The 57,671-nt window shown below is 61.2% G+C and carries 49 protein-coding genes and 3 pseudogenes (1 of these 52 running past the window's edge); 25 read left to right on the top strand and 27 right to left on the bottom strand.

What is annotated here, in order from left to right; translation table 11 throughout:
- Positions 1-114 precede the first annotated feature (114 nt).
- From hemE to pilM, 11 genes and pseudogenes are all read right to left on the bottom strand, one after another.
- A complete protein-coding gene (gene hemE, locus HU773_RS02800; RefSeq protein ID WP_170059434.1) occupies positions 115-1,182 on the bottom strand; it encodes a uroporphyrinogen decarboxylase in 1,068 nt (355 codons plus the stop codon).
- 241 nt (positions 1,183-1,423) lie between these two features.
- Positions 1,424-2,842 (bottom strand): FAD-dependent oxidoreductase, encoded by a 1,419-nt coding sequence (locus HU773_RS02795; protein WP_034105894.1) that lies wholly within the window; start codon positions 2,840-2,842, stop codon positions 1,424-1,426.
- A 32-nt stretch (positions 2,843-2,874) separates the two neighbouring features.
- Positions 2,875-7,320 carry a glutamate synthase large subunit gene (gene gltB, locus HU773_RS02790; protein WP_186625791.1) on the bottom strand — a complete coding sequence of 1,482 codons (4,446 nt, stop codon included), beginning with the start codon at positions 7,318-7,320 and terminating at the stop codon, positions 2,875-2,877.
- Between the two features lie 350 nt (positions 7,321-7,670).
- Complete coding sequence (locus tag HU773_RS02785) at positions 7,671-9,245, bottom strand: SPOR domain-containing protein (RefSeq protein WP_120731330.1); 1,575 nt, start codon at positions 9,243-9,245, stop codon at positions 7,671-7,673.
- 10 nt (positions 9,246-9,255) lie between these two features.
- On the bottom strand, positions 9,256-10,356 hold the full coding sequence (gene aroB / locus HU773_RS02780; RefSeq protein WP_057958082.1) for a 3-dehydroquinate synthase: 1,101 nt from the start codon (positions 10,354-10,356) through the stop codon (positions 9,256-9,258).
- A 147-nt stretch (positions 10,357-10,503) separates the two neighbouring features.
- Positions 10,504-11,022 carry a shikimate kinase AroK gene (gene aroK, locus HU773_RS02775; protein WP_057437234.1) on the bottom strand — a complete coding sequence of 173 codons (519 nt, stop codon included), beginning with the start codon at positions 11,020-11,022 and terminating at the stop codon, positions 10,504-10,506.
- Positions 11,023-11,026: 4 nt separating this feature from the next.
- Positions 11,027-12,358 (bottom strand): type IV pilus secretin PilQ, encoded by a 1,332-nt coding sequence (locus tag HU773_RS02770; protein ID WP_057958081.1) that lies wholly within the window; start codon positions 12,356-12,358, stop codon positions 11,027-11,029.
- 69 nt (positions 12,359-12,427) lie between these two features.
- Positions 12,428-12,811 (bottom strand): annotated as a pseudogene (locus HU773_RS02765) (pilus assembly protein PilP); the annotation flags it as partial.
- A gap of 128 nt (positions 12,812-12,939) precedes the next feature.
- Positions 12,940-13,560 carry a type IV pilus inner membrane component PilO gene (locus tag HU773_RS02760; protein WP_186625789.1) on the bottom strand — a complete coding sequence of 207 codons (621 nt, stop codon included), beginning with the start codon at positions 13,558-13,560 and terminating at the stop codon, positions 12,940-12,942.
- Entirely contained in the window at positions 13,557-14,108 is a 552-nt protein-coding gene (locus HU773_RS02755; protein WP_057437231.1) for a PilN domain-containing protein, read from the bottom strand. The genes HU773_RS02760 and HU773_RS02755 overlap by 4 nt, the downstream gene beginning before the upstream one ends.
- The gene (gene pilM, locus HU773_RS02750) at positions 14,108-14,761 is read right to left on the bottom strand and encodes a type IV pilus biogenesis protein PilM (RefSeq protein ID WP_057437230.1); all 654 of its coding nucleotides are present in this window, start codon (positions 14,759-14,761) and stop codon (positions 14,108-14,110) included. The genes HU773_RS02755 and pilM overlap by 1 nt, the downstream gene beginning before the upstream one ends.
- Before the next feature lie 220 nt (positions 14,762-14,981).
- Here pilM and HU773_RS02745 point away from each other — a divergent pair, with 220 nt between their 5' ends.
- The gene (locus HU773_RS02745; RefSeq protein WP_370694598.1) at positions 14,982-17,423 is read left to right on the top strand and encodes a penicillin-binding protein 1A; all 2,442 of its coding nucleotides are present in this window, start codon (positions 14,982-14,984) and stop codon (positions 17,421-17,423) included.
- Positions 17,424-17,572: 149 nt separating this feature from the next.
- Here HU773_RS02745 and HU773_RS02740 read toward each other — a convergent pair whose 3' ends face one another.
- The 3 genes from HU773_RS02740 to rpmE form a co-directional block, all read right to left on the bottom strand.
- The gene (locus HU773_RS02740) at positions 17,573-18,841 is read right to left on the bottom strand and encodes a malic enzyme-like NAD(P)-binding protein (RefSeq protein ID WP_057958076.1); all 1,269 of its coding nucleotides are present in this window, start codon (positions 18,839-18,841) and stop codon (positions 17,573-17,575) included.
- Positions 18,842-19,023: 182 nt separating this feature from the next.
- Positions 19,024-19,830 (bottom strand): thermonuclease family protein, encoded by an 807-nt coding sequence (locus tag HU773_RS02735; RefSeq protein ID WP_169959923.1) that lies wholly within the window; start codon positions 19,828-19,830, stop codon positions 19,024-19,026.
- Positions 19,831-19,844: 14 nt separating this feature from the next.
- Positions 19,845-20,075: a 50S ribosomal protein L31 gene (rpmE, locus tag HU773_RS02730; RefSeq protein WP_029296053.1), complete on the bottom strand. Its 231-nt coding sequence runs from the start codon at positions 20,073-20,075 to the stop codon at positions 19,845-19,847.
- Between the two features lie 202 nt (positions 20,076-20,277).
- Between rpmE and HU773_RS02725 the strand changes: the two genes are divergently transcribed.
- The 11 genes from HU773_RS02725 (at position 20,278) to HU773_RS02675 (ending at position 34,598) form a co-directional block, all read left to right on the top strand.
- Positions 20,278-22,497 carry a primosomal protein N' gene (locus HU773_RS02725; RefSeq protein WP_057437227.1) on the top strand — a complete coding sequence of 740 codons (2,220 nt, stop codon included), beginning with the start codon at positions 20,278-20,280 and terminating at the stop codon, positions 22,495-22,497.
- 180 nt (positions 22,498-22,677) lie between these two features.
- Positions 22,678-24,414 carry an arginine--tRNA ligase gene (gene argS, locus HU773_RS02720; RefSeq protein WP_057958086.1) on the top strand — a complete coding sequence of 579 codons (1,737 nt, stop codon included), beginning with the start codon at positions 22,678-22,680 and terminating at the stop codon, positions 24,412-24,414.
- Position 24,415: 1 nt separating this feature from the next.
- Complete coding sequence (locus HU773_RS02715; RefSeq protein ID WP_029296044.1) at positions 24,416-25,117, top strand: SPOR domain-containing protein; 702 nt, start codon at positions 24,416-24,418, stop codon at positions 25,115-25,117.
- Positions 25,118-25,372: 255 nt separating this feature from the next.
- Positions 25,373-25,903 carry an ATP-dependent protease subunit HslV gene (gene hslV, locus HU773_RS02710; protein ID WP_017738857.1) on the top strand — a complete coding sequence of 177 codons (531 nt, stop codon included), beginning with the start codon at positions 25,373-25,375 and terminating at the stop codon, positions 25,901-25,903.
- 38 nt (positions 25,904-25,941) lie between these two features.
- The gene (gene hslU / locus HU773_RS02705) at positions 25,942-27,279 is read left to right on the top strand and encodes an ATP-dependent protease ATPase subunit HslU (RefSeq protein WP_057437226.1); all 1,338 of its coding nucleotides are present in this window, start codon (positions 25,942-25,944) and stop codon (positions 27,277-27,279) included.
- A gap of 162 nt (positions 27,280-27,441) precedes the next feature.
- The gene (locus tag HU773_RS02700) at positions 27,442-27,819 is read left to right on the top strand and encodes a gamma-butyrobetaine hydroxylase family protein (protein ID WP_057437225.1); all 378 of its coding nucleotides are present in this window, start codon (positions 27,442-27,444) and stop codon (positions 27,817-27,819) included.
- Positions 27,820-28,069: 250 nt separating this feature from the next.
- Complete coding sequence (phaC, locus tag HU773_RS02695; RefSeq protein WP_057958071.1) at positions 28,070-29,749, top strand: class II poly(R)-hydroxyalkanoic acid synthase; 1,680 nt, start codon at positions 28,070-28,072, stop codon at positions 29,747-29,749.
- A 156-nt stretch (positions 29,750-29,905) separates the two neighbouring features.
- Positions 29,906-30,763: a poly(3-hydroxyalkanoate) depolymerase gene (gene phaZ, locus HU773_RS02690; RefSeq protein ID WP_057437223.1), complete on the top strand. Its 858-nt coding sequence runs from the start codon at positions 29,906-29,908 to the stop codon at positions 30,761-30,763.
- Positions 30,764-30,865: 102 nt separating this feature from the next.
- Positions 30,866-32,548, top strand: coding sequence for a class II poly(R)-hydroxyalkanoic acid synthase (phaC, locus tag HU773_RS02685; protein ID WP_057437221.1), 1,683 nt, complete (start codon positions 30,866-30,868; stop codon positions 32,546-32,548).
- Positions 32,549-32,575: 27 nt separating this feature from the next.
- Entirely contained in the window at positions 32,576-33,202 is a 627-nt protein-coding gene (locus HU773_RS02680; protein ID WP_128593006.1) for a TetR/AcrR family transcriptional regulator, read from the top strand.
- Between the two features lie 499 nt (positions 33,203-33,701).
- Positions 33,702-34,598 carry a LysR family transcriptional regulator gene (locus HU773_RS02675; RefSeq protein ID WP_057958069.1) on the top strand — a complete coding sequence of 299 codons (897 nt, stop codon included), beginning with the start codon at positions 33,702-33,704 and terminating at the stop codon, positions 34,596-34,598.
- A gap of 82 nt (positions 34,599-34,680) precedes the next feature.
- On the opposite strand, the gene HU773_RS02670 is transcribed toward HU773_RS02675, so the two are convergent.
- The 3 genes from HU773_RS02670 to HU773_RS02660 all read right to left on the bottom strand — a co-directional run bounded on the left by HU773_RS02670 (position 34,681) and on the right by HU773_RS02660 (position 36,485).
- Positions 34,681-35,637: a phasin family protein gene (locus HU773_RS02670; RefSeq protein ID WP_186625136.1), complete on the bottom strand. Its 957-nt coding sequence runs from the start codon at positions 35,635-35,637 to the stop codon at positions 34,681-34,683.
- 11 nt (positions 35,638-35,648) lie between these two features.
- Positions 35,649-36,071 (bottom strand): phasin family protein, encoded by a 423-nt coding sequence (locus HU773_RS02665; protein ID WP_057437211.1) that lies wholly within the window; start codon positions 36,069-36,071, stop codon positions 35,649-35,651.
- Positions 36,072-36,209: 138 nt separating this feature from the next.
- On the bottom strand, positions 36,210-36,485 hold the full coding sequence (locus HU773_RS02660; RefSeq protein ID WP_038445377.1) for a polyhydroxyalkanoic acid system family protein: 276 nt from the start codon (positions 36,483-36,485) through the stop codon (positions 36,210-36,212).
- Positions 36,486-36,640: 155 nt separating this feature from the next.
- Here HU773_RS02660 and ubiE point away from each other — a divergent pair, with 155 nt between their 5' ends.
- The 13 genes and pseudogenes from ubiE to HU773_RS27685 all read left to right on the top strand — a co-directional run bounded on the left by ubiE (position 36,641) and on the right by HU773_RS27685 (position 46,773).
- A complete protein-coding gene (gene ubiE / locus HU773_RS02655) occupies positions 36,641-37,411 on the top strand; it encodes a bifunctional demethylmenaquinone methyltransferase/2-methoxy-6-polyprenyl-1,4-benzoquinol methylase UbiE (protein ID WP_003209306.1) in 771 nt (256 codons plus the stop codon).
- A complete protein-coding gene (locus tag HU773_RS02650) occupies positions 37,411-38,034 on the top strand; it encodes a ubiquinone biosynthesis accessory factor UbiJ (protein WP_128593008.1) in 624 nt (207 codons plus the stop codon). Before ubiE ends, HU773_RS02650 begins: the two co-directional genes overlap by 1 nt.
- On the top strand, positions 38,031-39,635 hold the full coding sequence (ubiB, locus tag HU773_RS02645) for a ubiquinone biosynthesis regulatory protein kinase UbiB (protein ID WP_057958067.1): 1,605 nt from the start codon (positions 38,031-38,033) through the stop codon (positions 39,633-39,635). The genes HU773_RS02650 and ubiB overlap by 4 nt, the downstream gene beginning before the upstream one ends.
- Positions 39,636-39,699: 64 nt before the next feature.
- Positions 39,700-40,092: a phosphoribosyl-AMP cyclohydrolase gene (hisI, locus tag HU773_RS02640; RefSeq protein ID WP_029296001.1), complete on the top strand. Its 393-nt coding sequence runs from the start codon at positions 39,700-39,702 to the stop codon at positions 40,090-40,092.
- A gap of 2 nt (positions 40,093-40,094) precedes the next feature.
- Positions 40,095-40,427 (top strand): phosphoribosyl-ATP diphosphatase, encoded by a 333-nt coding sequence (locus HU773_RS02635; protein ID WP_024072933.1) that lies wholly within the window; start codon positions 40,095-40,097, stop codon positions 40,425-40,427.
- A gap of 27 nt (positions 40,428-40,454) precedes the next feature.
- Positions 40,455-40,733 carry a twin-arginine translocase TatA/TatE family subunit gene (locus tag HU773_RS02630; protein WP_038445371.1) on the top strand — a complete coding sequence of 93 codons (279 nt, stop codon included), beginning with the start codon at positions 40,455-40,457 and terminating at the stop codon, positions 40,731-40,733.
- 10 nt (positions 40,734-40,743) lie between these two features.
- Positions 40,744-41,151, top strand: coding sequence for a Sec-independent protein translocase protein TatB (gene tatB / locus HU773_RS02625; protein WP_057958066.1), 408 nt, complete (start codon positions 40,744-40,746; stop codon positions 41,149-41,151).
- Entirely contained in the window at positions 41,148-41,939 is a 792-nt protein-coding gene (gene tatC / locus HU773_RS02620; RefSeq protein WP_057958065.1) for a twin-arginine translocase subunit TatC, read from the top strand. Before tatB ends, tatC begins: the two co-directional genes overlap by 4 nt.
- A complete protein-coding gene (locus HU773_RS02615; RefSeq protein ID WP_120731318.1) occupies positions 41,936-42,643 on the top strand; it encodes a 16S rRNA (uracil(1498)-N(3))-methyltransferase in 708 nt (235 codons plus the stop codon). Before tatC ends, HU773_RS02615 begins: the two co-directional genes overlap by 4 nt.
- A 119-nt stretch (positions 42,644-42,762) precedes the next feature.
- Positions 42,763-43,776 (top strand): annotated as a pseudogene (locus tag HU773_RS27700) (methyl-accepting chemotaxis protein); the annotation flags it as partial.
- Positions 43,777-43,806: 30 nt separating this feature from the next.
- Positions 43,807-44,679: a methyl-accepting chemotaxis protein gene (locus HU773_RS27695; protein ID WP_370693728.1), complete on the top strand. Its 873-nt coding sequence runs from the start codon at positions 43,807-43,809 to the stop codon at positions 44,677-44,679.
- 186 nt (positions 44,680-44,865) lie between these two features.
- Positions 44,866-46,071 (top strand): annotated as a pseudogene (locus HU773_RS27690) (methyl-accepting chemotaxis protein); the annotation flags it as partial.
- The gene (locus tag HU773_RS27685) at positions 46,060-46,773 is read left to right on the top strand and encodes a methyl-accepting chemotaxis protein (protein WP_408980321.1); all 714 of its coding nucleotides are present in this window, start codon (positions 46,060-46,062) and stop codon (positions 46,771-46,773) included. The pseudogene HU773_RS27690 and the gene HU773_RS27685, both read left to right, overlap by 12 nt.
- A 15-nt stretch (positions 46,774-46,788) precedes the next feature.
- On the opposite strand, the gene HU773_RS02600 is transcribed toward HU773_RS27685, so the two are convergent.
- The 10 genes from HU773_RS02600 to HU773_RS02555 form a co-directional block, all read right to left on the bottom strand.
- On the bottom strand, positions 46,789-47,523 hold the full coding sequence (locus HU773_RS02600) for an amino acid ABC transporter ATP-binding protein (RefSeq protein ID WP_057958061.1): 735 nt from the start codon (positions 47,521-47,523) through the stop codon (positions 46,789-46,791).
- Entirely contained in the window at positions 47,516-48,475 is a 960-nt protein-coding gene (locus tag HU773_RS02595) for an amino acid ABC transporter permease (RefSeq protein ID WP_186625134.1), read from the bottom strand. Before HU773_RS02595 ends, HU773_RS02600 begins: the two co-directional genes overlap by 8 nt.
- A gap of 123 nt (positions 48,476-48,598) precedes the next feature.
- Positions 48,599-49,396: a transporter substrate-binding domain-containing protein gene (locus HU773_RS02590; protein WP_057958059.1), complete on the bottom strand. Its 798-nt coding sequence runs from the start codon at positions 49,394-49,396 to the stop codon at positions 48,599-48,601.
- Between the two features lie 221 nt (positions 49,397-49,617).
- Entirely contained in the window at positions 49,618-50,418 is an 801-nt protein-coding gene (locus tag HU773_RS02585; RefSeq protein ID WP_186625132.1) for a transporter substrate-binding domain-containing protein, read from the bottom strand.
- Positions 50,419-50,647: 229 nt separating this feature from the next.
- Entirely contained in the window at positions 50,648-53,218 is a 2,571-nt protein-coding gene (gene mdoH, locus HU773_RS02580; RefSeq protein ID WP_186625130.1) for a glucans biosynthesis glucosyltransferase MdoH, read from the bottom strand.
- The gene (locus tag HU773_RS02575; protein WP_217883915.1) at positions 53,211-54,938 is read right to left on the bottom strand and encodes a glucan biosynthesis protein G; all 1,728 of its coding nucleotides are present in this window, start codon (positions 54,936-54,938) and stop codon (positions 53,211-53,213) included. Before HU773_RS02575 ends, mdoH begins: the two co-directional genes overlap by 8 nt.
- 266 nt (positions 54,939-55,204) lie before the next feature.
- Positions 55,205-55,642 (bottom strand): D-aminoacyl-tRNA deacylase, encoded by a 438-nt coding sequence (gene dtd, locus HU773_RS02570; protein ID WP_057958057.1) that lies wholly within the window; start codon positions 55,640-55,642, stop codon positions 55,205-55,207.
- Complete coding sequence (gene pip, locus HU773_RS02565; protein ID WP_186625125.1) at positions 55,639-56,610, bottom strand: prolyl aminopeptidase; 972 nt, start codon at positions 56,608-56,610, stop codon at positions 55,639-55,641. Before pip ends, dtd begins: the two co-directional genes overlap by 4 nt.
- A 338-nt stretch (positions 56,611-56,948) precedes the next feature.
- Positions 56,949-57,317 (bottom strand): hypothetical protein, encoded by a 369-nt coding sequence (locus HU773_RS02560; protein WP_128593011.1) that lies wholly within the window; start codon positions 57,315-57,317, stop codon positions 56,949-56,951.
- Positions 57,318-57,324: 7 nt separating this feature from the next.
- Positions 57,325-57,671: the 3' portion of a hypothetical protein gene (locus tag HU773_RS02555; RefSeq protein ID WP_186625123.1), read on the bottom strand. It continues 130 nt past the right edge of the window; only the last 347 of its 477 coding nucleotides appear in the window; its start codon lies beyond the right edge, outside the window; the stop codon is at positions 57,325-57,327.

The raw sequence follows: 57,671 nt of genomic DNA, 5'->3' as shown, positions 1-57,671 counted from the left end.
GTGGCCCGAAGAATCACCACAAGGCTCAGGCATGTCATCGCCGGCAAGCCGGCTCCTACAACAATCGTCAGCCAATAAAAAACCGGCCTGAGCCGGTTTTTTATTAGCTGATGCTTACTCGTGATACTGCGCCGACAACTCATGCACCGCACGCAGGAACGCGCCTGCATGCTCTGGGTTCACTTCCGGGGTGATGCCATGGCCGAGGTTGAACACGTGGCCGCTGCCCTTGCCGTAGCTGGCGAGGATGCGGCCCACTTCGGCGCGGATCGCTTCCGGCTTGGCGTAGAGCACGGTCGGGTCCATGTTGCCTTGCAGGGCCACCTGGTTGCCGACGCGGCGACGGGCTTCGCCCAGGTCGCAGGTCCAGTCCAGGCCCAGCGCATCGGCGCCCGCATCAGCGATGCTTTCCAGCCACAGACCGCCACCCTTGGTGAACAGGATCACCGGCACTTTGCGGCCTTCGTGTTCGCGGATCAGGCCACTGACGATTTTGCGCATGTAGGCCAGGGAGAACTCCTGGTACGCCGCCGCCGACAGGTTGCCGCCCCAGGTGTCGAAGATCTGCACCGCTTGCGCGCCGGCCATGATCTGGCCGTTGAGGTAGGACACGACCGACTGCGCCAGCTTGTCCAGCAGCAAGTGCATGGCGTGTGGGTTGTCGTAGAGCATGGCCTTGGTCTTGCGGAAGTCTTTCGACGAACCGCCTTCGACCATATAGGTGGCCAGGGTCCACGGGCTGCCGGAGAAGCCGATCAGCGGTACGCGACCATTGAGTTCACGGCGGATGGTGCTGACGGCGTCCATCACGTAGCCGAGGTCTTTGTGTGGATCCGGGATCGGCAGGGCTTCGATGTCGGCCAGGGTGCTGATCACTTTCTTGAAGCGTGGACCTTCGCCGGTTTCAAAGTACAGGCCTTGGCCCATGGCATCGGGGATGGTCAGGATATCGGAGAAAAGAATGGCCGCATCCAGTTGTGGATAACGGTCCAGCGGCTGCATCGTGACTTCGCAGGCGAACTCCGGGTTCATGCACAAGCTCATGAAATCGCCCGCGTTGGCGCGGCTGGCGCGGTACTCCGGCAGGTAGCGACCGGCTTGACGCATCATCCACACGGGGGTGACGTCTACGGGTTGCTTGAGCAGGGCACGAAGGAAACGGTCGTTCTTGAGGGCAGTCATGTCGGCATCCGCAAAAAAAGTGCGGGCATTTTCTCAGAGCCGGACGCAAAAGGCACGGTTACAGGTCAGCCTTTTGTCTATCGGGTCAATTTGTCGCGGACATGAAAGCACCGCAAAACAAATGTGGGAGCGGGCTTGCTCGCGAATGCGGGTTGTCAGTGGACATATCTGGTCACTGTTAGATCGCATTCGCGAGCAAGCCCGCTCCCACATTTTTGATCCCATTCCAGGGGGATCAGTATTAGACCTGCAAGTAGTCCAGGATGCCCTCGGCGGCGTTGCGGCCTTCGAAGATCGCCGTCACCACCAGGTCAGAGCCGCGCACCATATCGCCACCGGCGAAGATTTTCGGGTTGCTGGTCTGGTGCTTGTACTGGCCTTGTTCCGGGGCCACGACGCGGCCCTGGCTGTCGGTCTGGATCTGGAACTGCTCGAACCACGGCGCCGGGCTTGGGCGGAAGCCGAAAGCGATGACCACGGCGTCAGCCGGGATGATCTCTTCGGAACCCGGGATCGGCTCGGGGCTGCGGCGGCCCCGGGCGTCCGGTTCGCCGAGACGGGTCTCGACCACCTTCACGCCTTCGACGCGGTCTTCACCGACAATCGCGATCGGCTGGCGGTTGTAGAGGAATTTCACGCCTTCTTCCTTGGCGTTCTTCACCTCTTTGCGCGAGCCCGGCATGTTGGCCTCGTCACGGCGATAGGCACAGGTCACCGACTTGGCGCCCTGGCGGATCGACGTGCGGTTGCAGTCCATCGCGGTGTCACCACCGCCCAGTACCACGACCTTCTTGCCTTTCATGTCGACGAAATCTTCCGGCGACTTTTCAAAGCCCAGGTTGCGGTTGACGTTGGCGATCAGGAAGTCGAGCGCGTCATACACGCCCGGCAGGTCCTCACCGGCAAAGCCGCCCTTCATGTAGGTGTAGGTGCCCATGCCCATGAATACCGCATCGTATTCTTCGAGCAGTTGCTCCATGGTGATGTCTTTGCCGATTTCGGTGTTGAGACGGAACTCGATACCCATGCCGGTGAAGACTTCGCGGCGATTACTCAGCACGGTCTTTTCCAGCTTGAACTCGGGGATGCCGAAGGTCAGCAGGCCACCGATTTCCGGGTTCTTGTCGAACACCACCGGGGTCACACCGCCACGCACCAGCACGTCAGCACAACCCAGGCCCGCCGGGCCCGCGCCGATAATCGCCACGCGCTTGCCGGTCGGCTTGACCTTGGACATGTCCGGGCGCCAGCCCATGGCGAACGCGGTGTCGGTGATGTACTTCTCCACCGAGCCGATGGTCACCGCACCAAAGCCGTCGTTGAGGGTGCAGGCACCCTCGCACAGACGATCCTGGGGACACACCCGGCCGCAGACTTCCGGCAGGGTGTTGGTCTGGTGCGACAGCTCGGCGGCGGCGAGGATATTGCCCTCGGCCACCAGCTTGAGCCAGTTGGGAATGAAGTTGTGCACCGGGCACTTCCATTCGCAATACGGGTTACCGCACCCCAGGCAGCGGTGGGCCTGATCGGCCGAGTGCTGGGGTTTGAAGGGTTCGTAGATCTCCACGAACTCTTTCTTGCGTTGACGCAACAGTTTCTTCTTCGGATCTTTGCGCCCGACATCGATGAACTGGAAGTCGTTATTCAGACGTTCAGCCATGTTAAAACCTCATCAAACTCTTCAGGCGCATATCACTGCGGGTTGGCACGGATGCTGGAAAGCAACGATTTCAGGTTGGCAGCCTTGGGCTTGACCAGCCAGAAACGACGCAGGTAATCATCGAGGTTCTCGGCGAGGTTACGACCCCATTCGCTGCCGGTTTCCTCGACGTACTCGTCCAGCACGTGCTGCAAGTGGTTCCGGTAGGACTCCATGGCCTCGCCGCTGATCCGCTGGATCTCGACCAACTCGTGGTTGACCTTGTCGACGAAGGTGTTGCCCTGGTCCAGCACGTAGGCGAAACCGCCAGTCATGCCCGAACCGAAGTTGTAACCGGTCTTGCCCAAGACGCAGACGAAACCACCGGTCATGTACTCGCAGCAGTGATCGCCAGTGCCTTCGACCACGGTGTGGGCACCGGAGTTACGCACGGCGAAACGCTCGCCGGCCGTACCGGCAGCGAACAGCTTGCCACCGGTAGCGCCGTACAAGCAGGTGTTGCCGATGATGGCACTGTCCTGGGTCTTGTAGATGCTACCCGCTGGCGGAACGATCACCAGCTTGCCGCCGGTCATGCCCTTGCCCACGTAGTCGTTGGCGTCGCCTTGGAGGTACATGTGCAGGCCGCCGGCGTTCCACACGCCAAAGCTCTGGCCCGCAGTGCCCTTGAAGCGGAAAGTGATCGGCGCCTTGGCCATGCCCTGGTTGCCGTGTTTGCGGGCGATTTCGCCGGAGATCCGCGCGCCGATGGAACGGTCGCAGTTGCAGATATCCAGGGCGAACTCGCCACCGCTGGCGTCATTGATCGAGGAGCCGGCCATGTCGACCATTTTCTCGGCCAACAGGCCTTTGTCGAACGGCGGGTTGCGATCCACCTGGCAGAATTGTGGCTTGTCTGCCGGGATGTGATCGCTGCCCAACAGCGGCGTCAGGTCCAGGTGCTGTTGCTTGGCGGTCTGGCCTTCGAGGATGTCCAGCAGATCGGTACGCCCGATCAGCTCTTCCAGGGAGCGCACGCCGAGCTTGGCCAGCCATTCACGGGTTTCTTCGGCGACGTAGGTGAAGAAGTTCACCACCATGTCGACGGTGCCGATGTAGTGATCCTTGCGCAGCTTCTCGTTCTGCGTGGCCACGCCGGTCGCGCAGTTGTTCAGGTGGCAGATGCGCAGGTATTTGCAGCCCAGGGCGATCATCGGTGCGGTACCGAAGCCAAAGCTTTCGGCGCCGAGGATCGCGGCCTTGATCACGTCGAGGCCGGTTTTCAGGCCTCCGTCGGTCTGCACCCGGACCTTGCCGCGCAGGTCGTTGCCGCGCAGGGTCTGGTGAGTCTCGGCCAGGCCCAGCTCCCACGGTGCGCCGGCGTACTTGATCGAGGTCAGCGGCGAAGCGCCGGTGCCGCCGTCATAGCCGGAGATGGTGATCAGGTCGGCATAGGCCTTGGCCACGCCAGCGGCGATGGTGCCGACGCCGGCTTCCGCGACCAGTTTCACCGAGACCAGGGCCTGCGGGTTGACTTGCTTGAGGTCGAAAATCAGCTGCGACAAGTCTTCAATCGAGTAGATGTCGTGGTGCGGCGGCGGCGAAATCAGGGTCACGCCCGGCACTGCATAACGCAGCTTGGCGATCAGACCGTTGACCTTGCCGCCTGGCAGCTGGCCGCCCTCACCGGGCTTGGCGCCCTGGGCGACTTTGATCTGCAGCACTTCGGCGTTGACCAGGTATTCCGGGGTTACGCCGAAACGGCCAGTGGCGACCTGCTTGATTTTCGAACTCTTGATGGTGCCGTAGCGCGCCGGGTCTTCGCCACCTTCGCCGGAGTTGGAACGCGCACCCAGGCGGTTCATGGCTTCGGCCAGGGCTTCGTGGGCCTCGGGAGACAAGGCGCCCAGGGAGATACCGGCAGAGTCGAAACGCTTGAGGATCGACTCCAGTGGTTCGATTTCGCTGATAGCCAACGGCGTGTCCAGGGTTTTCACCTGGAACAGGTCGCGGATCATCGACACCGGGCGGTTATCCACCAGCGCGGTGTATTCCTTGAACTTGGCGTAGTCGCCCTGCTGCACAGCGGCTTGCAGGGTGCTGACCACGTCCGGGTTGTAGGCGTGGTATTCGCCACCGTGCACGAACTTGAGCAGGCCACCTTGCTGGATCGGCTTGCGCGCGCTCCAGGCCTCCAAGGCCAGGGCTTTCTGTTCGGCTTCGATATCGACGAAACGCGCGCCCTTGATGCGGCTTGGCACGCCACGGAAACTCAGTTCGCAGACTTCTTCCGACAGGCCGATGGCCTCGAACAACTGCGCGCCACGGTAAGAGGTGACGGTGGAGATGCCCATCTTCGACAGGATCTTCAGCAAGCCCTTGGTGATGCCTTTACGGTAGTTCTTGAATACCTCGTAGAGGTCACCCAACACTTCACCGGTACGGATCAGGTCGCCCAGCACTTCGTACGCGAGGAACGGGTAAACGGCCGAGGCGCCAAAGCCGATCAGCACCGCAAAGTGGTGCGGGTCGCGGGCGGTGGCGGTTTCGACGAGGATGTTGGAGTCGCAACGCAGGCCTTTTTCGGTCAGGCGATGGTGCACCGCGCCGGTAGCCAGGGAAGCGTGGATCGGCAGCTTGCCTGGGGCGATATGGCGGTCGGTCAGCACGATCTGGGTACGACCGGCGCGCACGGCTTCTTCAGCCTGATCGGCGACGTTGCGCACAGCGGCTTCCAGGCCGAGGCTCTCGTCGTAGTTCAGGTCGATGATCTGCCGGTCGAAGCCTGGACGCTCCAGGGTCATCAGCGAACGCCACTTGGCCGGGGAAATCACCGGCGAGCTGAGGATCACGCGCGAAGCGTGCTCTGGCGATTCCTGGAAGATATTGCGCTCGGCACCGAGGCACACTTCCAGGGACATGACGATGGCTTCACGCAGCGGGTCGATCGGCGGGTTGGTGACCTGGGCGAACTGCTGGCGGAAATAGTCATACGGCGTGCGCACGCGCTGGGACAGCACGGCCATCGGCGTATCGTCGCCCATGGAGCCGACCGCCTCGTAGCCTTGCTCGCCGAGTGGGCGCAGCACCTGGTCGCGCTCCTCGAACGTGACCTGGTACATCTTCATGTACTGCTTGAGCTGGTCGACGTCATAGAACGCCGAACCGTGGTCGTTGTCTTCCATGGTCGCCTGGATGCGCAGGGCGTTCTTGCGCAGCCATTGCTTGTACGGGTGACGCGACTTCAAGCGGTTGTCGATGGCATCGGTGTCGAGGATCTGCCCGGTTTCGGTGTCCACGGCAAGGATCTGACCAGGGCCGACGCGGCCTTTGGCAATCACGTCTTCAGGCTGGTAGTTCCACACGCCAACTTCCGAAGCCAAGGTGATGAAGCCGTTGGTGGTGGTCACCCAACGCGCCGGGCGCAGGCCGTTACGGTCGAGCAGGCACACCGCGTAGCGACCATCGGTCATGACCACCCCGGCCGGGCCGTCCCACGGTTCCATGTGCATCGAGTTGTACTCATAGAACGCCCGCAGATCGGGGTCCATGGTCTCGACGTTCTGCCACGCAGGCGGAATGATCATGCGCACGCCACGGAACAGGTCGATGCCGCCGGTGACCATCAGTTCGAGCATGTTGTCCATGCTCGAGGAGTCGGAACCCACACGGTTGACCAGTGGGCCGAGCTCTTCGAGGTCCATCAGGTCGTTGGCGAACTTGGTGCGACGGGCCACGGCCCAGTTGCGGTTGCCGGTGATGGTGTTGATCTCGCCGTTGTGGGCGAGGAAGCGGAATGGCTGGGCCAGCGGCCATTTCGGCAGGGTATTGGTGGAGAAGCGCTGGTGGAACACGCAGATCGCGGTTTGCAGGCGCTCATCGCTCAGGTCCGGATAGAAGGCGGTCAAGTCCGCCGGCATCATCAGGCCTTTATAAATGATGGTCTTGTGGGAAAAGCTGCAGATGTAGTGGTCGGTGTCCAGGGCGTTGGCCACGGACGAACGGCGACGCGAGGTGAACAGCTTGATCGCCATGTCCTGGTCGCTCAGGCCGTCGCCTGCGATAAACACTTGTTCGATCTGCGGCAGGCGCTCGTGGGCCAGGCGGCCGAGCACGCTGGTGTCGATCGGCACTTTGCGCCAGCCAACGAGTTGCAGGCCGGCAGCGAGGATCTCGCGGTTCATGTTCTCGCGAGCGGCCTCGGCTTTGACCGGGTCCTGGTTGAAGAACACCATGCCCACCGCGTATTGCTTGGGCAAATCGGCGCCGAAGGTTTCCTTGGCGACAGCGCGCAGGAACAGGTCGGGCTTTTGAATCAGCAAGCCACAACCGTCACCGGTTTTGCCGTCGGCGTTGATCCCACCGCGGTGGGTCATGCAGGTCAGGGCCTCGATGGCCGTTTGCAGAAGGGTATGACTGGGTTCGCCCTGCATATGGGCTATCAGGCCGAAACCACAGTTATCCTTGAATTCGTCGGGTTGGTACAGACCTGCTTTCATAGACACTTTCTCACCAGGCTGCCTCTTATTTCGAGGCAAATTTCTTTTCAATTCAACCGGTTACCTTCCACGCCGAACGTACGCCGGCTTAGCGGGGGCAAAAGGGAGGTCATTGTACACACCGACACAGACGCCCACAAATTTGGCGACGAACTGTCGCAAATCTATGTCGCATTTATGAAAGGTTTAAAGCGATATGCTGTGCTAGTCAAAACTTTTTTAATTCTGACTGCTACTACTCAAAAGCCACTGTGGCGCAGACACCACAAAGCGCGCGGCCTTCAGGGCTGCACGCTGTTGTAGTTTTTTTGAGGTGCTGGGAGGGCGACCTGGGTAAGGTCGCCGGTTCTTCAGCGAGTTGTTGCGAGTTCTTGTTGAACGCTGGCAACAGTGCGAGGCCAAGGTTTACCAGCCTGGACCTTCGCTGGCAAGGCTTTGATAGCGGAATCGGCAGCCGCACGGCTCGGGAAACTGCCGTAGGTGATCACGTAGAGAGGCTTGCCGTTGAGCACTTTCTTGAAGTAACGGTACTCGCCGCCGTGCTCTTTGACGAACGCCTGGGCGTTGCCTTCGGAGCTGGTGCCGAGGATCTGCACCACATAGTTCTTGGCCGGTTGGCTGCCGTACCAGCCGCTGCCGGCAGCAGCCTTGGCCACGGTCACCGGTTTTTCAGCAGGCTTGGCGGCTGGCGCGGGCTTGGCCACCGGGGCTGGCGTCGGCTTGACCACTGGCGCCGGGGCTGGCTTGGCGGTGGCAACCTGGGTCGGCGCAGGCGTTGGCTTGGCCGCCGGCACAGGTGCCGGGCTGGCTGTTTCACCAGGTGGCGGAGCTACGGTGGTAACGGTCGGCGGCGTGGCGCTGGAGCCTTCTACCGGCACACCGTCGTCGCCTTCGGAGATGGCGCCGGCCTCTTCTGCCAACGGGCCACGCATGACCGGCTGGCCAACCATCGGCAGGTTGGTAGGCTGGCCGGAACCGGCAAACTCAACGGCAGGTGCGCCATTGGTGGTGGGCTTGCCCAGTGGCAGTTGTGCCTGCTCGGTAGGCGCGCCTGGTGCGGTCGGTGCCTTGCTGCGGCCAGGAATCAACCAGGCGGCGGCTACGGCAACCACGACAACAGCAGAAATCGCCAGTACGTGTTTCTTCGGCATGGTGAACCCCATCTTTGGACGCTTAACCGCAGAGCGGCTGGCAATCATGGCTTCGATCATTGCATCGCGGGCAACCTGGTTGATGGTGCCAGGCCAGCCGTCGGAGCTTTCGTGAATATCAGAGATCTGCTGGGCAGAGAAAAGTTCGATGCCCTGGCCGGCACCTTCAAGGCGCTGGGCCAGGTACTCGCGGGTTTCTTCTTCTTCGTAGGGCTGCAATTCGATGACGTGAAACAGCTCTTGCTCGCCACTGAGCTGCTCCAGATCGGCAATCAGCGACGCCTCACCGAACAGGAAGACATGGGGACGACCTTCCGGCGTACCCGCCGCCAGGGCCAGCAACGCTTCCAGAGCGGACTCGTCGAGCTGCTCGGCATCGTCCACCAGCAGGTAGACTTCCTGGCCGGTCAGGCCCAACTGCACCACTTGCTTGAGAATTGCGGCGGGCTCGGCATTGGCCACGTCCAGCGCCTGGGCAACCTGGCGCAACACGCCTGCCGCATCGCCGGCACCACGGGCGGAAACCACCACGCTCTGCACCGATTGCTTGTTAGTGCTGGCCACCAGGGCCTGGCGCAGCAAAGTCTTGCCGCTGCCCAGAGGGCCAGTGACCACCAGCAGCAACTGGCTGTAGCGCGCCAGGTGATGCAACTGCCCCAGCACCGGCTTGCGCTGCGCAGGGAAAAACTTGAAACCGGGAACCCGTGGCGCAAAAGGGTCGTGGCTCAACTGGTAATGGCCGAGGAAAGCCTCGTCGGCATGCAAACTAGTCATCGGGATCTGGTTAACCTTTCAGCTGGGCCAGGGCGCGGTAATCCGCTCCCAGCGTGGCCTGTAGAATCTCTTTCGGATAATCGTCGGTCACTACCGCTTCGCCCATTCGGCGCAACAGCACCAGACGCAAACGACCATCGATCACTTTTTTGTCTATCGCCATATGTTCAAGGAAATCAGCCTCGGTCATCTCCTCAGGGGGGATGACCGGCAACCCGGCGCGCTGGAACAGGCGGATACCGCGATCACGCTCTTGGACACTGATCCAGCCCAGGCGTTGCGACATCTCCAACGCCATCACTGTGCCAGCCGCTACGGCCTCTCCATGCAACCAGACACCATAGCCCATGTGAGTTTCAATCGCATGGCCGAAGGTGTGGCCCAGGTTCAAGGTGGCACGCACACCAGACTCACGTTCGTCGGCATTGACCACCAGCGCCTTGGCCGCGCAGGAGCGGGAGATAGCTTCGGTCAGCGCCACCTGATCCAGGTTGCGCAAGGCATCGACGTGCTCTTCAAGCCAGGTCAGGAACGGCTCGTCGCAGATCAACCCGTACTTGATGACTTCCGCCAGGCCCGCCGACAGCTCGCGGGGCGGCAAGGTGTTGAGGGTAGCGGTGTCGATCAACACAGCATTGGGCTGGTAGAACGCGCCAACCATGTTTTTGCCCAGGGGATGGTTGATCCCGGTCTTGCCGCCCACCGACGAATCGACCTGGGACAGCAGGGTGGTCGGCACCTGGATAAAGTCCACACCACGCTGGTAACAGGCCGCCGCAAAACCGGCCATGTCGCCGATCACGCCGCCACCAAGGGCCACTACCGTGGTCCGCCGGTCGTGGCGCGCGGTGAGCAGGCCGTCAAAAATCAGCTGCAGGGTTTCCCAGTTCTTGAAGGCTTCGCCGTCGGGAAGAATCACCGAGATCACCGAATACGCCGCAAGGCTGCGACTCAGGCGCTCAAGGTAGAGCGGCGCCACGGTCTCGTTGGAGATGATCGCCACTTGTCGCCCGGCAATGTGCGGCGCGAGCAACTCGGGCTGGTCCAACAAACCCTCGCCAATATGGATCGGGTAGCTACGCTCGCCAAGATCGACCTTAAGTGTCTGCATGTGTCCCCGCGCTGAAGATGGAAGCAGGCATCCTGCCCTGTATTAACGTTGTCGGCACCGTCGAGATCGGACGCTGCCTGATGGCTCTACGCCACACCTCGGACGACTGTAACGCGCTGCCGAGGATAGCGCATTTCGGCCCTGGCTTTAACGGGGCGGCAGTTGCTGCAGGCGCTCGAGAATGTCGATTACGACCATGCGCGGTGGCCGTTCATCGGTTTCCACCACCAGATCGGCGATTTCCCGATAAAGCGGATCGCGCAGCGCCAGCAAGTCCCGCAGGGTTTTCTCGGGGTTGGCGGTGCGCAGTAATGGCCGGTTGCGGTCACGTGCGGTGCGCCCGACCTGCTGCTCGACCGACGCATGCAAATAGATCACCCGACCGCCAGCATGCAGCGCCCGCCGATTTTCCTCGCGCATCACGGCGCCGCCGCCGGTGGCCAATACCACGCCATCGCAGCCGCACAGCTCGGCAATCATTGCCTGCTCGCGATCACGAAAGCCCAGCTCGCCTTCCTTATCGAAGATCCACGGGATATTGGCGCCCGTGCGCAATTCAATTTCCTTATCGGAGTCTTTGAATGGCAGGCGCAGCTCTTTGGCCAGCAAACGGCCGATGGTGCTTTTTCCAGCCCCCATCGGCCCTACAAGAATCAAATTTCGCACAGAATCAACGACTCACAGCAATCGCCTGGTTATTCATAATACGCGGAGTCAGGAATACCAGCAGCTCGGATTTTCTTTGGGCAACCACATCACGCCGGAAAAGGCGGCCAAGATACGGCACATCGCCCAAAAATGGCACTTTATCTACCACCTTGCTTTGGTTTTTGGAGAAAACCCCACCGAGGACGATGGTCTCGCCGTCCCTGACCAGAACCTTGGCGTTGACCTCGTTCTTCTTGATCGGCGGCACATCGTTGAGTTTGTTCAGGTAGTCGGGCTCATCCTTGGTCACCCGAACCTCCATGATCACCTGGTCATCGGGGGTGATTTGCGGCGTCACCTCCAGGGACAGCGAGGCTTCCTTGAACGAGACCGAGGTCGCCCCCTCGGACGTGGCTTCCTGGTAAGGAATCTCGGTGCCCTTGAGAATCCGCGCAGTTTCCTTGTTGGAGGTGACCACCTTGGGCTGGGAGATCACTTCGCCATTGCCGCCTTTTTCCATGGCCGTGAGTTCCAGGTCCAGCAGCACGTTATCGGTGATAAAGGCGATGCCCAGGCCGGAGCTCGGGCTGACCACGCCCAGGTCAACGAACGGTGAGCTATCGGGCGACTCGCCCTCACCGGACGGTTTTTTATCGACCCCGCCCCCACTCCAATTACCTTTACTGCGCAGCAACCCGCCCCAGCGCACCCCCACGCTTTTGTCATAGTCGACATTGGCCTCGACTATCCGCGCCTCGATCATCACCTGGCGTACCGGCACATCCAACTGACTGACGATGCGCCGCAGCTCCTCCAGGCGCTCGCCCGTCTGGTAGGCGATGATGTTGTTGGTGCGGTCATCCACCGTCACCGAACCGCGCTCATCGGTCGCCCCCTCCAGCCCGGTCACCGACTGGAACAGCTTGGCCAGCTCAGACGCCTTGGCGTAATTGACTTGCAGCAGCTCCCGACGCAGTGGCGTCAGCTCGGTCATCAACTTGCGCGACTCCAGGGCCAGCAACTCCCGTGCGGCCAGTTCCTCGGCCGGGGCCACCAGCAGCACGTTGGCGGTCACCCGCCGGTCCAGGCCCTTGGCCTGCAACACCAGGTCCAGGGCCTGGTCCCACGGCACATCCTTGAGGCGCAGGGTTATCGAGCCTTGCACATCATCACCGGCCACCAGGTTGAGCCCGGCCACATCGGCAATCTGCTGCAAGACGGCGCGCACCTCAATGTCCTGAAAGTTGAGGGACAGCCTGTTGCCGGTAAATGGGCCACGCGCTGTGTTCAAGGGCGAACTACCGGGAGGAGGCAATTGAATCAGGTCGATTCGCTTGGGCACAGCCTCAGTCATCGGTGCTGTGAACGCTATCCATAGCGCCACACCGAAGGACGAAATAATCCTTTTCATTTTTTGCTTCCGTTATGAGTTCACGTTCAATACCAAAGTGCGCGGACGCTCAAGCCAGGCGCCCTCACCATCGGGGAAAAGCTCGACCAGCTCCAACTGCCCCTCATGGATCGCCACGACGCGCCCATGATCAGTCCCCAGGTAATCCCCCACCGCCAGGCGATGAACACCCGCTGCGCCGCGTAGCAGGGCAAACGTCTGCGCGCCCAGCGACAGGGTGCCGACCATCTGGAACTGATCCACGGCAAACCCTTCGAGAAACTGCCGGGGGCGGTCGAGGTCCGGCGCAGCTCCAGGCTTGCCGGTAGGACGACTGGCGGGCTGGTCCGGCGGCTGGAAGGGGTCACGCAGGGGTGGCGAACTGGAGACAAACCGTGGCCCCGGTCTCGCCACGGGCACCTCATCCGCCATAGGCAGCGCTTGCTGGCGAATCGTTTGCAACTCGTCATTCAGCGCCTGCAACTGCGGGTCACTGTCGCATCCAGCAAGCAATACCAGGCCCAGGCCCACAACCTTGAAACGGCTCATGGCAATGCTCCCTGCTCGCTGTACCTGTAGGTCTTGGCGAGCATCGTCAGGCTCAACAAGGCCCCACCCTCGGAATCCGCAGGGCGAATGACAAAGTCATGCAGGGTAACGATCTGCGGCAACTCGGCCACGCCACTGACGAAGGCCAGGAGGTCGTGATAGGTGCCTAGCAGCTTGAGCTGCATCGGCCGCTCGACGAACACCGGCTGCATGTGTTCATCCAGCACACTGAGCTGCTCCACCAGCACCCCGCTGAGCTGCCCCAGCCGAGTGAAGTCGTCCAGCAGGCCGGGCATTTGCCTCAGCGTCGGCATTTGGCGCAACTGTTCAGTGAAGGCGGTGCGCAGGGTTTCAAGCTCGCGCACCACGCTGTCATGCTGCGCGGCTTGCCGGGCTTTGGCCGCAAACTGCTGGCGCAGGCTTATCTCTCCCGCTTCGTGACGCTGCAGAACCTCGCGCGCGCTACTCAGGTAGACAGCATTCCCGACCATCAGCACCAGCAAGGCAAGCACCGCGCCCACCACAATCCGGCCAGCCAAAGGCCAGTGGGCGGTGTTGCGGTACAGGGTAGAGAGTTGCGGGAGTGCCAGCCCTGACAGGCTGGACCCAAGGCTCACCGCAGCGTCTCCTGATGCTCCCCATGGTCCACCATCAACTGGAAGGCGCTACCCGCACCGCCCTCCTCGGCCCGTACATGGCGCAGATTAGGCGCACGCAGGGTATTGGAGGCTTCCAGGCTACGCATCAGCCGGGTGACATCATCGCTGGACACCGCCGTACCAGTGACCTCCACCGATGTGCCACTGACGCTGACCTCGCTCAGTTGAACCCCATCTGGCATGGCGCGGGCCAACTGGTCGAGCAACTCCTGGCCCGATGTGCGATGGCCCTGGAGGTCTTCGACCACCTTCATCCGCTCCATCAACTGCTGACGCTGCTCACGCAACTCGTCGATGGTCTTGATACGCGAATCCAATACCGTGACTTGCTTGCTCAAGTGGTTGTTACGAGCCACCTGCCGATCAATCGCGCGGTCGATGACCCGGTCGGCCAGCCAGACGGCGACCAAGGCAATAGTGGTAATCGCCAACAGGAAAATCAGAAAAAATTTGCGACGGCGCTCAGCGCGTTCTTCACGCCAGGGTAAAAGGTTGATTCTTGTCATCAATCGAAACTCCTGAGGGCCAAACCGCAGGCGACCCGCAATCCCTGGGCATCGGCAGCCCATTGTGCACTATTGATCCCACTCCCCGGCGCTATCCGGGCGACCACCTGATCGGTCATCCGCGCCAGGGCAAACGCCTCTACATCCACCACTCGAGCAACCAGGCCGGCCATGGCCAGCACCGCTTCGCGCGCTTCTACCTGCTCCTTGAGGCATGCCACAAGCAGCACATCAACATAACCGGGTTCACGACTCGATGGGCCCTGGACCTGAAAATCAATTGCAACCTCATCCAACGGATAAGGAATGTACTGGTCAGCTTCGCAGCGCAGGCGCTGCTCCATCTCGCCTGCTTCAAGCCCCGCCTCCAGCGCAACCACCCGGCTGATCACCGAAGGGCCCGCCACGGCAACCGCCGCATGGGCGACCTGGGTCCGCGCCCGGAACAATGCCTTGGAAAGGGTCTGCGCGACAACCTCCAGATCAACGATATTACTGTCGACCACCGCATGCCCCGGTAAAGCCTGGCTCGCATACGCGTGCACTGCATAGCCATCGCCGGCGCGGGCCAGCTCCAGAACCTTCACGCCGCTGTCCTGGATGTCCACACCCAGCACGGTATCGGCTTTTTGCCTGAAAAATCCCTTTCTCATAAAACTCCCTAAAGCTTTGCCTGTCTCAGGGCTGGTCAGTTCCGGGCTTGATGCATTCGGTCGGCTCGGTTGAGCGGCGCCCATGACGCCCCGAGGCGAAAAATGCTTTAATGCCCAGCGTTTTTTCCCGCTTTTTATCTGCAGGTCGGGTCGATACATCCTTAGTCATGCCTATCCCGACACCTAACCCATTCTTTTCTCTGGAAATCCAAAAGCCTTGATTCGTCTGCTGAAGTTTTTCGGGTACTCCTTCGTCGCTATCGTTTGCGGGCTGCTGCTCGTGTTCAGCGGCGCCTATCTCTACCTTAGTCCGGGATTGCCCTCGGTAGAGGCCCTGAGAAGTATCCAGTTGCAGATTCCTTTGCGGGTCTACAGCAGCGATGAAAAACTGATCGCGGAGTTCGGCGAAATGCGCCGCACCCCGATCCGTTTCGCCGACATTCCACCCAATTTCATCAATGCCCTGTTATCGGCCGAAGACGATAATTTTGCCAACCACTATGGCGTGGACCCCAGCAGCCTGGTGCGTGCAGCCACGCAGCTGGTAAAAAGCGGACACATTCAATCGGGCGGCAGCACCATCACCATGCAGGTGGCGAAGAACTTCTTCCTCACCAGCGAGCGCAGCTTCTCGCGCAAAGCCACGGAAATCCTCCTGGCGCTGCAGATCGAACGCCAACTGACCAAGGACGAAATCCTTGAGCTGTACGTCAACAAGATCTACCTGGGCAATCGGGCCTATGGGATCGAGGCAGCGTCCCAGGTGTACTACGGCAAGTCGATTCGTGATGCCAGCCTGGCACAAATGGCAATGATTGCCGGCCTGCCCAAGGCACCGTCACGCTTTAACCCGCTGGCCAACCCGGCCCGCAGCAAGGAGCGTCGCGACTGGATCCTGGGGCGCATGTACAAGCTGGGCAAGATCGACCAGAGCGCCTATGAAAGCGCAGTGGCCGAGCCGTTGAATGCCAGCTACCACGTGCCGACGCCCGAGGTCAGCGCGCCGTATATCGCCGAAATGGCCCGCGCCGAAATGGTCGGCCGCTATGGCAGCGATGCCTACACCGAAGGTTTCCGTGTCACCACGACCATTCCGAGCAACTTGCAGGAAATCGCCAACCACGCGGTGCATGAGGGCCTGATCGCCTATGACCAGCGCCACGGCTACCGTGGGCCGGAATCGCGCCTGCCAGGCAAGACCCTGAGCGCCTGGACGGTTGAACTGGGCAAGCAGCGCTCCATCAGCGGCCTGGATCCGGCCATCGTCACCCAGGTTAAAAAAGATGGCGTGCAGGTCCTGACCCGCAGCGGCGAAGAACATGTGGCGTGGGACAGCATGAAGTGGGCCCGCCCTTTCCTGAACACCAACAGCATGGGGCCGATGCCCAAGCAGCCATCTGATGTGGCCCAGGTCGGCGACCTGATCCGCGTGCAGCGCCAGAAGGACGACAGCCTGAAATTCAGCCAGGTCCCGGTCGCCCAGGGCGCCCTGGTCTCCCTGGACCCGCAGAACGGTGCGATCCGCGCCCTGGTCGGTGGCTTCGCCTTCGAGCAGAGCAACTACAACCGCGCCACCCAGGCCAAGCGCCAGCCGGGCTCCAGCTTCAAACCGTTTGTCTACAGTGCCGCACTGGATAACGGCTATACCGCCGCCAGCCTGGTCAACGACGCGCCTATCGTGTTTGTCGACGAGTACCTGGACAAGGTCTGGCGTCCGAAGAACGATACCAATACCTTCCTCGGTCCGATCCGCGTGCGCGAGGCGCTGTACAAGTCGCGCAACCTGGTGTCGATCCGCTTGCTGCAGGCGATGGGCGTGGGCAAGACCATCGACTACATGACCCGCTTCGGCTTCAACAAGCAGGACCTGCCGCCAAACCTGTCCCTGGCCCTGGGCACCGCGACCCTCACGCCAATGGAGATCGCCACCGGCTGGAGTGTGTTTGCCAACGGCGGCTACAAAGTCACGCCGTACCTGATCGACAAGATCGAAAGCCGCAACGGCGACACACTGTTTGTCGCCAACCCACCGAGCGTGCCCAACGGCGTCGCCGCCAGCGATGGCCTGGCTGCACCGGCCAACAGCGGTATCACCATCGAACCGACACCCGGTGCTGCACCCACTGATGCCACGCCGGCTCCAGCCGCACCAGCGGTGGCGGAGCGGATTGTCGATGGCCGCACCACCTATATTCTCACCAGCATGTTGCAGGACGTGATCAAGCGCGGCACCGGCCGCCGCGCCCTGGCCCTGGGCCGTACGGACCTGGCGGGCAAGACCGGTACCACCAACGAATCCAAGGACGCCTGGTTCTCCGGTTATAACGCCGACTACATCACCACCGTCTGGACCGGCTACGACCAGCCAGAAAGCCTCGGTCGCCGCGAATACGGCGGCACCGTCGCCCTGCCGATCTGGATGAGCTACATGGGCGGCGCCCTCAAGGACAAGCCGGCCCACACCCAGGCCGAGCCGGAAGGCATCCTCAGCCTGCGCATCGACCCGATCAGCGGCCGCGCCGCCGCACCGGGCACGCCAAATGCGTACTTTGAACTATTCAAGAGCGAAGACACGCCGCCGTCGATGAATGAACTGGGCAATGGCGTGGCACCGGGCAGCCCGTTGCCGGCGGATGAATCTGCGCCGATCGACTTGTTCTGATAAACACAGATCCAACTGTAGGAGCGGGTTTGTGTGGGAGCGGGCTTGCCCGCTCCCACATTGGACGGTGCACACTCCCCCGTTTTGCAGCCACAAAAAAAGCCCCGACTCGCAAGAGCCGGGGCTTTTTGTTGGTGCGCTACAACGGCTTAGCCGTTGAACACATCATCCACGCTTTGCAGCGGGTAGTTCTTCGGATACGGCAGGGTTGCCACACCTGTCTCGATGGCGGCCTTGGCCACGGCATCGGAGATCACGGTGATCAGGCGCTTATCCATTGGTTTTGGAATGATGTACTCACGGCCGAATTCCAGCTTGGCGCCACCGTAGGCGTCACATACGTCCTGAGGCACTGGCAGCTTGGCCAGTTCACGCAGGGCGTTGGCGGCAGCCACTTTCATCTCTTCGTTGATGCGCTTGGCGCGAACGTCCAGGGCGCCACGGAAGATGAATGGGAAGCCCAGTACGTTGTTGACCTGGTTCGGGTAGTCCGAACGGCCAGTGGCCATGATCACGTCGTTACGGGTGGCGTGTGCCAGTTCCGGGGCGATTTCCGGATCAGGGTTCGAGCAGGCGAACACGATCGGGTTGGCCGCCATGGACTTCAGGCCTTCAGCGCTCAGCAGGTTCGGGCCGGACAGGCCAACGAACACGTCAGCACCATCCAGTGCGTCAGCCAGGGTGCGCTTGGAGGACGGGTGGGCAAACATCGCCTTGTACTGGTTCAGGTCGGTACGCTCGGACTGGATCACGCCCTTGCTGTCGACCATGTAGATGTTTTCAAGGCGCGCGCCCATGCTCACGATCAGCTTCATGCAGGAGATAGCCGCTGCACCAGCGCCCAGGCAGACGATTTTCGCGTCGGACAGGGTTTTGCCAGCGATTTCCAGGGCGTTGATCATGCCGGCCGCAGTAACGATCGCGGTGCCGTGCTGATCATCGTGGAATACCGGGATGTCGCACTGTTCGATCAGGGCCTTTTCGATCTCGAAGCACTCAGGTGCCTTGATGTCTTCCAGGTTGATGCCACCAAAGGTGATGGAGATGCGCTTGACGGTGTCGATGAAGGCTTGCGGGCTTTCGGAGTCGACTTCGATGTCGAATACGTCGATGCCGGCAAAGCGCTTGAACAGTACGCCCTTGCCTTCCATCACTGGCTTGGAAGCCAATGGGCCGAGGTTACCCAGGCCGAGAATCGCGGTGCCATCAGAAATCACTGCAACCAGATTGCCCTTGCCGGTGTATTTGTAGGCCAGTTCAGGATCGCGGGCGATTTCACGCACGGGCTCGGCTACACCGGGGCTGTACGCCAGCGACAGGTCGCGTGCGGTAGCAGTGGCTTTGGTGAGCTCGACACTCAGCTTTCCTGGACGAGGATGGGCATGATATTCGAGAGCGGCAGTTTTCAAATCAGACATATCGGCATTCCGCTTTTTACTGTTGGACGACGGACCGCCGAGGATACTCGCCTCGCAAAGTCCCTACAAGACTGGGTAGTCACCGGTGTCAAGGGCCCTGCCCTACGACTTTCGGCCAAGAGCCACGGGATACAAGGCCTACAACTGTTCACAATCGACAGAAAAAATGTCTACAATTTTTCTTATTGTGCCAATTGCAGCATGCCGGGATCGGTCAAGGGGAGCAGCCAGCGCGCCTGGCCACTTTTCAGGCCGCCACGCCGCGAGCGATCCAACACCCAGCCACGGGCCTCGATATCCTGGCCTTGCAGGCGCTTGAGCAGGGCATTGTCGAATTGCCCGACCAGATTGGGTGCAACCCGTAATACCAAGGAGTCCTGCAGTTCGATCCAGATCCCGCCGCGATTGCGTTCGACCTTGCTCACGCGACCGCTGACTACGGCGAAGCCCGACTGCTGGATTTGCCCGGCTTTTTGCACAGGCGACTGACGCCACAGGCCCAACCTGGCTGCGCGCGCACTGCGCTCGGCAGCTTGCTGGCAGGCAACCAGGTCAACATTGGGGGCCACCGCCACCAGGAACCCGAGCCCCTCGGCGAGCAGTTGGGCCTCCAGATTCGCGCCGTTGGCCCCATACAGATGGGCCAGGGTTCGCCCATAACGGTCCTTGCCCTCGCGACCCGGCACGACCCCGACCCGACCGTCGCTGGCATCCACCAAGCCTTGCAGGCGTTGGCGCGCAGCCACGGCGAACGGCTCGTCCGGGCGGCCTTTCTTGCCGGTCTCAGGCGCATTGACGCCGATCATGCGCACACTGCGCCCGTCCTTGAGACGGACGGTGTCGCCATCCACCACGCGCTGTACCTCGAAGGTGCTGACCGCCGCAGGCGCAGGGCAAAACACCTCGGCCTGGGCGGTCGACAGCCAGATCGCAGGCACAAAAAAGGCGCCCGCAAGGGACGCCTTCTTCATAAGCAGGTAAAAGCCCATCAGGCTTTCGAACCTTACTCTGCAGCAGCTGGAGCTTTCTTGCCGAAAGCACCGAAACGGTCGGCGAAGCGCTGTACACGGCCGCCAGTATCCAGAGTCTTCTGCTTACCGGTGTAGAACGGGTGGCACTCGTTGCATACGTCAGTGCCCAGTGGCTTGCACAGGTTCGAACGGGTTTCGAACTTGTTGCCGCAGCTGCAAGTAACTTGGATGGTTTCGTACGCTGGATGGATATCGGCTTTCATGGTGTCTTCCTCAGGCTAGCGTGCCGCCACTCGACACTATTGTCGAATACCGCACGTAATTAGGCCGCGGATTCTACCAGAGCTTTTTAAACGCGCAAGCGCCGCCATGCCCCCTTTCATCAGAAACTGTGGCAGGACACTCCCCTGCGGGTCTGCTAGGCTCGCGCCCTTCTCCACCGCCTGCCATATGAGAACCTCCCGCGTGCCCGACGCCATTTTGCGCCTCGCCCTGCCCTCGCCCCTGCGCCGTCTGTTCGATTATCGGGCGCCTGCGGGTGTCGTGCGGTCGCAGTTGCAGCCGGGGATGCGCGTGCGCGTGCCGTTTGGCCGAAGGGAGATGATCGGGATTCTGATCGAGGTGGCGGACCACAGCGAAGTGCCGGCAGAAAAGCTCAAGCCGGCCCTGGCCATCCTCGATGCCACGCCACCGCTGCCGGCGTCGCTGTTCAAGCTGTGCCTGTGGACCTCCCAGTATTACCAGCACAGCCTGGGCGATACCTTGAGCTGGGCCTTGCCGGTGCTGTTGCGCCAGGGCGAGTTGGCCGAGGCCCGCCAGGAGCGTTTCTGGTCGATGGCCCCCGGCGCGCGCCTGGACGACCCACGCATCGCCCGCGCCCCGCGCCAGCGTGAGGCCCTGGCCACCCTGGCGCAGCATCCCCATGGCGTTGCTCACCAGTTGCTGAGCAAGCTGATGTTGAGCAAGGACAGCCTCGACCTGCTGCTGGCCAAGGAGCTGGTGCAAGTGGAAATCCGCCGCCACGCCCCCGGCGAACGCCATGAACACTGGCTGGCCCAACCGGAATTGCCGCTGAACCCGGAACAACGCGCGGCCTTTGAGGCCATCAGTGCCGGTGCCGACAGCTTTCACGCGTTCCTGCTGGCCGGTGTCACCGGCAGCGGCAAGACCGAAGTCTATTTGCAACTGATCCGCGAAACCCTGGAAGCCGGCAAGCAGGCACTGGTGCTGATCCCCGAGATCAACCTCGGCCCCCAGACCCTGGCGCGCTTCGAGCAACGGTTCAATGCACGGATCGCCCTGGTGCACTCGGCCGTCAACGACCGCGAACGCCTGGAATCCTGGCTCGCCGCCCGGGACGGCGAGGCCGACATTATTATCGGCACCCGCTCGGCGCTGTTCACGCCGATGAAAAACCCCGGCCTGATCATCATCGACGAAGAACACGACGGCTCTTATAAGCAGCAGGAAGGCCTGCGCTACCACGCCCGCGACCTGGCCCTGGTGCGTGCGCGCCAGGAAAACATCCCGATTGTGCTTGGCTCGGCCACCCCCTCCCTGGAAAGCCTGCACAACGCCTACACCGGGCGCTACGGCCTGCTGCGCCTCAACGAGCGCGCGGGCGGCGCCAAGCAACCGCGCTTCCTGCGCCTGGATGTGAAAAGCCGGCCACTGGACAGCGGTATTTCCGGGCCGATGCAACAAGCCATTGGCCAGACCCTGGCGGCCGGCCAGCAAGTGCTGGTGTTCCTCAACCGCCGGGGCTTTGCGCCGACCCTGCTGTGCCATGACTGCGGCTGGATGTCCGAGTGCAACCGCTGCGATGCGCGCATGACGGTGCACCAGCGCTCCGGCGAGTTGCGCTGCCACCATTGCGGCCATGTGGAGCGAGTGCCACGCCACTGCCCGCAATGCGGCAAAGTCGACCTGCGGCCGGTAGGCGCTGGCACCGAGCGCGCCGAGGAGCGCCTGGGGATTCTGTTCCCGGACTTCCCGGTACTGCGGGTGGACCGCGACAGTACGTCGCGCAAGGATGCAATGAACCAGCTGTTCGCCACGATCCAGAAAGGCCAGCCGTGCATCCTGGTGGGTACGCAGATGCTTGCCAAAGGTCATCACTTCCCCCGCGTGACCCTGGTCTCGATCCTGGATGCCGATGGCGGCCTGTTCTCCGGGGACTTTCGCGCCAGCGAACGCATGGCGCAGCTGATCGTGCAGGTCGCAGGCCGCGCCGGGCGTGCCGAAGAGCCTGGCAAGGTGATCATCCAGACCCACCTGGCCGACCACCCATTGCTGATTCAACTGACAGAACAAGGCTACTTCGCCTTCGCCGAGCAGGCCTTGAGCGAGCGCCGCTCCGCCGGTTTGCCCCCCTTTGCGCACCTCGCGCTGTTGCGCGCCGAGGCCCATAAACCGGGGCAGGCCGAAGGTTTCCTGGATGAAGCGTGCAGCGCGGCTGAACGTTTGCTCGGCGAGCTGGGTCTGAGCGGCATCGAGTTGCTGGGCCCTGTGCCTGCACCGATGGAGCGCCGCGCCGGGCGTTATCGCGCACAGCTCCTGTTGCAAGCCACCGCCCGCGCGCCGCTGCATCGGCTATTAAGTAGCTGGTTGCTTGCTCTGGAGCAAATGCCCAGCGGGCGACAGGTGCGATGGTCGTTGGATGTCGATCCGGTGGATTTGTACTGATAGGTAAATCGCTATCGCCGGCAAGCCAGCCTACATTTTGAACGGTGGGCTTGCCCGCGATGAGGCCCGCAGGTCCAGTAACCGACCTTGATGGTTGGCAAGCCCGCCCTCGCACCGGATAATGTCCAGTTTTTCCACCTGCGCATCGCGCGCCGCCGCATGCGGTCGAAAGAGAACACCATGAAAGACACAATTCGCCAGTTGATCCAACAAGCCCTCACCCAACTCGTCAACGAAGGTGTGTTGCCTGAAGGCCTGACGCCGGCGATCCAGGTGGAAAACTCTCGAGACAAGACCCACGGCGACTTCGCCAGCAACATCGCGATGATGCTGGCCAAGCCCGCGGGCATGAAACCGCGCGACCTCGCGGAAAAAATCATTGCCGCACTGCCATCTGATCCGCAGGTCAGCAAGGCCGAAATCGCCGGCCCCGGTTTTATCAATATTTTCCAGAACACCCAGGCCCTGGCTTCGCGCCTGGACGCAGCCCTGGCCGACGCCAAGATCGGCGTGCGCAAGGCCGGCCCGCTGCAGCGCGTGGCCATCGACCTGTCGGCCCCCAACCTGGCCAAAGAGATGCACGTCGGCCACCTGCGCTCGACCATCATTGGCGACGGCGTGGCGCGGGTCCTGGAGTTTCTCGGCGACACCGTGATCCGCCAGAACCACGTAGGCGACTGGGGTACCCAGTTCGGCATGCTGATGGCATACCTGCAAGAAAACCCCATCACCAGCAACGAGCTGTCGGACCTGGAAAACTTCTACCGCGCCGCCAAAAAGCGCTTTGACGAATCCGAAGAGTTCGCCAACCGCGCCCGTGGCCTGGTGGTCAAGCTGCAGGCAGGCGACCCGGAGTGCCTGGAGCTGTGGGCACGTTTCCGCGATATTTCCCTGTCCCACTGCCAGAAAATCTACGAACTGCTGAACGTCAAACTGACCATGGCCGACGTGATGGGCGAAAGTGCCTACAACGACGACCTGATCAACGTGGTCAACGACCTCAAGGCCAAGGGTCTGCTGGTTGAGAGCAACGGCGCCCAGTGCGTGTTCCTCGAAGAATTCAAGACCGCCGACGGCGAGCCGCTGCCAGTGATCATCGTCAAGGCCGACGGCGGCTATCTGTACGCCACCACCGACCTGGCGGCCGTGCGCTACCGCAGCGGCGTGCTGAAAGCCGATCGCGCGCTATACTTCGTCGACCAGCGCCAGTCCCTGCACTTCCAGCAAGTGTTCGAAGTGGCGCGCCGCGCCGGTTTCGTCACCCACCCGATGCACATGGAGCACATGGGCTTCGGCACCATGAACGGCGCCGACGGCCGCCCGTTCAAGACCCGCGACGGCGGCACCGTGAAGCTGATCGACCTGCTGAACGAAGCCCAGGAGCGTGCCTACAACCTGGTGAAGGAAAAGAACCCGGAACTGGCCGAAGCCGACCTGCGCAATATCGCCAAGGTAGTGGGTATTGGCGCGGTGAAATACGCCGACCTGTCCAAGCACCGCACCAGCGACTACAGCTTCAACTTCGAGCTGATGCTCAACTTTGAAGGCAACACCGCGCCGTACCTGCTGTATGCCTACACCCGTGTGGCGGGCGTGTTCCGCAAGCTGGGCAAGGATTTCAGCGAAGTCGAAGGGCAGATCGTGCTGGACGCGCCCCACGAGCAGGAACTGGCGGCCAAACTGGCGCAGTTCGGCGAAGTGCTCAACAGCGTGGGCGAGAAAGGTACGCCACACATTCTGTGCACCTACCTGTATGAAGTCGCCGGGTTGTTCTCCAGCTTCTACGAGAACTGCCCGATCCTGAGCGCCGACGACGAAACGCAAAAGCAAAGCCGCCTGCGCCTCGCCGCACTGGCTGGACGGACCCTCAAGCAAGGCCTGGAACTGTTGGGCCTGGAAACTCTGGAGCGTATGTAAGTTGGCAGCCAAGAAAAAACCTGCACCCAAGCGCGGCGCCAGCCGCTACCAGGCACCGGCAAAACAACCGATCCCGGGCTGGATGTGGCTGGCCATCGGCCTGTCGGTCGGTGCGTTTATCGTGTTCCTGATGAAGCTGGAGCCGGGCCAGGGCGAAGACGTGAAGCGGGTCAAGCAGGAGCAGCAGAAGGCCAGCAAGATCGCCGAAGCGAACAAGACACCGCCGAGCCCGACCGCGCCGGTGAAGCCGAAGTACGACTTCTACACGTTGCTGCCGGAATCGGAAGTGATCGTTCCGCAAGACGCCGTGCCGGAGAAAACCCTGCCGACCCCGCAAGTACCGACCACCCCGGTGACCCCGGCAGAAGCGGCGAAGATCGACACCGCACGGGCCCAGGCCGCACTGGCCGGGATTACCCCGCCACCGGCACCACCGGTCGCCACCACCAAGGCGGCGCCGGTGACCAAGTTCTTCCTGCAAGCGGGCTCGTTCCCCAAGCAGGCGGATGCGGACCGGGTGCGGGCGCAGATTATCCTGCTGGGGCAGACGGTAACGGTGGAATCCGGAACGGTGAAGGAAGCGACCTGGTATCGCGTGCTGGTGGGGCCGTTCAGCAACCGTGAACAGCTGACCGTGGCGCAGAAACAACTGGCGGGCGCGGGCTTTAGCAACCTGTTGTTACAACAACGCCAGAGCCGCTGAGCCACAGCCAACACGGATCAACTGTGGGAGCTGGCTTGCCGGCGATGACGGTGCATCAGTCAATATTTTCAGTGACGAGTGCACCGCTATCGCAGGCAAGCCAGTTCCCACATTGGTTTTATAGGGCTCTCGAGCCTGTGCCAGTGCGCTAGACACCACTCGTCCGCGCACCCTTCCTACGGTTGAAATCTCCCCCGCCACCCCCATATGAGTTCCATCAGGGCATTTTCGCCCCGCAGCGTGGAGACTCTCCCCTTGACCACCATCGTTTCAGTTCGTCGCCACGGCAAAGTCGTCATGGGCGGCGACGGCCAGGTTTCCCTTGGCAATACCGTGATGAAAGGCAACGCGAAAAAAGTGCGTCGCCTGTACCACGGCCAGGTCCTTGCCGGTTTTGCAGGGGCCACCGCTGACGCCTTTACCCTGTTCGAGCGTTTTGAAGGCCAACTGGAAAAACACCAGGGCCATCTGGTGCGTGCCGCCGTCGAACTGGCCAAGGAGTGGCGCACCGACCGCTCCCTCAGCCGCCTCGAAGCCATGCTCGCCGTCGCCAACAAAGACGCGTCCCTGATCATCACCGGCAACGGTGACGTGGTTGAGCCCGAAAACGGCCTGATCGCCATGGGTTCCGGTGGGGGCTATGCCCAGGCCGCAGCCAGTGCCTTGCTGAAAAAAACCGACCTGTCGGCCCGGGAAATCGTCGAGACCGCCTTGGGTATCGCCGGCGATATCTGCGTGTTCACCAACCACAACCTGACCATTGAGGAGCAGGACCTCGCGGAATAAGCCGTCGGCTTTTTCCTGCTTGAGGACCACACACCACTATGTCCATGACTCCCCGCGAAATCGTCCATGAACTCAATCGCCATATCATCGGCCAGGACGATGCCAAGCGCGCCGTTGCCATCGCCCTGCGTAACCGCTGGCGCCGGATGCAACTGCCCGAAGAATTGCGCGTTGAAGTAACCCCCAAGAACATCCTGATGATCGGCCCGACCGGTGTCGGCAAGACCGAAATCGCCCGGCGCCTGGCCAAGCTGGCCAACGCACCGTTCATCAAGGTCGAAGCCACCAAGTTCACCGAAGTCGGCTACGTGGGCCGTGACGTCGAGTCGATCATCCGTGATCTGGCCGACGCCGCCCTGAAGTTGTTGCGCGAACAGGAAATGACCAAGGTCAGCCATCGCGCCGAAGACGCTGCCGAAGAGCGCATCCTCGACGCCCTGCTGCCACCGGCACGCGCGGGCTTCAATGAAGACGCCGCTCCTGCCTCCGATTCCAACACGCGCCAGCTGTTCCGCAAGCGCCTGCGTGAAGGCCAGTTGGACGACAAGGAAATCGAGATCGAAGTCGCCGAAAGCGCTGGCGTCGATATCTCGGCGCCGCCTGGCATGGAAGAAATGACCAGCCAGTTGCAGAACCTGTTCGCCAACATGGGCAAGGGCAAGAAGAAAAGCCGCAAGCTCAAGGTCAAGGACGCGCTCAAGCTGGTGCGTGACGAAGAAGCCGGGCGCCTGGTCAACGAGGAAGAACTCAAGGCCAAGGCCCTGGAAGCCGTCGAGCAGCACGGCATCGTGTTTATCGACGAGATCGACAAGGTGGCCAAGCGCGGCAATTCCGGCGGCGTTGATGTCTCCCGCGAAGGCGTACAGCGCGACCTGCTGCCGCTGATCGAAGGCTGCACGGTGAATACCAAGCTGGGCATGGTCAAGACTGACCATATCCTGTTTATCGCATCCGGCGCGTTCCACCTGAGCAAGCCAAGCGACCTGGTGCCGGAGCTGCAAGGCCGCCTGCCGATTCGCGTGGAACTCAAGGCGCTGACCCCGGGCGACTTCGAACGCATCCTCAGCGAGCCACACGCTTCGCTGACCGAGCAATACCGCGAGCTGCTGAAAACCGAAGGCCTGGGGATCGAGTTCCTGCCAGACGGTATCAAGCGTTTGGCGGAAATTGCCTGGCAGGTCAACGAGAAGACCGAGAATATCGGTGCCCGTCGCCTGCACACCCTGCTTGAGCGCCTGCTGGAGGAAGTATCCTTCAGCGCCGGCGACATGGCGGGCGCGCAGAATGGCGTGGCGATCAGGATCGACGCCGACTACGTCAACAGCCACCTGGGCGAGTTGGCGCAGAACGAAGACCTGTCTCGTTATATCCTGTAAGGCTTACGCAGGAACCGCTCTGCTTTAATGTGGGAGCGGGCTTGCTCGCGAATGCGGTGGGTCAGTTTATGCAACTGTGACTGACCCACCGCATTCGCGAGCAAGCCCGCTCCCACATTTTAAAGCCGGTTCCTTCAGGATCATCCACGAGCGGTTCCCCCAATGTCTAAAATGCCCACCGCCATCAATCTGCACAAAGCCTCCAAGACCCTCTCGCTGACCTACGGTCCCGACGAGGTCTATCACCTGAGCGCCGAACTGCTGCGGGTGCACTCGCCTTCCGCCGAGGTCCAGGGCCACGGCAAACCGATCCTGCAATTCGGCAAGCTGAATGTCGGCCTGACCAAGATCGAACCTGCCGGGCAGTACGCACTGAAATTGACCTTCGACGACGGTCATGACAGCGGACTGTTCACCTGGGACTACCTCTACCAACTCGCCGTACGTCAGGACGCGCTGTGGGCCGATTATCTTGCCGAGCTCAAGGCGGCCGGAAAAACCCGCGACCCGAGCCAGTCCGTCGTCAAGCTGATGCTCTAAATCAAGCCTCTTGCTCATTAGTGGGCATTTTCTAATTTCATCTGCTTGAATGCCCTGTGGTGTGACCAAAGATTGGTCCGCTTGCGCATTAAATAAAACTCGGGTAACCAATGGAGTTGGCAAGTTCCCTGCATTTTACGATGCGGTATCAACGGTCACCCGAGCAGCAGTACCAGGCTTGTGTTGTGCCTCGATAATTGGGTGCACAGCGGTACCCGGTACTCGTCTTTCGGACAATGGAGCGTCGTGGATGAGTAACAAGAATAACGATGACTTGAAACGCCAGGCCTCGGAAAACACCCTGGGGCTGAACCCGATCATCGCATTACGGAAAAAGGATTTACTGGCTTCTGCGCGCATGGTGCTGACCCAGGCCATCAAGCAACCCCTGCACAGCGTCAAGCACGTCGCCCACTTTGGCGTCGAATTGAAAAACGTGGTGTTCGGCAAGTCCGAGCTTGCCCCTGAAAGCGATGACCGTCGTTTCAACGACCCGGCCTGGAGCCAGAACCCGCTCTATAAGCGCTACCTGCAAACCTACCTGGCGTGGCGCAAGGAACTACACGACTGGATCGGCGACAGCAACCTGTCGGAGCAGGACATCAGCCGTGGGCACTTCGTCATCAATCTCATGACCGAAGCCATGGCCCCCACCAACAGCGCCGCCAACCCGGCAGCGGTCAAACGCTTCTTTGAAACCGGCGGCAAGAGCCTGCTCGATGGCCTCTCGCACCTGGCCAAGGACCTGGTGCATAACGGCGGCATGCCGAGCCAGGTGAATATGGGCGCCTTTGAAGTGGGCAAGAGCCTGGGCACCAGCGAAGGCGCGGTAGTGTTTCGCAATGACGTGCTGGAGCTGATCCAGTACAAGCCGATCACCGAGCAGGTGTACGAGCGCCCACTGCTGGTGGTGCCGCCGCAGATCAACAAGTTTTATGTGTTCGACCTGAGCCCGGACAAGAGCCTGGCGCGTTTCTGCCTGCGCAATAACCAGCAGACCTTTATCGTCAGTTGGCGCAACCCCACCAAGGCCCAGCGCGAATGGGGCCTGTCGACCTATATCGAAGCGCTGAAAGAGGCGGTCGACGTGGTCACGGCGATTACCGGCAGCAAAGACATCAACATGCTCGGCGCCTGCTCGGGCGGCATCACCTGCACCGCGCTGCTGGGCCACTATGCGGCGCTGGGCGAGAAGAAGGTCAACGCCCTGACCTTGCTGGTCAGTGTGCTGGACACCACCCTCGACACCCAGGTAGCCCTGTTCGTCGATGAGCAGACCCTGGAGGCGGCCAAGCGCCACTCCTACCAGGCCGGCGTGCTGGAAGGCCGGGACATGGCCAAGGTGTTCGCCTGGATGCGCCCCAATGACCTGATCTGGAACTACTGGGTCAACAACTACCTGTTGGGCAATGAGCCACCGGTGTTCGACATCCTGTTCTGGAACAACGACACCACGCGCTTGCCGGCGGCCTTCCACGGCGACCTGATCGAACTGTTCAAGAACAACCCGCTGATACGGGCCAATGCCCTGGAAGTGTGCGGCACCCCGATTGACCTCAAGCAGGTGACGGCCGACATCTACTCGCTGGCGGGCACCAACGACCACATCACGCCGTGGCAGTCCTGCTACAAGTCGGCGCAACTGTTTGGCGGCAAGGTCGAGTTCGTGCTGTCCAGCAGCGGGCATATCCAGAGCATCCTCAACCCCCCCGGCAACCCCAAGGCGCGTTACCAGACCAGCGAGAGCATGGGCGAGAAGGCATTGGACTGGCAGGAAAACGCCACCAAGCATACCGACTCGTGGTGGCTGCACTGGCAGGGCTGGCTAGGGGAGCGTTCGGGCAAATTGAAGAAGTCGCCTGCGAACCTAGGCAATAAAGCCTACGCGGCGGCGGAGGCTGCACCAGGGACATACGTTCACGAGCGCTAAGGCCACACTTTTGTGTGATTGCAATGAGATCAAATGTGGGAGCTGGCTTGCCTGCGATAACGGTGGGTCAGCCAACACATGTACTGACTGACCCGCCGCTATCGCAGGCAAGCCAGCTCCCACATTGACCGCAGTAACACTTCACAGGGCTTGAGCATGCCGCAACCGTTCATCTTCCGTACCATCGACCTGGATGGCCAGACCATCCGCACGGCGGTACGACCGGGCAAGTCTCACTTGACGCCACTGCTGATTTTCAACGGCATCGGCGCCAACCTTGAGCTGGTGTTTCCGTTCGTCCAGGCCCTGGACCCGGACCTGGAAGTGATTGCCTTTGATGTACCCGGAGTGGGCGGGTCATCGACACCCAGTCGCCCCTATCGCTTTCCCGGCCTGGCCAAACTCACCGCGCGCATGCTCGACTACCTGGACTACGGCCAGGTCAATGCCGTCGGGGTTTCCTGGGGCGGCGCCCTGGCACAGCAATTTGCCTACGACTACCCGGAGCGCTGCAAGAAGCTGATCCTGGCCGCCACCGCCGCCGGTGCCTTTATGGTGCCCGGCAAACCGAAGGTGTTATGGCTGATGGCCAGCCCGCGGCGCTATATCCAACCGTCCCATGTGGTGCGCATCGCGCCGATGATTTACGGCGGCTCGTTCCGCCGGGATTCAAAACTGGCCGCCGAACACGCAAGCAAAGTGCGCTCGGCCGGCAAGCTGGGCTACTACTGGCAGCTGTTTGCGGGCCTGGGCTGGACCAGCATTCACTGGCTGCACAAGATCAAGCAGCCGACCCTGGTGCTGGCCGGCGACGACGACCCGCTGATCCCCTTGGTCAATATGCGCATGCTGGCCTGGCGCATCCCCAATGCGCAGTTACACATCATCGACGACGGCCATCTGTTCCTGATTACCCGGGCCGAAGCGGTGGCACCGATCATCATGAAGTTTCTCCAGGAGGAGCGCTTGCGCGCGGTGATCCATCCGCAGCCGGCGCCCCATAGCCACACCTGAGCGGTATCGGGTCAGGACGACCCCTACGCGCAACTTGGCCAGAACCGACTATGGTTCTGAATTGGCGTGCTTGTTGGCGAATTGACGAAGGAGTGTTGACCCATGCGTGACAGACCCGTAAACGTCCCGGCGCCTACACCCGCCGCGTTCATCAATGCACAAAGTGCAATCACCGGCTTGCGTGGCCGGGATCTGCTATCAACCCTGCGCACTGTCGCCGCCCACGGGTTGCGCAACCCGTTGCACAGCGCCCGGCATGCGTTGGCATTGGGTGGGCAACTGGGCCGGGTGCTGCTGGGTGAGACCGTGCATGAACCCAACCCCCACGACAGTCGCTTCGCCGACCCTACCTGGGCCCTCAACCCCCTGTACCGGCGCAGCCTGCAAGCGTATTTGAGCTGGCAGAAACAAACCCGGCACTGGATCGACGACAGCAGCCTGAGCGACGACGACCGCGCACGGGCGCACTTTGCCTTCTCGTTGCTCAACGATGCAGTGTCACCGTCCAACACCCTGCTCAACCCGCTGGCGATCAAAGAGCTGCTCAATTCCGGCGGCCACAGCGTGGTGCGCGGCGTAAGCAACCTGTTCGATGACCTGCTGCACAACAATGGCCTGCCACGCCAGGTCACCAAGCAGGCGTTCGAGGTGGGCAAGACGGTAGCGACCACGCCCGGTTCGGTGGTGTTTCGCAATGAGCTGCTGGAGCTGATCCAGTACAAGCCCATGAGCGAAAAACAGTACGCCAAGCCACTGCTGGTGGTGCCGCCGCAAATCAACAAGTACTACATTTTCGATTTAAGCCCGGCCAACAGCTTCGTGCAGTACGCCCTGAAAAACGGCCTGCAAGTGTTTATGGTCAGTTGGCGCAACCCGGACGTGCGCCATCGCGAGTGGGGCCTGTCGACCTATGTGGCGGCGCTGGAGGAAGCATTGAATATCTGCCGGGCGATCAGCGGCGCCCGCGAAGTGAACCTGATGGGTGCCTGCGCCGGCGGCCTGACCATCGCCGCCCTGCAGGGGCACCTGCAGGCCAAGCGCCAACAACGGCGGGTCGCCAGTGCCACTTACCTGGTAAGCCTGCTGGACAGCCAGATCGACAGCCCCGCCACGCTGTTTGCCGACGAACAGACCCTGGAAGCGGCCAAGCGCCGTTCCTACCAGGAAGGGGTGCTGGATGGCCGGGACATGGCCAAGGTCTTTGCCTGGATGCGCCCCAATGACCTGATCTGGAACTACTGGATCAACAATTACCTGCTGGGCAAGGAGCCGCCGGCGTTCGACATCCTGTACTGGAACAACGACAACACCCGCTTGCCGGCGGCCTTGCATGGCGATCTGCTGGATTTCTTCAAGCACAACCCCTTGAGCCATCCCGGTGGCCTGGAAGTCTGCGGCACGCCCATCGACCTGCAGAAGGTCACCGTCGACAGCTTCAGCGTGGCCGGGATCAACGATCACATCACCCCGTGGGACGCGGTCTACCGCTCAACCTTGCTGCTGGGCGGCGACAAACGTTTTGTGCTTTCCAACAGCGGGCATATCCAGAGCATCCTCAACCCGCCGGGCAACCCCAAGGCGAACTTCGTCGAGAACCTCAAGCTGAGCAGCGATCCACGCGCCTGGTACTACGACGCCAGCCACATCGAGGGCAGTTGGTGGCCGCAGTGGCTTGAGTGGATCCAGCAACGCTCCGGGGTGCAGCGCGAAACCCTGACAGCCCTGGGCAACCAGAACTACCCACCGATGGAAGCAGCACCGGGCACCTATGTGCGGGTGCGCTGAGCTCAACGATCAGATTAAGAAGACTGGATGAAAACCCGCGACCGGATCCTTGAATGTGCCCTGCAGTTGTTCAACCACAAGGGCGAGCCAAATGTTTCAACCATGGAGGTGGCCAATGAAATGGGGATCAGCCCCGGCAACCTCTACTACCACTTCCATGGCAAGGAGCCCCTGGTACTGGGGCTGTTCGAGCGCTTTCAGGGGGAGTTGGCACCGCTGCTCGACCCGCCGCCGGATGTGCAGTTGGCGCCCGAGGATTACTGGCTGTTCCTGCACCTGATCGTCGAGCGCATGGCGCACTATCGGTTCCTGTTCCAGGACCTGTCGAACCTGGCCGGACGCTTGCCCAAATTGGCCAAGGGGATTCGTAACCTGCTGACCGCGCTCAAGCGCACACTGGCCTCACTGCTGGCACGGCTCAAGGCACAAGGGCAGTTGGTCAGCGAGACCCAGGCACTGGGGCAGTTGGTGGAGCAGATCACCATGACCCTGCTGTTCTCCCTGGACTACCAGCGGATCCTGGACCGCGAGGCCGAGGTGCGGGTGGCGGTGTATCAAGTGATGATGCTGGTGGCACCGCACCTGTTGATGCCGGCGCGGTTGGCCACCGAGCGTTTTGCACTACGCTACCTGGACGACACACAGCCCGCGTAGGCCGGCGACTTACAAGTCTGCAACCAAGGTTGACGGAGTTACCTCGTCATCTATTGCTGTTGCAACTTTCCGCTATTGCTTTCCCACTTGGCAATTATCACGGGCGCCAATGTATTACGCCGGCAGCCTCTTTGAAGTAACCATCACCGAAAACCCTGATCGACGAATAGCGCATAACGATATGGGTAACTTTGAATATGATCGCAAACACACTCTTGAGCACTGCGATCACCGGCGCTTTCTTTTCCTTCTCAAGAGCCCCCAGGCCCCACGCTACCTGATGTGGACAGCCAGGGCAGCGAACCACGGGCGGAATTTCAAATTCGTGCAAATACCTAACCAAACCGATAGGTGGCATCATCAAGCTCTGTAACATGATAGGTAACACGAAAGATTGACCGTATGTAACATGCCCGAGTTTTATAATGACGATTAAAGAGTAACGACGTAGCATCATTATAAAAAACGTATTACATATCTCTCAGCGAAAGGGATTCTTGTGGATATCAGATTTCTCGAAAGTTTGATTGCCGTCATCGAGACCGGCTCAATCGCCGCAGCGGCGCGCAGGGAAAACCTTACCGCCCCGGCGATCAGCCAGCGTATCCAGGCGCTTGAACGCTCTCTTTCCTGCGAATTGCTCAACCGAGCGGCCCATTCTGTCGGTCCTTCCGAGCAGTGCCTTGTACTCTTGCCGAGCATTCGCGCCCTGATTCAGGGCTGTGCACAACTACACGACGAACTGGATGCGGGCGGGCTGTCCGGCGACCTGCGGCTGGGAGCCGTGTCCACGGCATTGACCGGTATCCTGCCGCAGGTCATGGAACAACTGCTGGTCGCGGCACCACGCTTGCGCCTGCGGATCACTCCGGGCGATTCGCGCAACCTTTATGAACAGGTCGTCGCCGGCGAGTTGGACGCTGGCATCATGGTGCGACCGCCCTTTGCATTGCCTAAAACCCTGACCCTGGAAGTGTTGCGGCGCGAGTCATTGATGATTCTTACAAAAGCGCCTGTCGAACCCGGTGAAATTGCCTCGACCATTCTCTCCCACCCGCTGATCAGCTATGACACCAATGCCTGGGGCGGCCAGATCGCCCAGCAGTACCTTCAAGACCACCAATTACAGCCAGATGTGCTGTGCAATCTGGATGCCTTGGAGGCGATATCCCTGATGGTCGCCAAGGGCATGGGCGTATCCCTGGTGCCGGCATGGGCCGGGTTGAAGACCGACGATGTGTACGCAACACCAACAAGCCACACGAACGCCTACCAGCGGGAGATTGTTCTGCTCTACCGATCAACCCCGAGGCGGCCCCAGGCATTGAAGGTACTCAACAACCTGCTGATGCAAACCTGCCGCGAATCCGAGGCCCCAGGCGAGCCCGACCGTTAGACGTGTATCACTGTCGGTGTTCCACCCGCCAAAAAAAACGCCCGGCCTTTAAGGCCGGGCGTTTTTACACGTCCCCCGAAAATCAGGACTGACTGGATGGCGTCGGGGTTGCCGGCGTTACAGTCGGGGTCGCCGCGGCCGGCGTCGGCGCAGTGGCCGAGTTGGTCGCAGGTGCCGGGGTTGCAGGCTTGGCCGCGACAGCTGGCTTGGGCGCTGCAGGCTTCTTGGCTACGGCGGGTTTCTTCGCCGAGGGCTTTGCAGCAGGTTTCGCGGCCGGTTTCGCGGCAGCCGGTTTGGCAGCGGGTTTGGCTGCAACTGGCTTGGTCGCCGGCTTGGCGGCAGCGGTTTTGGCCACTGGCTTGGCGGCAGGTTTGGCTGCCGGCTTGGCCGCTGGTTTTGCCGCAGCTTTGGCCGCTACCGGCTTCTTGGCTGCTGGTTTGGCTGCTGCCGTTTTCGCCGCGGGCTTGGCTGCTGCCTTGGCCGCAGGTTTAGCTGCTGGCTTGGCTGCAGGTTTGGCTGCGGCCTTGGCCAATGGCTTGGCCACGGTTTTCGCTGCTGGTTTGGCCGCAGCCGTTTTCGCGGCCGGCTTGGCAGCAGGCTTGGCCGCCGCTTTGACTGGAGCGACTTTAGCGCCGGTCAGCTTTTCGATTTGCTTGGTCAGGGTATCGACCTTGCTGTGCAGCGCCTTGACTTCATTGCGGCTAGGCACACCCAGGCGCGAAATAGCACTGTTCAGGCGCTTGTCGAGTGCGCCTTCGAGTTCGCCCCAAGTACCCAGTACCTGTTTTTTTGCATCACTGATACGGGACTTGGCAGAGCTCGCGCTCGCCTTGGCCGCATCGACTTGCTTGCCCACTGTGCTCTTGGTCAACTTCTCGGCCTTCTCGCCGTCTTTAACCAAAGTCTCGAAGAGTTTGCTACCGTCACTGTCGATCTTCGAGTACACGCCTAAACCAGCCAGCCAGATCTTGCGGGAGTATTCTTCAACTTTCCCGACCCAAGAGCTGCCTTCTTTCTGAGTAGTCTTTTTAACAGCCATCCGATGTCTCCTTAGTGTTTACGCGCGACACGTTCGAGCAATGCCGTTAGCTCATCGAGCTTAGCAGAGAGTGTCTCCACGTCATGTTTAGACGCAATGCCGATTCGATTCAAGGCACTTGCAACACGCTCGTCAAAAGCCTTCTCGACTTTATCCAGTTGCACTTCGACGCGACCTTTGACGCTGGAGACATTGCTCTTAACGTAATCAATCTGACTGTTGGCGGCATCAAGTTGTTCATTCACAACTTTTTTGCCTTTACTTTCAACATGTTGACCCGTCTTAACGAGTTCCTTGAAGTACTCGCTGCCTTCGCTGCCGACCTTCGCGTAAGCCCCCAAACCCGCCAACCAGATCTTGCGAGCATAGATTTTAACGTCGCTCAGGGCGCTGATTTGGGTGTCGATTTTTTTCTTCAAAATAACTTTGGCCATGGTGCACCTCACGCATAAAAGGGTGGAGGAACTGCCCACAGGAGTTGAGGGCTGAGTACAAAGTAGGGAGAAAAATTAGAATCGGCACCCTAAGAACGGCGCAATCGACCGGCACCCAATGCGGCGCGCGGTCGCAGATCAGGCCAGGGCCTTATCCAGGGCCTTCTCGATTTCGGACTTGATAGTGCCACTCATGGCCGACATCAACAGACCCAGTTCCACGTCGATCCGTAACGAATCCTCGGCCACTTTCAGTGTGCCTTTGACGCCGGAACGCTTGAGGTTCAACGTGTCGCCAGACCAAGACGGCTCCAGGCCATATTGCTCCTTGAGTTTATGCGCCAACTTCTCGGCTTTCGCCCTGGCAGCTTCCTTACCCAGTGCGTGGGCACGTTCAATCTGAATGCGGGCCATTTGAATGACTCCTCGTTATAAAGACGTATTGAGCACCCTACTCACCCGCCATGCGGCAAAAGGTCTCGGTGGCCACCCATCTTACCTTCAGCCTTGCCAAGACAAAGCATGCCTTGGGGATTAGAATGCCCCCATTCTCTTTTGGTGACAGCGATATGACTGATCAGCGCAAAGGCAGCGATGCCGAACCCACCACTCACTTCGGCTTCAAGAACGTCCCGGAAAGCCAGAAAGCGGAAAAAGTCGCTGAGGTGTTCCACTCCGTGGCCGCCAAGTACGACCTGATGAACGACGTGCTGTCGGGCGGCATGCACCGCCTGTGGAAGCGCTTCACCATCGAATTGTCGGGCGTGCGCACCGGCAACCGGGTGCTGGATATCGCTGGCGGCACCGGCGACCTGGCAGCCAAGTTCTCCAAGCTGGTTGGCCCCACCGGCCAGGTGGTATTGGCCGACATCAACGGCTCGATGCTCAAGGTCGGCCGCGACCGCCTGCTGGACAAGGGCGTGGCGGGCAATATCGAGTTCGTCCAGGCCGACGCAGAAAAGCTGCCGTTCCCCGACAACCATTTCGACTGCGTGACCATTGCCTTCGGTCTGCGCAACGTGACCCACAAGGAAGACGCCCTGCGCTCGATGCTGCGGGTGCTCAAGCCGGGCGGGCGCCTGCTGGTGCTGGAGTTCTCCAAGCCGACCAACGCGCTGATGTCCAAGGTCTACGACACTTACTCATTCGCCTTTATGCCGCTGATGGGCAAGCTGATCACCAATGACGCCGAGAGCTATCGCTACCTGGCCGAGTCGATCCGCATGCACCCCAACCAGGAAACCCTGAAGTCGATGATGGTCGAGGCCGGTTTCGACCGCGTGACCTATCACAACATGACCTCGGGCATCGTTGCCCTGCATCGCGGCATCAAGCCCTGATGTTGTTCACCGGCCTTCTCGCCAGCGTCGAACACGGCCTCAACCGTGTCCTGCGCCTGGACAGCACCGCCCTGGCGCGGCTGGCGCACTTGCACGGCAAGATCATTGCCGTCGATTGCAGCAGCCCGGCCTTGCAGCTGTTTATCCTGCCCAGCGATGAAGGCCTGATGCTCGCCGCGCACTGGGCCGCCGATGCCGACTGCACCCTGCGTGCGCCAGCGGCGAGCCTGCTGCGCCTGGCTTTGAGCCGCGACAAGACTGCAATCCTGCACGGCCCCGATGTGACCCTTGAAGGCGACAGCGCGGTGCTGATGGACCTCGCCGCGGTACTGCAAGACCTCGATCTGGACTGGGAATACGAGCTGTCGCGCTGGCTCGGCCCGGTGGCCACCCAGTTGATCGGCGGGCACCTGCGCAGCCGTTCGCGCTGGTACCAGCAGGGTTTCGCCAGCCTCAATCAGAACCTCGCCGAATACCTGAGCGAAGAATCGCGCACCCTCGTCGGACAACGGGAAGCGGAAGCGCGCTTTCGTGAACTCGACCAGGCCAAACTCGACCTGGAACGGCTTGAGGCGCGCTTCGAGCGCCTGAGCCGCTCCCTTGATCCAAGCGATAACGCATGAAGCTGCTCGCCGTCCGCCGTTTGTTCCGAATCCAACGCGTCGTCATTCGCTATCGCCTCGATGACCTGCTGTTTGCCCTGCCGCTGCCGTGGTTCCTGCTGGCGGTGCGCTATGTACTGCCGTGGCGCTGGTTCCCGCGCAAGACCCTGGACCTGAGCCGTGGCGCGCGCCTGCGCCTGGCACTGCAGGACCTGGGGCCGATCTTCATCAAGTTCGGGCAGATCCTGTCGACCCGCCGCGACCTGTTGCCCGAAGACATCGCCGACGAGCTGATGCTGTTGCAGGACCGCGTGCCACCGTTCGACTCCCAGCAGTCGATGAAGCTGATCGAAGAACAGCTGGGCAAGAAAATCAGCGAAGTGTTCAGCCGTTTCGACGTCGAGCCCCTGGCCTCGGCCTCGGTCGCCCAGGTGCACGCCGCACAGCTGAAAACCGGCGAAGAAGTGGTGGTCAAGGTGATCCGCCCCGGCCTCAAGCCGATCATCGGCCAGGACCTGGCGTGGCTGTTCATTCTGGCCCGCGCCGCCGAGCGATTCTCTGCTGATGCACGCCTGCTGCACCCGGTGGACGTGGTCGCCGACTACGAAAAAACCATCTACGACGAACTCGACCTGTTACGCGAAGCGGCCAACGCCAGCCAGCTCAAGCGCAACTTCGAAGGCTCGACGATGCTGTATGTGCCGCAGGTCTATTGGGACTGGTGCCGGCCAAAGGTGCTGGTGATGGAGCGCATCTACGGCGTGCAAGTCACCGACCTGGCGACCCTGGCCGACCAGCGTACCGATATGAAGATGCTCGCCGAGCGTGGTGTGGAAATCTTCTTCACCCAGGTGTTCCGCGACAGCTTCTTCCACGCCGACATGCACCCCGGCAATATCTTCGTCAGCACGGTGAACCCGTGGAGCCCGCAGTACATCGCGATCGACTGCGGCATCGTCGGCAGCCTCACGCCCGAGGACCAGGACTACCTGGCGCGCAACCTGTTTGCCTTCTTCAAGCGTGATTACCGGCGCGTGGCGCAGTTGCACATCGACTCGGGCTGGGTGCCGGCCGAGACCAAGCTCAATGAATTCGAAGCGGCGATCCGCACCGTGTGCGAGCCGATCTTCGAAAAACCGTTAAAAGATATTTCATTCGGCCAGGTGCTGATGCGTCTGTTCCAGACTGCGCGGCGCTTCAATATGGAAGTGCAGCCGCAGTTGGTGCTGCTGCAAAAGACCTTGCTCAATATTGAAGGCCTGGGCCGCCAGCTGTACCCGGACCTGGACCTGTGGAACACCGCGCAACCGTTCCTCGAACGCTGGATGCGCGAGCGGGTCAGCCCGAAAACCCTGCTGGGCAACCTGCAAAGCCAGGTCGAGCAACTGCCGCACCTGGCCAACATGACCCGCGACCTGCTGGAGCGCATGTCCCAGCCCCACGCCAAGGACCCGGCGCCGCCGTGGCACCAGCGCAAGGACGACTGGTTCCTGCGCCTGCTCGGCGCGGCGCACCTGGGCGGTGGCGCGGTGCTTGCCGCCGGTGGACCGTTGAACGAGCTGGGCCATTGGCCGGCCGGGATCATGGTCGCCGTGGGCCTTTATCTGGTCGTGCGTCGATAGGTCGACCGGTTATACACTGTTGCACATTGCCGGGGCGGGTCGCGCACGGCTGTCGGAGTCGAAGATGAAAGACTGGCTGGACGAGATCAAATGGGACAGTGACGGCCTGGTGCCAGCCATTGCCCAGGACCACAAGACCGGGCGCATCCTGATGATGGCCTGGATGAACCGCGAGGCCCTGAGCCTGACTGCCGCCGAGCAGCGTGCCATCTACTGGTCACGTTCCCGTGGCAAACTATGGCGCAAGGGCGAAGAGTCCGGGCATGTGCAAAAACTGCACGAAATGCGCCTGGACTGCGACGCTGACGTGATCGTGCTGATGGTCGAGCAGATCGGCGACATCGCCTGTCATACCGGCCGCCACAGCTGCTTCTACCGGGTGTTCGAGAACGGCGCGTGGAAAACCGTCGAGCCCGTACTCAAAGACCCGCACGCCATTTACTCGGCAGGACATTGAACATGAGCGATACCCTGAACCGTGTGGCCCAGGTGCTGGAGGACCGCAAAGGTGCGGACGCCGACAGCTCCTATGTCGCCAGCCTGTACCACAAGGGCCTGAACAAGATTCTGGAAAAACTCGGCGAGGAATCCGTCGAGACCATCATCGCCGCCAAGGATGCCGAGATCAGCGGCGATTGCAGCGATGTCATCTATGAGACTGCCGACTTGTGGTTCCATAGCCTGGTCATGCTCGCCCAACTGGGGCAGCATCCACAGGCCGTGCTGGATGAACTGGACCGTCGCTTCGGCTTGTCCGGGCACGCCGAAAAGGCCTCGCGCCCGTCCGCCTGAATAACTTTCTGACTGAGGAATTGCAGCATGGGCATTTTTGACTGGAAACACTGGATCGTTATTCTCGTGGTAGTCGTCCTGGTGTTCGGTACCAAGAAACTGAAGAACCTGGGCACCGACGTCGGCGAGTCCATCAAGGGCTTTCGCAAGGCCATGAACGACGACGAAAAACCGGCCGATACCGGCGCCAACCCGGTCCCGCCGGCGCAGCCTGTACACCCCCAGGCAGCCCAGCCGATCACCGAGCGCCGTACCTTCGACGTGCAGGCCGAGAAAGTCGAAGAGCCGTCCCGCAAAGACTCGTGAGCACTGACTAATGTTTGGTATCAGCTTCTCTGAACTGCTGCTCGTCGGCCTTGTTGCCCTGTTGGTGCTGGGGCCTGAACGCCTGCCCGGCGCCGCACGCACGGCCGGCCTGTGGGTCGGGCGCCTGAAACGCAGTTTCAACGCCATCAAACAGGAAGTTGAACGGGAAATCGGCGCCGATGAGATTCGTCGGCAGCTGCACAACGAACATATTCTGTCCCTGGAGCAGGAGGCGCGCAAAATTCTCACGCCCCAGCAACAGGCGCCGACACCGGTTGAACCGGTGGCCGAGCAGAGCATTGCGCCGGTGGCCGAGACGGCCCCGATCGCCACGCCCGCTCCTCCAGCAGAGCCCGCGCCGACGCCCGCCGCGTCGCCCGCTCCCCACGACCCTACATTGCCGCCGCGAGCCCCATGAGCGCTGATAAACCGGAAAACGACCAGCATATGCCGCTGGTCTCGCACCTCACCGAGTTGCGCACCCGCTTGCTGCGGTGTGTGGCGGCGATCTTTGTGATCTTTGCCGGGCTGTTTGCCTTTACCCAGCAGATCTACACCTTCGTCTCGACACCGCTGCGCGATTACCTGCCGGTGGGCGCGACGATGATCGCCACCGACGTGTCCTCGCCGTTCCTCACGCCGCTCAAGCTGACGATGATGGTGTCGCTGTTCCTGGCGATCCCGGTGATCCTGCACCAGATCTGGGGGTTTATCGCGCCCGGCCTGTACAAGCATGAAAAGCGTATTGCCGTGCCACTGCTGGTGTCGAGCATCATGCTGTTCTACACCGGCATGGCGTTCGCCTACTTCCTGGTGTTCCCGCTGATCTTCAAATTCTTCGCCGCCGCCACCCCGGCCGGCGTGGAAATGATGACCGACATCAGCAGCTACCTCGACTTCGTGATGACGCTGTTCTTCGCCTTTGGCGTGGCCTTCGAGATCCCGGTAGCGGTGGTGTTGCTGGTGTGGATCGGCGTGGTCGACGTCAAATACCTGCGCAAGATCCGCCCGTACGTGATCATCGGCTGCTTCGTGGTCGGCATGATCCTGACCCCACCGGATATCTTCTCGCAGACCTTGCTGGCCGTGCCGATGTGGATGCTGTTTGAAGTGGGCATCCTGTTTGGCAGCCTGGTGAGCAAGCGTGGCGAACACCCGGATGACCAACCTGCCGATGACGACCAGCCGCCAGCGACCCAACCGTGAACCTGTTGCTGCTGGAAGAGGCCGACTTTATCGCGGCCGACCGGGTGATCCTGCGGGATCGGCGCCTGGTGCATATGCAGGAGGTGCATCGTGCGGCGGTTGGCGACAGCCTGCGCGTCGGACGCATTGGCGGGCTGATGGGCAATGCCGAGCTACTGCGCCTGGAGGCGGGTGAAGCCGAGCTGCAAATCAGCCTCGACCAGCCGCCACCGGCCAAGTTGCCACTGACCCTGCTGCTGGCCCTGCCCCGCCCGAAAATGCTGCGTCGGGTCTTGCAGACCGTGGCGTCCATGGGGGTGCCACGGGTGGTCCTGGTCAACAGTTATCGGGTCGAGAAAAGCTTCTGGCAAACCCCATTCCTGGAGCCAGAAGCCGTACGCGAACAACTGATCCTCGGCCTGGAACAGGCGCGGGATACCGTGTTGCCCGAGATCATCATCGAAAAGCGCTTCAAACCCTTCGTCGAAGACCGTCTGCCGGCCCTGGCCCAGGGCACTCTCGGCCTGGTCGGGCATCCCGGCGACTACCCGTCCTGCCCACGCGGGCTGGATCAGCCGGTGACCCTGGCCATCGGCCCCGAAGGTGGCTGGATTCCCTACGAAGTGGACTTGCTGGCCAAGGCCGGCTTGCAGCCGGTGCAACTGGGCGCGCGGATCCTGCGTGTGGAAACTGCCGTTACCGCGCTGCTCGCTCGCCTCTTCTGATTCCGCCCCTCCAAACACCACAAAGCCAGCTACCACAGGGCTTTGTGTCGCTACAGAATCGCGTTTGCATGCCGATATCCTCAGGATAAGTCCAAGCCTTGTTCAGGGGAGTCCACCGCATGTACCGTTGGTTAGCTGAAAAACTGGGGAATGTAAGCGTCAATCGTAAGCTGAGCGTGGGGTTTGGCCTGGTATTGCTTCTCACCCTTCTAATCACCTTCACCGGCTGGACAGGCCTGAGTGGCGTGATCAGCCGTGGCGATAAGCTGGGCTTTATTTCCAGCCTCAATGAGCTGACCAAAGACCTGCGCCAGGCGCGCCTGGACTATGAAATGCGCCGTGGCGAGCAAGGCCCGGAGCGGGTCAATGAGTTGATGGAGAAACTCGACAGCGGCCTGAAAACCGCCCGCAGCCAGATCGAGCAACCGGCAGACGACGCCTTGATCGACGAGCAACTGGCCGCGGTTGCCAAGTATCGGCAATCCTTCAGCGCCATGGTCCAGGCCGGAGCCCAACGCGAAGATGCCCGCAGCAAACTCGGCGCTACCGCCGACAACGCCGTCGCACGCATCGCGGAGATCGAAAAAGTCTTGCTGCAAGGTGACAGCGTCACCCAGTTCAACAGCGTGATCGAGCTGAGCAAGCTGATTCAGCAAGCGCGCTTCCAAGTGCGTGGCTACACCTACAGCGCCAAGGTCGAAGCTGAGCAGCCGGCACTGGAGGCCATCGCCAATGCCCTGAAGAGCGCCGACAGCCTGCGCAGCCAACTGCCTGAGCAGTACGGCGCCAACCTGCAAGAGGCCAGCAACTCCCTCAAGGCCTATCTCGCCGCCGTCAGCCAGTTCCGCGACTCCCAGGTCGCCAGCACCGCAGCGCTCAAGGCCATGGCTGAGCAAGGCGACCTGCTGTTTGATCGCAGCAAGAAACTGACTGCTTCACAAACCGTGATCCGCGACAACGATGCCGCACAGGCCAAGTTCCTGTTGATGCTGGCCGCAGCCCTGGCACTGTTCTGTGGCATCGTCGCGGCCTGGACGATTACCCGGCAGATCGTGATCCCACTGGGCCAGACCCTCAAGGTCGCCGAGCGCGTCGCCGCCGGCGACCTGACCCACGACCTGGTTTCGCAACGCCAGGACGAACTGGGCCAACTGCAACGCGCCATGCAAAGCATGACCATGGGCCTGCGCGATCTGATCGGCGGGATCAGTGATGGCGTGACGCAAATCGCCAGCGCCGCCGAGCAGCTATCGGCCGTTACCGAGCAGACCAGCGCCGGGGTCAACAACCAGAAGATCGAGACTGACCAGGTCGCCACTGCGATGAACGAAATGGCCGCCACCGTGCAGGAAGTGGCGCGCAATGCCGAGGAAGCCTCGGAAGCCGCCGTCGCCGCCGACCAGCAGGCCCGCGAAGGTGACAGGGTCGTCGGTGAAGCCATCGCCCAGATCGAGCGCCTGGCCGGCGAAGTCGGAAACTCCACCGAGGCCATGGGCCACCTCAAGCGCGAAAGCGACAAGATCGGCAGCGTACTGGACGTGATCAAGTCCGTGGCCCAGCAAACCAACCTGCTGGCCCTTAACGCGGCCATTGAAGCCGCACGCGCCGGGGAAGCCGGCCGTGGCTTCGCGGTGGTGGCCGATGAAGTGCGCAGCCTGGCGCAACGCACCCAGAAGTCCACCGAGGAAATCGAAGAGCTGATCGTCGGCCTGCAAAGTGGCACCCAACAGGTGGCGACCATCATGGACAGCAGCCGCAGCCTCACCGACAGCAGCGTCGAGCTGACACGCCGGGCTGGCAATGCCCTGGAAAACATCACCCGCACGGTCTCGGCCATCCAGGCCATGAACCAGCAAATCGCCACTGCTGCCGAACAACAGAGCGCCGTGGCCGAAGAGATCAACCGCAGCGTGCTGAATGTACGCGATGTGTCCGAACAGACCGCAGCGGCCAGCGAAGAAACCGCCGCCTCCAGTACCGAACTGGCGCGCCTGGGTTCCCATCTGCAGGCGTTGGTCGGGCGCTTCCGGGTCTGACACCTCCCCTTCGCGGCGACCCGTCCGGGTCGCCGCATGCAACTTGTGAAATTTCCTACATGTTTTTCAGGCCCTGATCGGTACGCCTGGCGCCCAAGGGAACTAGCGTTCAATGGGTTCACTGTGTCCACGCCCCTCGGCGTCCCGGCACGTTGATTTCCTTTGTGCACTTGCCGGAGGTTGGCCATGCTTCGTCGAATGACTCAACTGCTGGGTAACGCCAGCGTCACCCTCAAACTGGTCCTGGGTTTTGCCTTGGTGTTGGCCCTGAGCCTTGTGATTGCCCTGACTGGCTGGCAGGCCCTCGCCGCCTCGCTCTACCGCTCACAGACTCTGACCGTTCTCGCCCAACTGGCGGTCGCCGGCGAGGAGCTAAGGGCCGACCGCATCGTCTACCGCACCCTGGACGACGAGGCCAGCCTTGGCAAACTGAGCCAGTCCATGGAGAAGATCGACGGATATCTGGCCGAGCTTGCACAACGTCTGAAAGCGCCGAAACCCCAGCAGTATTTGCAAAGCATGGGGAACCTCTCCGAGCATTTCAAAACGACGCTCAAGGATGTCCCCGCGCGGGTCAAACAACGGGAAACCGCCCGTGAGCAGCTCAAACAGAGCTCGGTGCGCACCAGTGACGTCCTCGCGCAATTGGCCAGCGACCTGCCGGACCAGGAAGACGAAAAAGCCCTCGATGCCATCGAAAGCCTGCGCCTGGCCATCGAACAGGCCGAAGACCGCGCCCTGAGCCCGGCCTGGGCCGCCAGCAGCCTGGATGTCTATACCCAGGAGGTCAGCGACGCAGAACGCAGCCTCGAACTCGCCCAGGCGGCCGTGGAGAGGCTGCCCGTGGACAGCAGCGCATTGAAAAATGCCGTACTAGGCATTCGCACGCACCTGACACGCCTGCGGGACACCCAACTGACGACCGAAACCGCGCAAAACCAGCTCGAGCAGCAGTTGGACCAGCTACTGGCACAAAGCGACCTGCTTACTCAGGACCAGACTCAGCGCCGTGACCGGGAAGCCGAACAAGCCCGCACCCAGACCCTGGCCATTACCGGGGCGGCCCTGCTGTTCGGCGCCCTCGCCGCCTGGATAATCTCCGGGCAGATCGTCAAACCATTGCGCAGGGCGCTCACAGTGGCCAATCGCATTGCCGAGGGCGACTTGAGCCACGATGTGCAGACCCAGCGCCGTGATGAACTGGGCCAGTTGCAATGCAGCATGGCGCGAATGACCCTGAACCTGCGGGGGCTGATTGGCAGCATCAGCGACAATGCCCGGCAAATCGCCAGCGCCGCCGAGGAGCTTTCGGCCGTTACCGAGCAAACCCGGGCCGGCGTCAGCAATCAGCGCGACGAAACCGAGCAGGTGGCGACCGCCATGAACCAGATGCTCGCCACTGCCCAGGAGGTCGCCCGGCACGCCGAACAGGCCTCGATCGCCGCCACCCAGGCCAATCAGCAGACCGAACTGGGCGACCAGGTGGTGGCCGATGCGGTGGCACACATAGAACACCTCGCCCACGAAATGGCACGCTCAAGCCAGGCCATGCTGGGCCTGCAGCGGGAAAGTCAGAAGATCGGCAGTGTGCTGGAGGTGATCAAGTCGGTGTCCCAGCAGACCAACCTGCTGGCGCTCAATGCGGCAATCGAGGCCGCACGTGCCGGTGAGGCCGGCCAAGGGTTTGCGGTGGTGGCCGACGAAGTACGCAGCCTCGCCCAGCGTACCCAGCAGTCCGCTGAGGAAATCGAAGAGCTGATTGGCGGATTGCACAGCGGCACGCAACAGGTCGCCGATATCATGGACAACAGCCGCACCTTGACCGACCGCAGCGTCGGCCTGACCCGCAACGCCGGCGACGCCCTGACGGAAATCGCGCGCACCGTGCTGGTCATCCAGGAAATGAATCCACAGATCGCCGCCGCTGCCGAACAGCAAAGTGCGGTGGCCGAGGAGATTAACCGCAGCGTGTTGAAAGTCCGGGATGTGTCGGAGCAAACCGCCGCTGCCAGTGAACAGACAGCGGCGGCGAGTATCGAATTGGCACGCCTGGGCACGGACCTTCAGCAGTACGTGGGCAAGTTCAAGGTATGAGCATGCCCCTGGCCTTTACAGAACCTGGCGCAAGAACGCTTGTGCCCGTGGGTCCTTCGGCGCATCGAAGAACTGCGCGGGCGCAGCATCTTCCAACAGTTTGCCGTGATCAAAAAACAGCACACGGTCCGCCACTTCCCGGGCAAAGCCCATTTCGTGGGTCACGCAGACCATGGTCATGCCTTCCAGGGCCAGGGTCTTCATGACGTCCAGCACTTCGCCGACCATTTCCGGGTCCAGCGCCGAGGTGGGCTCGTCAAACAGCATGACCTTGGGCTCCATGGCCAACGCCCGGGCAATCGCCACACGCTGTTGCTGGCCGCCGGAGAGCCGTGAAGGAAACTCGTTGGCTTTCTGCGCAATGCCGACCTTTTCCAACAAGGCCAGGGCCTTGGCCTCGCGCTCTTGCTTGCCGCGCTTGCGCACGACTTTCTGCGCCAGGCACAGGTTTTCCAGCACGGTCATGTGCGGGAACAGGTTGAAGTGCTGGAACACCATGCCGACTTCCCGGCGATAGGCGTTCACATCGGTCTTGGGGTCGGCCAGTTGCAGGCCGTCGATGCTCACCGAGCCCGAGTCGAACTCCTCCAGGCCGTTGAGGCAGCGCAGGAACGTCGATTTGCCGGAACCGGATGGACCGATCACCACCAGCACTTCGCCCTTGGCCACCTGGGTGGTGACGTGATCCACCGCGCGCACCACGTGCCCACGGGTGTCGAAGACTTTTACCAGATCGCGGACTTCAATCACTTTGGGCGAGCCTCCGCTCAAGCCGGCTGGCCATTTTCGACAGCGGCAGGTTGATCAGCAGGTACAGGCCTGCGACACAGAACAGGATTTCAAACGGCGAAAACGAGGTGGTGATGACTTCGCGGCCGCTTTTGAGCAGCTCGGTGATAGCGATCACCGACACCAGCGAGGTGTCCTTGACCAGGCTGATAAATTGCCCGGCCAACGGCGGCAGCACGCGCTTGAAGGCTTGCGGCAATACCACGTGGCGCATCGACTGGCTGGCACTCAGCCCCAGGGAACGGGCCGCTTCGCCCTGGCCACGGGCAATCGACTGCACGCCCGCGCGCACGATTTCCGCCACGTAGGCGCCGGTAAACAGCGACAGCGCGGCGATACCGGCGAACTCACGCGACAGGTTCAGCACCGTGCCGATAAAGAAGTAGAAAATGAAGATCTGTACCAATAGCGGCGTGCCTCGCACCACTTCGACGTAGATCGTCGACAGATCGCGCAAGGTCGGGTTATTCGACAACCGACACAAACCGGTCGCCAGGCCGATGAACAGGCCCAATACCCCCGAAACCAAGGACAGCCACAGGGTGGTCCACAAGCCCCACATCAACGGGCCCAACGCCCAATGCCGGGTCACACCGATCACATCGCCTTCGGCCACATCGTCGCCACGGGCTACTTGCAGGCTGTTTTCGGCCACCGTCAGGTGCTGCTCGGCACCTGCGTCGTTACGCAGGGTGACTTCAGCCACGTCGCCCTTGCGCACCAACTCGACCACCGTGGAAATATCCGCCGCGCGCTTGGACTCTTCGGCCTGGTAGGCAAAGTATTGCGGCACACGGTTCCAGCGCCATTCGTAGGACATCAGCGAGGTGGCGTAGTACAACGCGCCGGCCATGCCGACCAGCACCAGCACGGTCAGCAGGTGCCAGGGCCATTGGGCTTTTTTCTGTTTCATTGCGAGTTCCGGGAGGTGTATCGGCTGTCAGGCCGCCATCGCGGGCAAGCCCGCTCCCACCTTGGAATGCACTCCAACTGTGGGGGCGGGCTTGCCCGCGATGGGCGCGACGCGGTTGCTAGCTTATTCCATGTCCTTGAGCCACTCGGAGCTCTTGAACCACTTGTCATGGATGCGATCGTAGGTGCCGTCGTGCTTGATCTGGTGCAGGAAGTTGTTGATGAAGTTGATGCTGTCGTAGTCGCCCTTCTTCAAGCCGAATGCCAGAGGCTCATAGGTGAAGGGTTCTTCGAGGTATACCAACTTGCCGTTGCCGACTTTTTTCTCGGCCACCACGTTGTACGGCGCGTCGTAGACAAAGGCATCGGCCTTGCCGTTGACCACGTCAAGCACACCTTCCTGCTCGTTGTCGTAGCCGTGGTACTTGGCCTTGGAGATCAGCTTCTTGGCCACCATCTCGCCGGTGGTGCCGAGCTTGGAGGTCAGACGGTACTTCTCGTCGTTCAGGTCTTTGTAGGACTTGATAGTGCCTTCCAGTTCCTTGCGGATCAGCAGGGTCTGGCCCACCACGATGAACGGTTCGCTGAAGTTCAGGCGCAGGTTGCGCTCCTGGGTCAGGGTCATGCCGCTGCCGATCATGTCGAACTTGCCGGTCAGGAACGCCGGGATGATCCCGTCGTAACCGGTGGAGACCAGTTCCAGCTTGACCCCCATGGACTTGGCCATTGCCTTGAGCAGGTCGACTTCAAAACCAATGATTTCGCCGCGTTTGTTGGTCATCTCGAACGGCATGTAGGTCGGATCCATGCCGACTTTCAAGGTGCCGCGCTTGACCGCTTCGTCAATCGCCCCGGCCTGGGCCGTATTGACCGCCAGCAGGGCCGTCACGCCGAGCATCAGCATCGAAAGATACTTTTTCATCACCAAGTCCCCTGACTCATTTTATTTTGATGCGAGCCCCAGCAGGGCTGCACTATTTCTTCGGGGAGCGATGCTAACCCACTCGCCCACTGGCACAAAGGTCTAGCCGGGATTTGTTGGCTGATATGACAGAAAAACCCTACAAAAACCCGGAGAAAGCGCAGTTAGAGGGCTTGCCCTACTGGGCGCCTCCCATGTGAGTATGTAAGCAGTTGTGACCGTCATTCGATCTCCGACAGCCAGTCCGTGTCCCGGAACCACTTGTCATGCAGCCGATCGTAGGTACCGTCCTGGGCAATCTGATTAAGGAAGTGATTGATCCAGTTCAGGCTGTCGTAGTCGCCCTTCTTCAGCCCAAACGCCAGGGGCTCGTAGGTGAAGGGTTGCTCCAGGGCCAGCAGTTTGCGGTTTTGCGGCTTGGCCAGGGCGATCAGGTTATAGGGCGCATCATGGATAAACGCATCAACCTCACCGCTGACCACCTGGCGTACGCCTTCCTCCGCCGTGGCAACACTCTGCAGCTGTGCAGCCCCCAGCAAGCGCCGCGCCGCCACTTCGCCCGTGGTGCCATCCGCCGCCGCAATCCGGTAGCCGGCTTCGTTCAAGTCTTCAATGCTGCTGACTTTGCCGGCCAGGCGCGGGTGAAGCAGCACGGTCTGGCCGACAATGATGAATGAATCACTGAAGTTGAGTTTGAGGTTGCGCTCCTGGGTCACGGTCATGCCGCTGCCGATCAGGTCGAACCGGCCGGCCAGCAGGCCCGGGATCAGTTCGGTATAAGCCACCGGAACCCATTCCAGCGTCACCCCCAGGGCTTTGCCCATTTCTTCGAGCAGGTCTGCTTCGAAGCCGATGACCCGCCCCTGTTTGTCAGTCATCTCGAAGGGCACATAGCTGGGATCCGTCCCCACCTTCAAGACCCCGCGCCGCACGGCCTCATCAATCGCGCCTGCGTGTGCCATCTGCAGCTGTACCAACGCGACAATGCCCAGCAGCAGCATCGACCAGTAACCCTTGATCATGAAAAGCCCCTTTTTCATTACACAGCCGCACACCGGGCGTTGCGGGTTTAGCGCAAACCAGAGGCGGTCGATTCAGATTTGGGGGGCGATGCTAACCCACCGGCAGGCAGGGCAATACGCCTTGAACCAGGGTCTTTTGTATCGAAGTTAGAAGGGTGAAGCAGAAGCGACGAGCGCTGTAGGAGAGGCGTATCAAGCGCCCCCGAGACCGGTCTCGGGGGCGTCTGAATCAGGCAGGTTGCGCCTGGGATGACAGCGGTTGCAGCGGCAGCAACGGCGCATGGGGGTCGGCCTTGACCGACTGGCGCCAGGCACCCAGCCATTCGGCATGCCCCTCGCTCCAGACTTGCTCATGCAGGCGTGCCAGGGCCACCGGGTCGCTGAGCAACGCCACGCGCTCGTTGTTGTTCAGGCCAGCAGGGCCGACTTTCAACGCATGCCGCACACGCTCGATACGCAGCCACTCGATCGGCTCTGCCTGACCATGTCGGGACGTTGCCAGGGCACAGGCCAGGGCATTCTGTTGCGGATCGACCACTGCCCGGATAAACCCGTCATTGAGTGCATGCCAACGGTTTTCGTGGGTATAGCGGTCGGTCGACAGCAGCGCCTGCGGCGGATTGTATTCCTCGGGGATCAGGAACAGGCTTTCGTCGCGGGACTTGAGGCCCAGATTGACCCGGCTGGAGATCACCGACACCGGGATCGACAGCATCAGCGAACCGACAATCGGCACCAGCCACCACAGGAAGCTGGGGTTCAACCACACCACCAACAGCGCCCAGAAGAAGCCCAGCAAGGTCTGCGGACCGTGGCGCTTGACCGCCTCGCTCCAGGGCGTGGAGTCGTCGTCACGTTGCGGCGAGTTCCAGGTCGCGGCCCAGCCGAGGAACGCAGCGAGCACGAAACGGGTGTGGAAAATCATCCGTACCGGCGCCAGCAGCATGGAGAACAACATCTCCAGGAGCATCGACAAGGTCACCTTGAACTTGCCACCGAACTCTTTCGCGCCCTTGGCCCAGATCAGGATGATGCTCAGCAATTTAGGCAGGAACAGCAGCACGATGGTGGTGGAGAACAGCGCCACCGCCTTGTCCGGATGCCATTGTGGCCACAGCGGGTACAACTGGCGCGGCGCCATGAAGTACTGCGGCTCCATCAGCGTGTTGACCGCCAGCAGGGCCGTGGACAGCACCAGGAACAGGAACCACAACGGTGCCGACAGGTACGACATCACGCCGGTGAGGAACACCGCACGGTGCACCGGGTGCATACCCTTGACCAGGAACAGGCGGAAGTTCATCAGGTTACCGTGGCACCAGCGACGGTCACGCTTGAGCTCGTCCAGCAGGTTGGGCGGCAGTTCTTCGTAGCTGCCCGGCAAGTCGTAGGCAATCCACACGCCCCAGCCGGCACGGCGCATCAGCGCAGCTTCAACGAAGTCGTGGGAAAGAATCGAACCGGCGAACGCACCTTTGCCGGGCAACGGCGCCAGGGCGCAGTGCTCGATAAACGGCTTCATGCGGATGATCGCGTTGTGGCCCCAGTAGTGGGATTCGCCCAACTGCCAGAAGTGCAGGCCGGCGGTGAACAGCGGGCCGTAGACGCGGGTGGCGAACTGCTGCATGCGTGCATACAGGGTGTCCATGCCCGAGGCACGTGGCGCGGTCTGGATGATCCCGGCGTCCGGCGTGGCTTCCATCAGGCGCACCAGGCTGGTCAGGCATTCGCCGCTCATCACGCTGTCGGCGTCGAGGACCACCATGTACTTGTAGTCACCGCCCCAGCGACGGCAGAAGTCGTCGAGGTTGCCGCTCTTGCGTTTGACGCGACGGCGACGGCGGCGATAGAAAATCTTGCCAAAACCACCGGCTTCGCGGCACACGTCGAGCCAGGCTTGCTGTTCGGCGATGCAGATATCGGCGTCGTTACTGTCACTGAGCACGAAGAAATCGAAGCGGTCCAGATCGCCAGTGGCAGCGACCGACTCAAAGGTCGCACGCAAGCCGGCAAACACCCGGGGCACGTCTTCGTTGCAGATCGGCATCACCAGCGCGGTACGGGCCTCTTTCGGGATCGGCTCGTCGCCGGCGCTTTTGCCGGAGATCCGGTACTTGTCGTGACCGGTAAGCAGTTCAAGGAAGCCCATCAGCGCGGTCCAGAAACCTGCCGAAACCCAGCAGAACAGAATCCCGAACATGATCAGGATGCTGGTTTGCAGGGCGTAGGGCAGGACCTGGGTAGCGGTTTGCAGCAGGGTCTGGTTGCGCACCTCGTCAAAGTCGACGAAGGACCAGCCCTGGTAAGGCATGATGCCTTTCATGTACCAGCCGGCCACAATCGTCTGGCCGAGCATCAGCACCAGCAGGATATAGCGGCGGATCGAACCGACCGTGCGCCAGCGCGCAGCCGGCAGCACGCGCTCGTCTTTCGGCGGCGCAGGAGGGTTGCTGCGGCCGGTCAACCGGCGCCAGCCACGCACCAGAATATTGGTGCGCCAAGGCTCGGGCACCACTTTGGTACGGCGGATCGGCGGCGTGGCCTTGAGGCAAACCCGACCGCTGGCGTCGAGCACCAGCATTTCGGCTTCCTCTAGCTCCTCGGCAGTGTTGAGGGTCAGCCGGCGGCCAACCGACGCCTGCGCGGCGTCCACCGGTGCGTCAAAGGTCGACGACGACAGGCGCTCGTGCAGTTCGGAGAAGGACTTGCAGCCCGCCAGTTCGGCGCGCTGCTCGTCGGTCATCGGAAGATGCGCCAGGTACTCGGCAAGAGTCTCTGGCTGGACTTGAGAATTACTCATCGGCAGGCAACTGATTGCTCCAGGTTTCGGTCAGGACTTGTTCTGTCTTGACTGGCTCCGGGGTGGCTGGGGCAGCTTCTGGCTGCTTGTCCTTGGCGTCTTTCTTGGCCTGTTTCTCGTGTTGCTTGGCCAAGACTTTGTCAGCCTTCAGGACTTGGGTGGAAGCCTGCTCTGGCTCAGGCTTGACGATATCCTGGACCAGGGCCGCACGCATTTCGGTCGGTTTGCCTGCATCCTTGATCTTCAAGCGCAGGGTCAGGCGCCAGCCTTTGGTGTGCGGGTTGTAGCGCACGCTGTTTTCCACGACTTCGCCGTTTTCGCCGACGCTGACCTGGCTGCGCACTGCTGCATCGGGCTTCAGGGCCTTGAGGGACGGGCCTTCGAAGTCCACCAGATAGGCCACGCTGCCGTCTGGCTGACGGATCAGGTTGGACTGTTTCACATCACCGGTAGAACGCAGGGTCTGCTTGACCCAGGCACTGTCCGGCGAGTGGAACGGTGCATCGTTGAGAGTCCAGTGCAGGCGGTAGGCGATATCCAGCGGCTCGCCGGGCTTAGGCAGTTCGGCCGGGCTCCAGAAGGCAACGATGTTGTCGTTGGTTTCATCGGCGGTCGGAATCTCTACCAGATCCACGGAACCCTTGCCCCAGTCGCCTTGCGGCTCGATCCAGGCGCTTGGGCGCTTGTCGTAGTTGTCGTCGAGGTCTTCGTACTGGCTGAAGTTGCGACCACGCTGCAACAGGCCGAAACCACGCGGGTTTTCTACCGAGAAGTTGCTGACCGACAGGTGTTTTGGGTTGTTCAGCGGGCGCCAGATCCACTCGCCGTTACCGGCCTGGATCGACAGGCCGCTGGAGTCGTGCAGTTCGCGACGGTAATTGAGCACTTTGGACGGCTGGTTGGCGCCGAACAGGAACATGCTGGTCAGCGGGGCAACGCCCAGCTTGCTGACATTGTCACGCAGGAACATCTGCGACTTGACGTCGACAATGGTGTCGGTGCCCGGACGCAGGATCAGGCGGTAGGCGCCGGTGGCCCGTGGCGAATCCAGCAAGGCGAAGATCACCAGGTGCTTGTCGCCCGGCTTTGGACGCTCGATCCAGAACTCGGTGAAACGCGGGAACTCTTCGCCGGACGGCAGCGCGGTATCAATCGCCATGCCACGGGCCGACAGGCCATAGACCTGGTCCTTGCCCACGACGCGGAAATAGCTGGCGCCGAGCATGGTCATGATTTCGTCTTGCTTGTCGTCCTTGTTGATCGGGTACAGCACGCGAAAGCCGGCATAACCCAGCTGATCGGTGGCTTTAGGATCAAACTTGACGTCGCCGAAATCGAAACGAGTCGGGTCGTACTTGATTTCCTGGACGTCGGTCGCGGTGACTTCGTTGATTTTCACCGGCGTGTCGAAGTGCATGCCCTGGTGATAGAAGGACAGCTTGAACGGGGTTTTCTGCTCGGCCCACTCGGCTTTTTCATTGCGGAAACGAATTTTCTGGTAATCAGCGAACTTCATTTCGCGGAATTCGTTCGGCAGATTGCTGCGTGGGGCTTCGTATTTCTGCCCGGCCAACTCTTTTGCCTTGGCCGACACATCGTCCAGACTGAATGCCCACAGTTGACCCGCGCCGAACAGGCAAAACAGGGCGGAGCCCGTCACCAGTGCGTTTCGTAACCGTTTGGCAGACAATTTTGGTGCATTACAGGGACTAACAATCACGAGCAACCCTCGCCGAAAACAGATCAAAAAACCAACGGCCAGCTATCTATATGCCAGGTTGGCGAGCATTGTTCCGACTCCGATGGGGCTAAATGATTCCCCAAGGGCGACCGGACAAGTCTCTACCTAAATCAAAACTGGACCAATTTACGCTGGTCCCCGTAGCGCGCGATTATCTAGTAGCCCGTGAGATAACGCAGCAGGGGCAACCAAGTATTTGTAGCGAAAACTTGCGTTTTGCGCATTAAAAGTCGTTTTTCATACAATCAGGTCTGTAACAGGAAGGTGACCGGCCCGTCATTGACCAAATGCACCTGCATATCCGCGCCAAAACGCCCCGACGCCACCGTGCCATGCAATTGTTGCGCTTGTGACAACAAGTGCTCGAAAAGCGCCTCGCCCAACGCCGGTGGCGCCGCTTTGGAGAAGCTCGGACGCAGGCCGCTCTTGGTGTCGGCCGCCAGGGTGAACTGGGACACCAGCAGCAAACCACCGCCAATGTCCTTCAACGACAGGTTCATCTTGCCCTCGTCGTCACTGAACACCCGGTAGTTAAGCAGCTTATGCAACAACTTGTCGGCACTGGCGGCGGTATCTGAAGGTTCAACGGCCACCAGTACCAGCAAACCCTGGTCTATCGCACCCACCACCTGCCCCGCCACCTCGACCCGGGCGCCACGCACCCGCTGCAAAAGGCCCTTCATGCTTCTTCAGGGGGCAGATCAAGCAGGCGTCGTGCCATCTGGCCCGCCGCACGCACCAGCGCATCGGTGATACCCGGCTCGGACGCCGCGTGGCCCGCCTCGCGGATCACCTGCAACTCACTGTTCGGCCAGGCCTGGTGCAACTCCCAGGCATTATCCAGCGGGCAGATCATATCGTAGCGGCCATGCACGATGATCCCCGGCAGATGGGCGATCTTGTGCATATCGCGAATCAGTTGGTTGGGCTCCAGGAACGAGTTATTGGTGAAGTAGTGGCACTCGATACGCGCAATCGACAAGGCGCGCTGGGGCTCGGAGAAGCGCTCGATCAGCTGCGGGCTGGGGCACAGGCCGAGCATGCGGCCTTCCCAGGTGGACCAGGCCTTGGCGGCATGCATCTGGGCGATCTGGTCATTGCCGGTCAGGCGCTTGTGGTAGGCGCTGATCATGTCGTGGCGCTCTTCCACCGGGATTGGCGCGATGTAGTCCTGCCAGTAGTCCGGGAACAGGCGGCTCGCGCCGGCCTGGTAGAACCACTGGATATCCTGGGGGCGGGCCAGGAAGATGCCGCGCACAATCAGGCCAAGCACGCGATCAGGGTGGGTTTGTGCATAGGCCAGGGCCAGGGTCGAGCCCCAGGAACCACCGAACAGCACCCATTTTTCAATCCCCAGGTGCTCGCGAATGCGCTCAAGGTCGGCAACCAGGTCCCAGGTGGTGTTGTTTTCCAGGCTGGCCCGCGGAGTGGAGCGCCCGCAGCCGCGCTGGTCAAAGGTGACGATGCGGTACAGGTTCGGATCGAAATAGCAGCGGCTATTGGCATCGCAGCCGGCGCCTGGACCGCCATGGATGAAGACCACGGGCAAACCTTGCGGGGAACCACTTTCGTCGACATACAGCGTGTGGGTTTCATCGACGGCCAGATCGTGCCGGACGTAGGGTTTGATCTGCGGGTACAAAGTCTGCATTGCGCGCTCCGTAAGGGGTCGGGTCCATCCCTGGGGGGACGTCTATTATTTTGCCGTCTGGCATCATAAACCCGAATTGTGCAATGAGCATGTCCTTGAGGACTTAGACCTGTGTCAGTGATCAGCCAGGAAGGTTCGCGCACCACGTGTGGGAGCGGGCTTGCTCGCGATAGCGGCGGATCAGTCGACATATTTGTGAACTGACAGACCGCCTTCGCGGCGATGCGGCGACCTGACAAGCCCGCTCCCACATTTCGCCCCCATTGTTTGATCTGGCGCTTACGACGTGAGGACGCCGCTGCATCCTGGAACGGTTGTGGATCCTTTGCGTCGTGTTATCAACACATCCTATTGAACAGCCGCTTTATGCCTCGCCACTGAGTACGCTTGAGGTTTTCATCCAGAAGCCGACAAACCCACAGCAAGAACTGGTGGTTGTTACAACCGAAGTAATGCTCTGAAAAACACAACTCATAATCAAACGGTGCTGCATTGCGCAGTCCACCAGGTGTCAGGTTATTACGCAGGTAGCCGTGAATTTCCCGCTTGAGTAGCAGGACACTGAGGCGGGAATGGGCGTCAACATAGCCTTGCACAATAGCCGGCAAGGAAAGAGGCACAATCGCAGGTTCTCCTTCCCTGCGCCACGCACCGACTTTCTCACCCACTTCGCTATACATGAAACCCGTTAAACGCTGATAAGCCATAACCGCCTCAGATAATCGGAAAGGCGGTCAGCACATAATTAAGCCTCATCCTGCCACCCTGAAAGGATGAGACTCGAAAAGCCGCGTAGAGGCTGGCGGTGGATAACGGCACGGCAAACTCACCAGCTAAACCAATCACCTGCCCTGTTGCAGGTGAGGCTCCCAAGCCAGCGGCTATCGCCTGACCGGATCTATAGGCGTACGACGCAGTTGTCTCGCCGCTGAGCAGTTGTGCGGTACCGGCAGCCAACTGATCAGAGGCGTGTACCCCCATGGCAACACAGCCCATCTTGCTGATCATCGTCGGCTCAGGTAATGCGCACAAAACACCTGCGCCCGCCAACTCGATGATCC

Source organism: Pseudomonas shahriarae (assembly GCF_014268455.2).
In the GTDB taxonomy this organism is placed as follows: Bacteria; Pseudomonadota; Gammaproteobacteria; order Pseudomonadales; family Pseudomonadaceae; genus Aquipseudomonas; species Aquipseudomonas shahriarae.
The sequence above is the reverse complement of the archived record's forward strand: the minus strand, read 5'-3'. Positions and strand labels throughout refer to the sequence as shown.

Bases quoted from the DNA above. Each gene is read 5' to 3' on its own strand.
- hemE (WP_170059434.1), bottom strand. From the start codon at position 1,182: ATGACTGCCCTCAAGAACGACCGTTTCCTTCGTGCCCTGCTCAAGCAA.
- HU773_RS02795 (WP_034105894.1), bottom strand. From the start codon at position 2,842: ATGGCTGAACGTCTGAATAACGACTTCCAGTTCATCGATGTCGGGCGC.
- gltB (WP_186625791.1), bottom strand. From the start codon at position 7,320: ATGAAAGCAGGTCTGTACCAACCCGACGAATTCAAGGATAACTGTGGT.
- HU773_RS02785 (WP_120731330.1), bottom strand. From the start codon at position 9,245: ATGACTAGTTTGCATGCCGACGAGGCTTTCCTCGGCCATTACCAGTTG.
- aroB (WP_057958082.1), bottom strand. From the start codon at position 10,356: ATGCAGACACTTAAGGTCGATCTTGGCGAGCGTAGCTACCCGATCCAT.
- HU773_RS02770 (WP_057958081.1), bottom strand. From the start codon at position 12,358: ATGACTGAGGCTGTGCCCAAGCGAATCGACCTGATTCAATTGCCTCCT.
- HU773_RS02755 (WP_057437231.1), bottom strand. From the start codon at position 14,108: ATGACAAGAATCAACCTTTTACCCTGGCGTGAAGAACGCGCTGAGCGC.
- pilM (WP_057437230.1), bottom strand. From the start codon at position 14,761: ATGAGAAAGGGATTTTTCAGGCAAAAAGCCGATACCGTGCTGGGTGTG.
- HU773_RS02740 (WP_057958076.1), bottom strand. From the start codon at position 18,841: ATGTCTGATTTGAAAACTGCCGCTCTCGAATATCATGCCCATCCTCGT.
- HU773_RS02735 (WP_169959923.1), bottom strand. From the start codon at position 19,830: ATGGGCTTTTACCTGCTTATGAAGAAGGCGTCCCTTGCGGGCGCCTTT.
- rpmE (WP_029296053.1), bottom strand. From the start codon at position 20,075: ATGAAAGCCGATATCCATCCAGCGTACGAAACCATCCAAGTTACTTGC.
- argS (WP_057958086.1), top strand. From the start codon at position 22,678: ATGAAAGACACAATTCGCCAGTTGATCCAACAAGCCCTCACCCAACTC.
- hslU (WP_057437226.1), top strand. From the start codon at position 25,942: ATGTCCATGACTCCCCGCGAAATCGTCCATGAACTCAATCGCCATATC.
- HU773_RS02700 (WP_057437225.1), top strand. From the start codon at position 27,442: ATGTCTAAAATGCCCACCGCCATCAATCTGCACAAAGCCTCCAAGACC.
- phaC (WP_057958071.1), top strand. From the start codon at position 28,070: ATGAGTAACAAGAATAACGATGACTTGAAACGCCAGGCCTCGGAAAAC.
- phaZ (WP_057437223.1), top strand. From the start codon at position 29,906: ATGCCGCAACCGTTCATCTTCCGTACCATCGACCTGGATGGCCAGACC.
- phaC (WP_057437221.1), top strand. From the start codon at position 30,866: ATGCGTGACAGACCCGTAAACGTCCCGGCGCCTACACCCGCCGCGTTC.
- HU773_RS02680 (WP_128593006.1), top strand. From the start codon at position 32,576: ATGAAAACCCGCGACCGGATCCTTGAATGTGCCCTGCAGTTGTTCAAC.
- HU773_RS02670 (WP_186625136.1), bottom strand. From the start codon at position 35,637: ATGGCTGTTAAAAAGACTACTCAGAAAGAAGGCAGCTCTTGGGTCGGG.
- HU773_RS02665 (WP_057437211.1), bottom strand. From the start codon at position 36,071: ATGGCCAAAGTTATTTTGAAGAAAAAAATCGACACCCAAATCAGCGCC.
- HU773_RS02660 (WP_038445377.1), bottom strand. From the start codon at position 36,485: ATGGCCCGCATTCAGATTGAACGTGCCCACGCACTGGGTAAGGAAGCT.
- ubiE (WP_003209306.1), top strand. From the start codon at position 36,641: ATGACTGATCAGCGCAAAGGCAGCGATGCCGAACCCACCACTCACTTC.
- HU773_RS02650 (WP_128593008.1), top strand. From the start codon at position 37,411: ATGTTGTTCACCGGCCTTCTCGCCAGCGTCGAACACGGCCTCAACCGT.
- ubiB (WP_057958067.1), top strand. From the start codon at position 38,031: ATGAAGCTGCTCGCCGTCCGCCGTTTGTTCCGAATCCAACGCGTCGTC.
- hisI (WP_029296001.1), top strand. From the start codon at position 39,700: ATGAAAGACTGGCTGGACGAGATCAAATGGGACAGTGACGGCCTGGTG.
- HU773_RS02635 (WP_024072933.1), top strand. From the start codon at position 40,095: ATGAGCGATACCCTGAACCGTGTGGCCCAGGTGCTGGAGGACCGCAAA.
- HU773_RS02630 (WP_038445371.1), top strand. From the start codon at position 40,455: ATGGGCATTTTTGACTGGAAACACTGGATCGTTATTCTCGTGGTAGTC.
- tatB (WP_057958066.1), top strand. From the start codon at position 40,744: ATGTTTGGTATCAGCTTCTCTGAACTGCTGCTCGTCGGCCTTGTTGCC.
- tatC (WP_057958065.1), top strand. From the start codon at position 41,148: ATGAGCGCTGATAAACCGGAAAACGACCAGCATATGCCGCTGGTCTCG.
- HU773_RS27695 (WP_370693728.1), top strand. From the start codon at position 43,807: ATGCAAAGCATGACCATGGGCCTGCGCGATCTGATCGGCGGGATCAGT.
- HU773_RS27685 (WP_408980321.1), top strand. From the start codon at position 46,060: ATGAACCAGATGCTCGCCACTGCCCAGGAGGTCGCCCGGCACGCCGAA.
- HU773_RS02595 (WP_186625134.1), bottom strand. From the start codon at position 48,475: ATGAAACAGAAAAAAGCCCAATGGCCCTGGCACCTGCTGACCGTGCTG.
- HU773_RS02590 (WP_057958059.1), bottom strand. From the start codon at position 49,396: ATGAAAAAGTATCTTTCGATGCTGATGCTCGGCGTGACGGCCCTGCTG.
- HU773_RS02585 (WP_186625132.1), bottom strand. From the start codon at position 50,418: ATGATCAAGGGTTACTGGTCGATGCTGCTGCTGGGCATTGTCGCGTTG.
- mdoH (WP_186625130.1), bottom strand. From the start codon at position 53,218: ATGAGTAATTCTCAAGTCCAGCCAGAGACTCTTGCCGAGTACCTGGCG.
- dtd (WP_057958057.1), bottom strand. From the start codon at position 55,642: ATGAAGGGCCTTTTGCAGCGGGTGCGTGGCGCCCGGGTCGAGGTGGCG.
- pip (WP_186625125.1), bottom strand. From the start codon at position 56,610: ATGCAGACTTTGTACCCGCAGATCAAACCCTACGTCCGGCACGATCTG.
- HU773_RS02560 (WP_128593011.1), bottom strand. From the start codon at position 57,317: ATGGCTTATCAGCGTTTAACGGGTTTCATGTATAGCGAAGTGGGTGAG.